46 protein-coding genes and 3 pseudogenes (2 of these 49 running past the window's edge) are annotated in these 57,671 nt (G+C 59.1%); 32 read left to right on the forward strand and 17 right to left on the reverse strand.

The annotated features are described in order from the left end of the window. The 9 genes from V8P77_RS22850 to glpK form a co-directional block, all read left to right on the forward strand. On the forward strand, window positions 1–591 hold the 3' portion of the coding sequence (locus tag V8P77_RS22850) for a DeoR/GlpR family DNA-binding transcription regulator (RefSeq protein ID WP_335914390.1). 183 nt of this gene lie to the left of the window's left edge; 591 of the gene's 774 nt are visible here — the last part of the coding sequence; its start codon lies off the left edge, out of view; the stop codon is at window positions 589–591. Window positions 592–712: 121 nt separating this feature from the next. Then, on the forward strand, window positions 713–2,227 hold the full coding sequence (gene glpD / locus V8P77_RS22855) for a glycerol-3-phosphate dehydrogenase (protein WP_335914391.1): 1,515 nt from the start codon (window positions 713–715) through the stop codon (window positions 2,225–2,227). Window positions 2,228–2,268: 41 nt separating this feature from the next. Continuing rightward, window positions 2,269–3,345: an ABC transporter ATP-binding protein gene (locus V8P77_RS22860; RefSeq protein WP_335914392.1), complete on the forward strand. Its 1,077-nt coding sequence runs from the start codon at window positions 2,269–2,271 to the stop codon at window positions 3,343–3,345. Between the two features lie 9 nt (window positions 3,346–3,354). Continuing rightward, window positions 3,355–4,425 carry an ABC transporter ATP-binding protein gene (locus V8P77_RS22865; protein WP_335914393.1) on the forward strand — a complete coding sequence of 357 codons (1,071 nt, stop codon included), beginning with the start codon at window positions 3,355–3,357 and terminating at the stop codon, window positions 4,423–4,425. Between the two features lie 3 nt (window positions 4,426–4,428). Continuing rightward, window positions 4,429–5,292 (forward strand): carbohydrate ABC transporter permease, encoded by an 864-nt coding sequence (locus V8P77_RS22870; protein ID WP_020047583.1) that lies wholly within the window; start codon window positions 4,429–4,431, stop codon window positions 5,290–5,292. 15 nt (window positions 5,293–5,307) lie between these two features. Next, the gene (locus tag V8P77_RS22875; RefSeq protein WP_131629873.1) at window positions 5,308–6,129 is read left to right on the forward strand and encodes a carbohydrate ABC transporter permease; all 822 of its coding nucleotides are present in this window, start codon (window positions 5,308–5,310) and stop codon (window positions 6,127–6,129) included. A gap of 13 nt (window positions 6,130–6,142) precedes the next feature. Beyond that, window positions 6,143–6,424, forward strand: a complete 282-nt coding sequence (locus V8P77_RS22880; protein ID WP_003549529.1) for a DUF2160 domain-containing protein — start codon at window positions 6,143–6,145, stop codon at window positions 6,422–6,424. Window positions 6,425–6,501: 77 nt separating this feature from the next. Further along, on the forward strand, window positions 6,502–8,223 hold the full coding sequence (locus V8P77_RS22885) for an ABC transporter substrate-binding protein (RefSeq protein ID WP_335914394.1): 1,722 nt from the start codon (window positions 6,502–6,504) through the stop codon (window positions 8,221–8,223). A gap of 153 nt (window positions 8,224–8,376) precedes the next feature. Further along, window positions 8,377–9,879 (forward strand): glycerol kinase GlpK, encoded by a 1,503-nt coding sequence (gene glpK / locus V8P77_RS22890; RefSeq protein WP_335914395.1) that lies wholly within the window; start codon window positions 8,377–8,379, stop codon window positions 9,877–9,879. 80 nt (window positions 9,880–9,959) lie between these two features. On the opposite strand, the pseudogene V8P77_RS22895 reads toward glpK, so the two are convergent. Continuing rightward, window positions 9,960–10,861: pseudogene (locus V8P77_RS22895) on the reverse strand (alanine--tRNA ligase-related protein). Between the two features lie 124 nt (window positions 10,862–10,985). On the opposite strand from V8P77_RS22895, the gene V8P77_RS22900 reads away from it, so the two are divergent. Both V8P77_RS22900 and V8P77_RS22905 read left to right on the forward strand, forming a co-directional pair. Beyond that, window positions 10,986–11,417 (forward strand): antitoxin Xre-like helix-turn-helix domain-containing protein, encoded by a 432-nt coding sequence (locus tag V8P77_RS22900; RefSeq protein ID WP_003552236.1) that lies wholly within the window; start codon window positions 10,986–10,988, stop codon window positions 11,415–11,417. Then, a complete protein-coding gene (locus V8P77_RS22905; protein WP_335914396.1) occupies window positions 11,414–11,896 on the forward strand; it encodes an RES family NAD+ phosphorylase in 483 nt (160 codons plus the stop codon). Before V8P77_RS22900 ends, V8P77_RS22905 begins: the two co-directional genes overlap by 4 nt. Window positions 11,897–12,076: 180 nt before the next feature. On the opposite strand, the gene V8P77_RS22910 is transcribed toward V8P77_RS22905, so the two are convergent. Together V8P77_RS22910 and pdxA are read right to left on the reverse strand one after the other, a co-directional pair. Then, window positions 12,077–12,373 (reverse strand): type II toxin-antitoxin system Phd/YefM family antitoxin, encoded by a 297-nt coding sequence (locus tag V8P77_RS22910; RefSeq protein ID WP_335914397.1) that lies wholly within the window; start codon window positions 12,371–12,373, stop codon window positions 12,077–12,079. Window positions 12,374–12,477: 104 nt separating this feature from the next. Beyond that, window positions 12,478–13,464, reverse strand: coding sequence for a 4-hydroxythreonine-4-phosphate dehydrogenase PdxA (pdxA, locus tag V8P77_RS22915; protein ID WP_335914398.1), 987 nt, complete (start codon window positions 13,462–13,464; stop codon window positions 12,478–12,480). Between the two features lie 136 nt (window positions 13,465–13,600). Here pdxA and V8P77_RS34830 point away from each other — a divergent pair. Then, window positions 13,601–13,750 (forward strand): annotated as a pseudogene (locus tag V8P77_RS34830) (GntR family transcriptional regulator); the annotation flags it as partial. 191 nt (window positions 13,751–13,941) lie between these two features. Here V8P77_RS34830 and V8P77_RS22925 read toward each other — a convergent pair. From V8P77_RS22925 to V8P77_RS22945, 5 genes and pseudogenes are all read right to left on the reverse strand, one after another. Then, window positions 13,942–14,394: a DUF421 domain-containing protein gene (locus V8P77_RS22925; protein ID WP_018484111.1), complete on the reverse strand. Its 453-nt coding sequence runs from the start codon at window positions 14,392–14,394 to the stop codon at window positions 13,942–13,944. Between the two features lie 10 nt (window positions 14,395–14,404). Continuing rightward, window positions 14,405–15,637 carry a protein-L-isoaspartate(D-aspartate) O-methyltransferase gene (locus tag V8P77_RS22930; RefSeq protein ID WP_335914399.1) on the reverse strand — a complete coding sequence of 411 codons (1,233 nt, stop codon included), beginning with the start codon at window positions 15,635–15,637 and terminating at the stop codon, window positions 14,405–14,407. 261 nt (window positions 15,638–15,898) lie between these two features. Continuing rightward, a pseudogene (locus V8P77_RS22935) lies at window positions 15,899–16,000 on the reverse strand (sugar-binding transcriptional regulator); the annotation flags it as partial. A 234-nt stretch (window positions 16,001–16,234) separates the two neighbouring features. Beyond that, the gene (locus V8P77_RS22940; protein WP_335914400.1) at window positions 16,235–17,374 is read right to left on the reverse strand and encodes an AAA family ATPase; all 1,140 of its coding nucleotides are present in this window, start codon (window positions 17,372–17,374) and stop codon (window positions 16,235–16,237) included. A 174-nt stretch (window positions 17,375–17,548) separates the two neighbouring features. Next, window positions 17,549–18,565 (reverse strand): LacI family DNA-binding transcriptional regulator, encoded by a 1,017-nt coding sequence (locus tag V8P77_RS22945; protein ID WP_335914401.1) that lies wholly within the window; start codon window positions 18,563–18,565, stop codon window positions 17,549–17,551. A 129-nt stretch (window positions 18,566–18,694) separates the two neighbouring features. Here V8P77_RS22945 and V8P77_RS22950 point away from each other — a divergent pair, with 129 nt between their 5' ends. From V8P77_RS22950 to V8P77_RS22970, 5 genes are all read left to right on the forward strand, one after another. Continuing rightward, window positions 18,695–19,792 (forward strand): ABC transporter ATP-binding protein, encoded by a 1,098-nt coding sequence (locus tag V8P77_RS22950; RefSeq protein WP_335914402.1) that lies wholly within the window; start codon window positions 18,695–18,697, stop codon window positions 19,790–19,792. Beyond that, complete coding sequence (locus V8P77_RS22955; protein ID WP_335914403.1) at window positions 19,789–20,679, forward strand: carbohydrate ABC transporter permease; 891 nt, start codon at window positions 19,789–19,791, stop codon at window positions 20,677–20,679. The genes V8P77_RS22950 and V8P77_RS22955 overlap by 4 nt, the downstream gene beginning before the upstream one ends. Continuing rightward, window positions 20,676–21,524 carry a carbohydrate ABC transporter permease gene (locus V8P77_RS22960; RefSeq protein ID WP_335914404.1) on the forward strand — a complete coding sequence of 283 codons (849 nt, stop codon included), beginning with the start codon at window positions 20,676–20,678 and terminating at the stop codon, window positions 21,522–21,524. Before V8P77_RS22955 ends, V8P77_RS22960 begins: the two co-directional genes overlap by 4 nt. Window positions 21,525–21,586: 62 nt before the next feature. After that, a complete protein-coding gene (locus tag V8P77_RS22965; protein WP_335914405.1) occupies window positions 21,587–22,915 on the forward strand; it encodes an extracellular solute-binding protein in 1,329 nt (442 codons plus the stop codon). Window positions 22,916–23,018: 103 nt separating this feature from the next. Further along, entirely contained in the window at window positions 23,019–25,787 is a 2,769-nt protein-coding gene (locus V8P77_RS22970; RefSeq protein WP_335914406.1) for a glycoside hydrolase family 2 protein, read from the forward strand. A 256-nt stretch (window positions 25,788–26,043) separates the two neighbouring features. Here the strand turns inward: V8P77_RS22970 and V8P77_RS22975 are convergent, their stop codons facing one another. Beyond that, window positions 26,044–26,814 carry a FadR/GntR family transcriptional regulator gene (locus tag V8P77_RS22975; protein WP_335914407.1) on the reverse strand — a complete coding sequence of 257 codons (771 nt, stop codon included), beginning with the start codon at window positions 26,812–26,814 and terminating at the stop codon, window positions 26,044–26,046. Between the two features lie 241 nt (window positions 26,815–27,055). Here V8P77_RS22975 and V8P77_RS22980 point away from each other — a divergent pair, with 241 nt between their 5' ends. The 8 genes from V8P77_RS22980 to V8P77_RS23015 all read left to right on the forward strand — a co-directional run bounded on the left by V8P77_RS22980 (window position 27,056) and on the right by V8P77_RS23015 (window position 36,154). Continuing rightward, window positions 27,056–28,036: a substrate-binding domain-containing protein gene (locus V8P77_RS22980; protein ID WP_335914408.1), complete on the forward strand. Its 981-nt coding sequence runs from the start codon at window positions 27,056–27,058 to the stop codon at window positions 28,034–28,036. A gap of 71 nt (window positions 28,037–28,107) precedes the next feature. Next, on the forward strand, window positions 28,108–29,634 hold the full coding sequence (locus tag V8P77_RS22985) for a sugar ABC transporter ATP-binding protein (protein ID WP_335914409.1): 1,527 nt from the start codon (window positions 28,108–28,110) through the stop codon (window positions 29,632–29,634). Window positions 29,635–29,648: 14 nt separating this feature from the next. After that, a complete protein-coding gene (locus tag V8P77_RS22990) occupies window positions 29,649–30,656 on the forward strand; it encodes an ABC transporter permease (protein ID WP_335914410.1) in 1,008 nt (335 codons plus the stop codon). Between the two features lie 4 nt (window positions 30,657–30,660). Beyond that, window positions 30,661–31,551 carry an aldose 1-epimerase gene (locus V8P77_RS22995; protein WP_335914411.1) on the forward strand — a complete coding sequence of 297 codons (891 nt, stop codon included), beginning with the start codon at window positions 30,661–30,663 and terminating at the stop codon, window positions 31,549–31,551. A 21-nt stretch (window positions 31,552–31,572) separates the two neighbouring features. Continuing rightward, window positions 31,573–33,195 (forward strand): GMC family oxidoreductase, encoded by a 1,623-nt coding sequence (locus tag V8P77_RS23000; protein ID WP_335914412.1) that lies wholly within the window; start codon window positions 31,573–31,575, stop codon window positions 33,193–33,195. A 110-nt stretch (window positions 33,196–33,305) separates the two neighbouring features. After that, window positions 33,306–34,364 carry an alpha/beta fold hydrolase gene (locus V8P77_RS23005; RefSeq protein WP_335914413.1) on the forward strand — a complete coding sequence of 353 codons (1,059 nt, stop codon included), beginning with the start codon at window positions 33,306–33,308 and terminating at the stop codon, window positions 34,362–34,364. A 175-nt stretch (window positions 34,365–34,539) separates the two neighbouring features. Next, window positions 34,540–35,589, forward strand: coding sequence for a class I SAM-dependent methyltransferase (locus V8P77_RS23010; protein WP_335914437.1), 1,050 nt, complete (start codon window positions 34,540–34,542; stop codon window positions 35,587–35,589). Window positions 35,590–35,809: 220 nt separating this feature from the next. Next, window positions 35,810–36,154 (forward strand): YkgJ family cysteine cluster protein, encoded by a 345-nt coding sequence (locus V8P77_RS23015; RefSeq protein WP_131665628.1) that lies wholly within the window; start codon window positions 35,810–35,812, stop codon window positions 36,152–36,154. Between the two features lie 283 nt (window positions 36,155–36,437). Here V8P77_RS23015 and fcl read toward each other — a convergent pair whose 3' ends face one another. From fcl to V8P77_RS23050, 7 genes are all read right to left on the reverse strand, one after another. Beyond that, window positions 36,438–37,529 (reverse strand): GDP-L-fucose synthase, encoded by a 1,092-nt coding sequence (fcl, locus tag V8P77_RS23020; protein ID WP_335914414.1) that lies wholly within the window; start codon window positions 37,527–37,529, stop codon window positions 36,438–36,440. Beyond that, entirely contained in the window at window positions 37,522–38,625 is a 1,104-nt protein-coding gene (gmd, locus tag V8P77_RS23025; RefSeq protein WP_335914415.1) for a GDP-mannose 4,6-dehydratase, read from the reverse strand. The genes fcl and gmd overlap by 8 nt, the downstream gene beginning before the upstream one ends. Window positions 38,626–38,725: 100 nt before the next feature. After that, on the reverse strand, window positions 38,726–40,924 hold the full coding sequence (locus V8P77_RS23030; RefSeq protein WP_335914416.1) for a GumC family protein: 2,199 nt from the start codon (window positions 40,922–40,924) through the stop codon (window positions 38,726–38,728). Further along, window positions 40,921–42,063, reverse strand: coding sequence for a glycosyltransferase (locus tag V8P77_RS23035; RefSeq protein WP_335914417.1), 1,143 nt, complete (start codon window positions 42,061–42,063; stop codon window positions 40,921–40,923). Before V8P77_RS23035 ends, V8P77_RS23030 begins: the two co-directional genes overlap by 4 nt. Then, window positions 42,057–43,157, reverse strand: a complete 1,101-nt coding sequence (locus V8P77_RS23040) for a glycosyltransferase family 4 protein (protein WP_335914418.1) — start codon at window positions 43,155–43,157, stop codon at window positions 42,057–42,059. Before V8P77_RS23040 ends, V8P77_RS23035 begins: the two co-directional genes overlap by 7 nt. After that, window positions 43,154–44,104 carry a glycosyltransferase family 2 protein gene (locus V8P77_RS23045; RefSeq protein WP_335914419.1) on the reverse strand — a complete coding sequence of 317 codons (951 nt, stop codon included), beginning with the start codon at window positions 44,102–44,104 and terminating at the stop codon, window positions 43,154–43,156. Before V8P77_RS23045 ends, V8P77_RS23040 begins: the two co-directional genes overlap by 4 nt. A gap of 9 nt (window positions 44,105–44,113) precedes the next feature. Continuing rightward, the gene (locus V8P77_RS23050; RefSeq protein WP_335914420.1) at window positions 44,114–44,329 is read right to left on the reverse strand and encodes a hypothetical protein; all 216 of its coding nucleotides are present in this window, start codon (window positions 44,327–44,329) and stop codon (window positions 44,114–44,116) included. 394 nt (window positions 44,330–44,723) lie between these two features. Here V8P77_RS23050 and V8P77_RS23055 point away from each other — a divergent pair, with 394 nt between their 5' ends. Then, complete coding sequence (locus V8P77_RS23055; protein ID WP_335914421.1) at window positions 44,724–46,043, forward strand: O-antigen ligase family protein; 1,320 nt, start codon at window positions 44,724–44,726, stop codon at window positions 46,041–46,043. After that, window positions 46,040–48,169, forward strand: a complete 2,130-nt coding sequence (locus tag V8P77_RS23060; protein WP_335914422.1) for a right-handed parallel beta-helix repeat-containing protein — start codon at window positions 46,040–46,042, stop codon at window positions 48,167–48,169. The genes V8P77_RS23055 and V8P77_RS23060 overlap by 4 nt, the downstream gene beginning before the upstream one ends. A 347-nt stretch (window positions 48,170–48,516) precedes the next feature. Here V8P77_RS23060 and V8P77_RS23065 read toward each other — a convergent pair whose 3' ends face one another. Beyond that, window positions 48,517–50,742 carry a right-handed parallel beta-helix repeat-containing protein gene (locus V8P77_RS23065; protein ID WP_335914438.1) on the reverse strand — a complete coding sequence of 742 codons (2,226 nt, stop codon included), beginning with the start codon at window positions 50,740–50,742 and terminating at the stop codon, window positions 48,517–48,519. 685 nt (window positions 50,743–51,427) lie between these two features. Between V8P77_RS23065 and V8P77_RS23070 the strand changes: the two genes are divergently transcribed. The 5 genes from V8P77_RS23070 to V8P77_RS23090 form a co-directional block, all read left to right on the forward strand. Continuing rightward, entirely contained in the window at window positions 51,428–52,024 is a 597-nt protein-coding gene (locus V8P77_RS23070; protein WP_335914423.1) for a hypothetical protein, read from the forward strand. Between the two features lie 425 nt (window positions 52,025–52,449). Beyond that, window positions 52,450–53,316: a WecB/TagA/CpsF family glycosyltransferase gene (locus V8P77_RS23075; RefSeq protein WP_335914424.1), complete on the forward strand. Its 867-nt coding sequence runs from the start codon at window positions 52,450–52,452 to the stop codon at window positions 53,314–53,316. Between the two features lie 7 nt (window positions 53,317–53,323). Further along, a complete protein-coding gene (locus V8P77_RS23080; protein ID WP_335914425.1) occupies window positions 53,324–54,817 on the forward strand; it encodes a sugar transferase in 1,494 nt (497 codons plus the stop codon). 45 nt (window positions 54,818–54,862) lie between these two features. Next, entirely contained in the window at window positions 54,863–55,906 is a 1,044-nt protein-coding gene (locus V8P77_RS23085) for a UDP-glucuronic acid decarboxylase family protein (RefSeq protein ID WP_335914426.1), read from the forward strand. Between the two features lie 4 nt (window positions 55,907–55,910). Continuing rightward, on the forward strand, window positions 55,911–57,671 hold the 5' portion of the coding sequence (locus tag V8P77_RS23090; RefSeq protein ID WP_335914427.1) for a glycosyltransferase family protein. 81 nt of this gene lie beyond the right edge of the window; only the first 1,761 of its 1,842 coding nucleotides appear in the window; it begins with the start codon at window positions 55,911–55,913; its stop codon lies beyond the right edge, outside the window.

The raw sequence follows: 57,671 nt of genomic DNA on the forward strand, positions 1-57,671 counted from the left end.
ACGGAGAATGTCAAATACGAAGCGCGCCGTCAGATCGCCGCTTCCGAGAAACAGGCGATCGGCATTGCCACGGTCGAGCTGATTCCGAGTGGGGCCTCGCTCTTCATCAATATCGGAACGACGACAGAGGCGGTGGGCGAGGCGCTCGCCAACCATCACGAGCTGATGGTGATCACCAATAATATCAACGTCGCCAATAGGTTACGCCTTTTCCCGGCAATCGAGGTGGTCATTGCCGGCGGGGTCGTGCGCGGTTCGGACGGCGGGATCGTCGGCGAGGCGGCCGTCGATTTCATCCGCCAGTTCAAGGTCGATTACGCCGTGATCGGCGCGTCGGCGATCGATATCGACGGCGCGCTTCTTGACTATGATTTTCGCGAAGTGAAGGTCGCCCAGGCCATCATCGCCAATGCCCGGCACGTCATTCTCGTTGCCGATTCGACGAAGTTCGAACGTACCGCACCGGTGAGGATCGGTCAGCTTTCCCAGGTTCATACCTTCATCACCGATCGCTGTCCGGTGCCATCGATCCGCAATCTCTGCCTCGAAAACAATGTGAAACTGATCGAAACGAACGCCAGATCTCGCTAGACAACAGACCCCTCACAAACATTCGTTTGACATTCGTATTCCTTTCGTTTTAACTGATGTTACTTTCGCAATTGCGCAAGTTTTGTGCGATGCGAAATCGACGGCGGGCTCGGAGGGGGAATTGGGCCGAAATATTCACGACATATTCGTCATCGGTGGCGGCATCAACGGTTGCGGCATCGCGCGCGATGCCGTCGGGCGCGGCTATACGGTGGCCCTGGCGGAGATGAACGATTTCGCCTCGGGTACCTCGTCGGGCGCCACCAAGCTGATCCATGGCGGCTTGCGTTATCTCGAGCATTATGAGTTCCGCCTTGTGCGTGAATCGCTGATGGAGCGCGAGATCCTCTGGGCGATGGCGCCCCACATCATCTGGCCGCTGCGCTTCGTGCTGCCCTACCACAAGGGCGGTATCCGCCCGGCCTGGCTGATCCGGCTCGGCCTCTTCCTTTACGACCATCTTGGCGGCCGCAAGCTATTGCCGCCGACATCGGTGCTCGACATGCGCCGTGATCCGGCCGGCAAGCCGCTGAAGGCGCTGTTTTCCAAGGCCTTCGAATATTCCGACGGCTGGGTCGACGATGCCCGCATGGTGGTGCTGAACGCCCGCGATGCCGCCGACAAGGGCGCGCTGATCATGCCGCGCACCAAGGTGGTGTCGGCAAGGCGCGAGAATGGCCTGTGGCAGATCGAGACCATCGATACAGTCACCGGCCGCAATGACAGCCATCAGGCCCGCATGCTGGTCAATGCCGCCGGTCCCTGGGTCGATCATGTCATTCGTTCCGCGATCGGCCAGAACGAAGCCCATCATGTCCGCCTCGTCCAGGGCAGCCATATCGTCGTGAAGAAGAAATTCGACGATGCGAGAGCCTATTTCTTCCAGAATCCCGACAACCGCATCATCTTCGCCATTCCCTACGAGGGCGATTTCACCCTGATCGGCACCACGGATCGCGACTACACCGCCGATCCCCGGGATGTCCGGATCTCCGAGGAAGAGACCGTCTATCTTTGCAATGCGGCGTCGGAATATTTCAAGGAGCCGGTCAGGCCGGAGGATATCGTCTGGACCTATTCTGCGGTCAGGCCACTTTATGATGACGGCGCCTCGAAGGCGCAGGAGGCGACGCGCGACTATGTGCTGAAGCTGGAAGGCGAAGGTGCAGCCGCACCGTTGCTCAACGTCTTCGGTGGCAAGCTCACCACCTATCGCCGGCTTTCCGAACATGCACTGGAGAAGATCGGTGCTGCGATCGGTGCCAAAGGCGCCCCATGGACGGCCAAAAGCCATTTGCCGGGCGGCGATTTTCCTGTTCGGGGTTACGAGGCGGAGGTCGCCAAGCTGAAGCGGCGTTATTCGTTCCTCGCCGATCGGCATGCCCGCCGGCTGGTGCGCCGCTACGGTACAAAGGCAGAGCTGCTACTTGGCGATGCCCGCGGCATCGACGATCTCGGACGGATGTTCGGTGGCGATCTCTACGAGGCAGAGGTCACCTATCTCGTCGAGCAGGAATGGGCCCGGCACGCCGAAGACGTGCTGTGGAGGAGAACAAAGGATGGTCTGCGCCTTTCGAAGGAGCAGGCCCAGTCACTGGAGGAGTACATGGCTGCCATGCCGGCGATGGCCGGCTAGGAGCCATGTGGTCCCCGATGCGTGGAGGCACGGGAATCGGAATGCTTGAACTGCGAAACGCCGCCAAGATGGTGGGCGCGGACTATCATATCTATCCGACCGATCTGGTTCTCGAGCGGGGCACGCTGAACGTCCTGCTCGGGCCGACGCTCGCGGGTAAGACCTCTCTGATGCGGTTGATGGCGGGGCTCGACCGGCCGACCGGCGGCTCGATCCATTTCGACGGCGCCGACGTCACCGGCATGCCGGTGCAGAAGCGCAACGTGGCCATGGTCTACCAGCAGTTCATCAACTATCCGGCGCTGACGGTCTACGACAACATTGCCTCGCCAATGCGCATATCGGGCAAGGATGCTGCGACGATCGACAGTGAGGTGCGCAAGGCTGCCGAGCTGTTGAAGCTCACGCCTTATCTCGACCGCACCCCGCTCAACCTGTCCGGCGGCCAGCAACAGCGCACGGCGCTTGCGCGCGCGCTCGTCAAGAATGCCAGCCTCGTGCTGATGGACGAGCCGCTCGCCAATCTCGATTACAAGCTGCGCGAGGAACTGCGCGAGGAACTGCCGAAGATCTTTGCCCAATCCGGCGCGATCTTCGTCTATGCGACGACCGAGCCTTCCGAGGCACTGCTGCTTGGCGGCAACACGGCAACGCTGAACCAGGGCCGGGTGACCCAGTTCGGGCCGACGATCGAGGTCTATCGCCGACCCGTCGATCTCGCCACCGCCGGCATTTTCGCCGATCCACCGCTGAACGCCCTCGACGTCACGAAATCCGGCAATATCTTCACGCGCCCGAGCGGGGTGACGATCTCGGTTCCCTCGCATCTGGCCATCGTGCCGGATGGTCCCGTCACCATCGCCTTTCACCCGCATCATCTCGGCCTGGCGCCGCAGACCGGCGACGCGGCCCGCATGCAGGCGCGCACACTGGTTTCCGAAATCACCGGCTCGGAGAGCTTCGTTCACCTGGAATATGACGGTGTGCGCTGGGTGATGCTGGCGCATGGCATTCACGACATCGATCCCGACATGGAGGTTGAGGCCTTTCTCGACACCCGCCACCTGATGGCCTTCGGCAGCGACGGCCGCGCCATCGCCGCGGCCGGAAAGGTATAGGAGAGCACAATGGCACGCATCACGCTCGACCATATCCGCCACGCCTACGGCGCCAATCCGAAGTCCGACAAGGATTATTCGCTGAAGGAAGTCGACCACGAATGGAACGATGGCGGCGCCTATGCGCTGCTCGGCCCTTCCGGCTGCGGCAAGACCACGCTGCTCAACATCATCTCCGGCCTGCTGCAGCCCTCGCACGGCCGCATCCTTTTCGACGGCAACGATGTCACGAACCTTTCGACACAGAGCCGCAACATCGCCCAGGTTTTCCAATTTCCCGTCATCTACGACACGATGACCGTTTACGACAATCTCGCCTTTCCCCTGCGCAACCGCGGCGTGGCCGAGGCGGATGTCGACCGGCGTGTCCGCGATATCCTCGAAATGATCGATCTTGCCGGTTGGGCCAGGCGCAAGGCGCAGGGCCTGACGGCCGATCAGAAGCAGAAGATCTCGCTCGGCCGCGGACTGGTGCGTAACGACGTCAACGCCATCCTGTTCGACGAGCCGCTGACCGTTATCGATCCGCATATGAAATGGGTGCTGCGCTCGCAGCTGAAGCGGCTGCACAAGCAGTTCGGCTTCACCATGGTCTATGTCACCCACGACCAGACCGAGGCGCTGACCTTCGCCGAAAAGGTCGTCGTCATGTATGACGGCCAGATCGTCCAAATCGGCACGCCGGCCGAGCTTTTCGAGCGGCCGAGCCATACCTTCGTCGGTTATTTCATCGGTTCGCCGGGCATGAATTTCATGCCGGCCAGGATCGAGGGCAGCGCGGTCAAGGTCGGAGACGAGACCCTGACGCTGGATTACGCGCCGAAGACGGCAGGCACGGCCAAAACCGAACTCGGAATCCGTCCCGAATTCATTCGCCTCGGACGGGATGGCATGCAGGTCACGATCAGCAAGGTCGAGGATATCGGCCGGCAGAAGATCGTGCGCGCCCGCTTTGCCGGCCAGCCGATCGCCATCGTCGTGACTGAAGACGCCGACATTCCCGCGGACGCCCGCGTCACCTTCGATCCGTCCGCCATCAGCATCTACGCCGACAGTTGGCGTGTCGACAGGGAGGCCTGAGCCATGCAGAAGACGTGGAATAACAAAGCTTGGTTTCTGGTCCTGCCGGTGCTGCTGCTCGTGGCGTTTTCGGCCGTCATCCCGCTGATGACCGTCGTCAACTATTCAGTGCAGGATACTTTCGGCAATAACGAGTTCTTCTGGGCCGGTACCGACTGGTTCGTCCAGACCCTGCATTCTGACCGCTTCTGGGAATCGCTCCAGCGAAATCTGCTTTTCTCCTTCATCATCCTGGCGCTGGAGATTCCGCTTGGCATCTTCATCGCTCTCAACATGCCGAAATCAGGACCGGGCGTTCCCGTCTGCCTGGTGTTGATGGCGCTGCCGCTGCTCATTCCGTGGAACGTCGTCGGCACCATCTGGCAGGTCTTCGGGCGCGTCGATATCGGCTTGCTCGGCCACACGCTCGAAGCGATCGGCCTCGACTATAATTATGTCCGCGATCCGATCGATGCCTGGGTGACCGTCATCGTCATGGATGTCTGGCACTGGACAAGCCTCGTCGTGCTGCTTTGCTATGCCGGCCTGGTCTCGATCCCGGATGCCTATTACCAGGCCGCCAAGATCGATGGCGCCTCGCGCTGGTCCGTCTTCCGCTACATCCAGCTGCCGAAGATGAAGCGCGTGCTGCTGATCGCCGTGCTCCTGCGCTTCATGGACAGTTTCATGATCTATACCGAGCCCTTCGTGGTCACCGGCGGCGGGCCCGGCAACTCGACGACCTTCCTCTCCATCGACCTCGTGAAGATGGCAGTCGGCCAGTTCGACCTTGGCCCGGCGGCAGCGATGTCGATCATCTACTTCCTCATCATCCTGCTGCTCTCATGGGTATTCTACACCGTGATGACCAGCAGCGACGCGAGCTAAAAGGGAGGGCGAGATATGACCAACAAATACAAACCTGCAGGCAGCCTTTCCTGGCTCGTTCCGACGATCTACATCATCTTCCTGATCCTGCCGATCTATTGGCTCGTCAATATGAGCTTCAAGGAAAATTCGGAGATCACCGGCGCCTTCTCGCTCTGGCCGACGAACCCGACGCTGCGCAACTACACGGTCATCTTTACCGACCCGTCCTGGTATAACGGTTATATCAACTCGATCATCTACGTGGTAATGAACACGGTAATCTCGGTCGCTGCGGCGCTGCCGGCGGCCTACGCCTTCTCGCGCTACCGTTTCCTCGGCGACAAGCACCTGTTCTTCTGGCTGCTGACCAACCGCATGGCGCCGCCGGCGGTCTTTGCGCTGCCGTTCTTCCAGCTTTATTCGGCCTTCGGCCTGATCGACACGCACATCGCCGTGGCCCTTGCCCACTGCCTGTTCAACGTGCCGCTCGCCGTCTGGATCCTCGAAGGCTTCATGTCCGGCGTGCCGAAGGAGATCGACGAAACCGCCTATATCGACGGTTATTCCTTCCCGCGTTTCTTCATCAAGATCTTCATTCCGCTGATCGCCAGCGGCGTCGGTGTCGCGGGCTTCTTCTGCTTCATGTTCTCGTGGGTCGAGCTGCTGCTGGCCCGCACGCTGACGACGACGGCGGCAAAGCCGATCTCGGCGATCATGACGCGAACGGTCTCCGCGTCGGGCATGGACTGGGGCGTGCTGGCGGCTGCCGGCGTGCTCACCATCATTCCGGGCGCACTCGTCATCTATTTCGTCCGCAACTACATCGCCAAGGGCTTCGCGCTCGGGCGCGTTTGAGGAGGAGACGGTCATGAATTTTTCCTGGATGGCCTGGACGCTGCCGACAACGCTGTTCTTCCTGACGATCCTGGCGCTTCTGATCGCCATGAGTGTCTGGGAATATTTTTCGCCGGGCGGCTCGCCGCGCACGGGCGTGCTGCGTTTCGAGACGACGCGCGGCGACCGGCTCTTCATTTCGCTGCTGGGCAGCGCTTTCATTCATCTTGCATGGCTTGGGCTCGGTGGGCCCAACCTGTGGTGGGCTCTTGCCATCTCCGTGGTCTACGCCATCGGCGTCTTCCGCTACGTGTGACGGCAAGGAGAAGACAGATGGCCGGGGGTACTGGCCGCCTGAGACGTGACTGCAATCGCAAACCCTGGGAGGATATTATGCGAAGGCACTTATTGACGACGACAGCAGGCTTGCTGCTGGCAATGACAGCATCGGCTTATGCCGGCATGGACGAGGCCAAGACGTTCCTCGACAAGGAAGTCGGTGATCTCTCGGCGCTTCCGCGCGCCGACCAGGAAAAGGAAATGCAGTGGTTCGTTGATGCTGCAAAGCCTTTCGCCGGCCTGGACATCAAGGTCGTGTCCGAAACTATCACGACCCATGAATATGAATCGAAGGTGCTGGCGCCCGCCTTCACGGCGATCACCGGCATCAAAATCACGCACGACCTCATCGGCGAAGGCGACGTGGTCGAGAAGCTGCAGACGCAGATGCAGTCCGGTGAAAACATCTATGACGCCTATATCAACGATAGCGACCTGATCGGTACCCATTGGCGCTATCAGCAGGCCCGCTCGCTGACCGACTGGATGGCCAACGAAGGCAAGGATGTCACCAATCCCGGCCTCGACATCGACGACTTCATCGGCAAGTCCTTCACCACGGCGCCTGACGGCAAGCTCTACCAGCTGCCTGACCAGCAGTTCGCGAACCTCTATTGGTTCCGCTACGACTGGTTCAACGACGAGAAGAACAAGGCGGACTTCAAGGCGAAGTACGGCTACGATCTCGGCGTGCCGGTCAACTGGTCGGCCTATGAAGATATTGCCGAGTTCTTCACCGGCCGCGAGATCGATGGCAAGAAGGTCTTCGGTCATATGGACTACGGCAAGAAGGACCCATCGCTCGGATGGCGCTTCACCGATGCCTGGCTGTCGATGGCCGGCAACGGCGACAAGGGCATCCCGAACGGCAAGCCCGTCGATGAATGGGGCATCAAGGTCGACGAGAACTCCCGTCCGGTCGGCTCCTGCGTCGCGCGCGGCGGCGATACCAACGGCCCAGCTGCGGTCTATTCCATCCAGAAATATCTGGACTGGATGAAGGCCTATGCACCGGCTGCCGCCCAGGGCATGACCTTCTCGGAATCCGGCCCCGTCCCGTCGCAGGGCGAAGTCGCCCAGCAGATGTTCACCTACACGGCCTTCACCGCCGACTTCGTCAAGGAAGGCCTGCCGGTCGTCAATGCGGACGGCACGCCGAAATGGCGTTTCGCACCGAGCCCGCATGGCGTCTACTGGAAGGACGGCATGAAGCTCGGCTATCAGGACGCCGGTTCGTGGACGCTGATGAAGTCGACGCCCGACGACCGCGCCAAGGCGGCCTGGCTCTATGCCCAGTTCGTCACCTCGAAGACTGTCGACGTGAAGAAGAGCCACATGGGCCTGACCTTCATTCGCCAGTCGACGCTTGATCACAAGTCCTTCACCGATCGTGCGCCGAAACTCGGTGGTCTGATCGAATTCTATCGTTCGCCCGCCCGCCTGCAGTGGTCGCCGACCGGTACGAACGTTCCTGACTATCCGAAGCTCGCTCAGCTTTGGTGGCAGGCGATTGGTGATGCCTCTTCCGGCGCCAAGACGGCACAGGAAGCGATGGACTCGCTCTGCGCCGAACAGGAAAAGGTGCTGCAACGACTGGAACGCGCCAAGGTCCAGGGTGACAACGGCCCGAAACTCGCCGAGGAGCATGATCTCGCCTATTGGAACGCGGATGCGGTGAAGAACGGCAACCTTGCCCCGCAGCTGAAGATCGAGAACGAGAAGGACAAGCCGGTCACTGTCAACTACGACGAACTCGTCAAGAGCTGGCAGAAGTAGTAAGGCGGACCAGGCCGGAGGCGACGAGGCTTCCGGCCATCACTTCCTGCCACCGGCAGAAAGCCGGTGGCACCCACAATCTTTCTCTCATGAAACGTCCGCGTCCTGCTGTCCTCTGCAGGCGGAGCGGTTTTGTGCGAGCCGGAGACGGATATGAGCGGCTATATTCTTTCAATCGACCAGGGCACGACATCGTCGCGCGCTATCGTCTTCGATGGCGACATGAAAATGGCCGGCTCGGCGCAGGCGGAGATCACCCAATATTATCCGCAGCCCGGATGGGTCGAGCACGACGCCGCCGAAATCTGGCGATCCGTCGTCGATACTGTGCGCAAGGCGATCGCCAATGCCGCTATTGATGCTTCCAACATTGCCGCAATCGGCATCACCAATCAGCGCGAGACGGCGGTCGTCTGGGACCGCGGGTCAGGAAAACCGCTTCACCGCGCGATCGTCTGGCAGGACAGGCGCACCGCAGAAATGTGCGAGAGCCTGAAGGCAGACGGCTACGAGAAACTGTTCAGCGCCAAGACCGGCTTGCTGCTCGACCCCTATTTCTCCGGAACGAAGCTGCGCTGGCTGCTCGACAATGTCGATGGCCTGCGTGAGAAGGCCGAGGCCGGCGATGTCTGCTTTGGCACGATCGACAGTTGGCTGATCTATAATCTGACTGATGGACGCGTGCATGCCACCGATGCGACCAATGCGTCAAGAACGCTGCTCTACAATATCGATGATGGTGTCTGGGACGAGGAGCTTCTCGGCATTCTCCGCATTCCGGCCGCGATGCTTCCTGAGGTCAGGGAATGTGCCGATGATTTCGGCCGCGTCGACAAGGCGCTGTTCGGCGTGGAACTTCCGATCCTCGGGGTCGCCGGCGACCAGCAAGCTGCGGCGATGGGCAATGCCTGCTTCGAGCCCGGCATGATGAAATCCACCTATGGCACCGGCTGCTTTGCCCTGTTGAACACCGGCCGGGATCGTGTTTCCTCCTCCAACCGGATGCTGACGACGATCGCCTGCCGGCTCGACGGCGAGACGACCTATGCGCTCGAGGGCTCGATCTTCATCGCCGGTGCTGCCGTGCAATGGCTACGCGACGGCCTCGGCATCATCGGCCAGGCATCCGAGGCAGGAGTGCTTGCTGCCAAAGCCGATCCCGGACAGCAGGTCTATATCGTTCCGGCCTTCACCGGCCTCGGCGCCCCCTACTGGGATCCGGCGGCGCGGGGCGCGATCTTCGGTTTGACGCGAAACAGCGGGCCGGCGGAATTCGCCCGCGCCGTGCTTGAATCCGTCGCCTACCAGACGCTCGATCTGCTGGTGGCGATGAAGAAGGACTGGGGCGCCAACCAACTGGAAACGGTGCTGCGCGTTGATGGCGGCATGGCGGATTCGGATTGGACGATGCAGTGCCTGGCCGACATGACGGGAAACCCCGTCGACCGCTCGGCGATCCGCGAGACGACGGCGCTCGGCGCAGCCTGGCTTGCCGGCTCGAAAGCCGGCATCTGGCCCGGCAAGCGGGATTTTGCCAAAGCCTGGGCCTGCGACCGCCGCTTTAGCCCTTCGATGGATGAGACCGAGCGGCAGGGCAAGATCATCGGCTGGAAGAATGCCGTATCCAGGATGATTTCGGACGCCTCGGCGGGATAGCAGTGGCGGTGCCATCGCCATAAGGCTTCTATAGCGATGGCAAGGCCTCCCGCGATTGTCTGCGGGAAGCCTTGTCTCTGCTATTTGCAGATGATCTGCTGCATGTCGGAGAGATCGATGCCGTGGGTGTCGAACCACCAGTCGGGACTCATGTCGCAATGGCGGTCACGCAGACGCAGATATTTGGCGTGCAGCCGCTTCTGGCGTTCGACCTCTTCCGCGAAGAAGGGATGATCGAGCGTGCCGCCCATCTTGTGGATGCGACGGAGCAGTTTTCGCAAGACGTATCCCTGCTCCTTATTGCCCGGCCGGTAGCCGCTTTCCACGATGGTCATGACCGTCTCGCACAGTGTACCGAGCGCATCGTCTTGCGGTGTGCCGTTGACGATCATGTCGAGACGTTCCGCGCCGAAGCCGACGTCGATGCAGGTTCCGAGCGGATTGACGATGTTTCCGATCTCGACGCCATCCTTATAGAACTCGGTGCAGTATCCGCTGATGCTGCCATCGCTCCACATGCATTCCGGATCCGGCACGATGGGCACGCGCCCGCGATAGAGCGGCATCCATTCCACCAGGCGGTCAGGATGGATCGTCACATGATCCGGCACGAGCCCCAGCGTTCCCAGAAACTCGAGCCAGAAATCGATGGCGTTGCCGACGGTCATCTCCCGGAAGGAGAAAAGGCCGAGCATGGTGAAGTGGAGAAGGTGAGTTCCGTCGCCGATCTCGTCGAGGTCGCCCATGCGCAGGCAAGCCTGGCTGTTTGCGACTGTTCCGCTATGGGAGGGATCGGAGAAGAGGGGCTTGTACAGCTGCATTCCGGCGCTGCAGAAGAGCGTGGTATCATCATGCGGCCGTACGGATTCGATGCGTATGAAATCAATGCCCTTGGAAAGGCAGAAGTCTTGATATTGCTGGATCAGGCGTCCCGCGGTGACATAGGCAACCTCCTTCTTGTTCGTGTGCCTTTGGGGAAGATAGCGATCTAGTGCGCCTGCGGCAATCCGCTGCTCGGCCGGCGAGCATCAAAAACCGGAACGGTGCACTTGATAACATGATCACTTGAGACTAAGTATAGCCTCAAGTGAAAAGGAGCCGTTGCCATGATGGGATTTGCCGGTATCGCCGATGTTCTTGGGCTGCCCGCCAGGGAGCCAGTATCGCGTTCAGCCTTCGGCCTGCTCTCCAGCATCGAGGAAGGATTGCCGGTCAAGGCGCTTGACCGCATGGCGCTGCTTCTGGCGCCTGATGACGCCCAGTTCAAATACCGGCTGGTTCCGAAGGCCACCTATGAACGGCGCAAGTCCAAGCATCGGCTCTCCTCGGATGAAGGCATAAAGCTTGCCCGTCTCGCGCGTGTCTGGGGTCAGGCGCTCGATGTCTGGCAGACCGAGATCGAGGCCCGCGATTTCCTGTTTCGGCCGCATGCAATGCTTGAGGACAGGCGGCCGATCGACGTGGTCATCCAGAGCGAGATCGGCGGCGAGCTCGTGCTCGATATTCTCGGAAGTCTGAAATACGGCAGCGCTGCGTGAGCGCACAGGTTCTTGATCGTACGCTGACATCCGTTCGCATCGGAGATCCCCATGGGACCTATCCGATCTTCGATGCCACCGGCTCGACCATCGCGCCGGGCCGGTGGAACACGTCGGGCAGCCCGATCATCTATACGAGCGAGCATTATTCCACGGCGCTGCTCGAAAAGCTCGTCCATGGCAGCGGGAGGCTGCCACCCAATCAGCACTATGTCACGATCACCCTACCGCGTGGGCTAAGCTACGAGGTCTTCTCCGAGCCCGCGCTGCACGGCTGGGACAGCATGCCGGCAAATGTCAGCAAGGCTTTCGGCGAACGCTGGTGCCAGGAAAAACGCAGCGCCGTCCTGCTGGTGCCAAGCGTCGTCGCCCGCGTCGACCGCAACGTGCTAATCAATCCGGGCCACCCGGAATTCCCGTCGATCACGACAAGCCTTCACCAACCGGTTTTCTGGGATCGCCGTTTGTTTGGCATGTGATGGGGTTGACGGAGCAAATCACCACTTCCGGTGAGCAGAACCAGCACGCCGGGCAGATGGGTCTTGGATCCGCAGATCTAATGATGCTGCCACCAACGCACCGACGGCATCAGCTCTCGGCTTGACGTAGCCTTTGGCGCCAAGCGGCTATTTCAACGATTTTAAAAATGCCAACCGGAGTTAATCGTTTAATTTTATCGTTAAAATTTTCTTGTTGTAGCGCAAAAGAGAAACGTCGCGGCTTGGGGTCTTGTTGCGTGCTTCGACCGCATCGGCGAGCTCATCGTCCCAGGCGGGGCCACCGAGCAGGTCGTCGACGAGGGTCGGCCTGCCGGCGCGCAGGGCGTCGTAGTCGCGAGCGGACAGAACGACGGCCGTGCGCTCGCCGCGCACGGTCACCACCTGCGGCCCTTCTTGCCGGGCCTTCTGCACCATCTTCGAAAATTGGTTCTTGGCGTCCTGCAGTTGCCATTCCATCAAATTTGTTCCTAGCTAGACTGTCCAGCTATGTGCGCGTGGTGTGCCAGCGCGTCAATGGTGGCACGTCCCGGCGACGAAAATTCCTGTCTGGATTGTCGCGATCACACCCTCTGCCGCGGCGAGCGGGCCATCAGCCTGGCATAGGCGATGGCCGAGAGCATGTTGACGTGGTTGGCCATGCCGGTGCCGGCAATGTCGAAGGCGGTGCCGTGATCGACCGAGACGCGGTCGATCGGCAGGCCGAGCGAGACGTTGACCGCGGTGTCGAAGGCGACGAGCTTGATCGGGATATGGCCCTGGTCGTGATACTGGGCGATGACAAGATCGAAGGCGCCGTTATAGGCGCGGGCGAACACCGTATCGGCCGAGATCGGTCCGACGACGTCGATGCCCTTTGCCTGCGCCTGCTCGACGGCAGGCGCCAGGAATTCCGTGTCCTCGGTGCCGAACAAGCCGTTTTCGCCGCAATGGGGGTTGAGGCCGGCGACGGCGATGCGCGCCGTCTTGCCGAGGCGCAGGAAGTGCCTGTGGCCGGCTTCGATGGTTGCGAGCACCCGCTCGGTCTTGGCGCGCTCGATCGCACCCTTCAGCGAGATATGGGTGGAGACGTGGATGGTGTTCAGCCGCTCGGAGGCAAGCAGCATGAAGGAGCTCTTCGACCCTGTGAGATGTGCGAGAAGCCCGGTGTGACCGTCATGGTGATGGCCGGCGAGGTTCATCGCTTCCTTGTTGATCGGCGCGGTGACGATGACATCGGCTTCGCCTGACATGGCGAGATTGACGGCGCGGGTGATATAGCGCACGGAGGCATCGCCGGCGACGGGGCTGACCTTGCCGATTTCGGGAAGGGCGGCGCCGAGCGCCACTTCGTCGACGGCGATCCTGTCGTCACTGGGTGCATCGGCAGGCCCGAACCGCAGTCCGGTGCCGGTGACGCGGTCGGCGCGCTCCAGCGCTTCGACATTGCCGACAATGACGAAATCGCGGCGCTCTTCCCTCGGAAGGGCTGCGAGCGCCTTGACGATCACCTCGGGGCCGACGCCGGCCGGATCGCCGAGCGTCACAGCGACTTTCGCATTCCTGTCCATCGATCGAGTCCCTTCTAAAAAACCTTCCGCTTAAAAAGCAGCCGCGGAAATCGCGCGGATTGCTATCGAGCAGACGGCGAATGGCAAAGGCGTCGTCGGCCATGGCGTCGAGATCGCTTTCCTCTTCCACCGCGCGGTGACGGAGGCGGCGAACAATCACTATTACACGACCTCGATCGATGCGCTGAAGGCCCCATATTGCCGTCGGCATGCATCTCCACGGCCTCTCTTTGCTCGGCCCAGCCAAGGGTTGGAACAGGTCTATGAAGAGCATAACGCCATCTACAAGGCGATCGCCGACGGCCGACCTGACGATGCGCAGAGACCGATGAAAGCGCATCTCGAAGGCTGCTGGGACCGTCTGTTCGAGGGCAGGGTGCTCGACCTATCCTTCTCACGCCCATTCCAAGCGGCTATCAACTCAAAAATGCAGAGAGGCATGCCCTTAACTCGGGATGTCTCGCTCGTCGTCAATTGTCAGCCGGATTTCTGCTTTTTGATGATGCTGATGTTGCCGCTCACTTCGAGGATGGCAAATTTTATCTCCGTCACGCTCTCGATGCCTTCCTGGCTTCGCGCCGCTTGCATGACGTCTTCCTTCTGCAGCCGGGCGCCTTTGAGCGCGCCTTCGTCGTAGACGCCATCCGTCACTAGAACGGTGGGAACGCCGTCGATGATATGAGCTGCGCGAGGCCACCACCTCTTCACGTAGGACAGGCCGATGTCGGTCGTAAATAGCGTGAGGATCAAGATGACGGCGTTGGTGATCGAGAAGTCATCGCCCAGCATCGCCTGCTGCGTGGTTTCGGAGATCACCAGCACGATGACCAGATCGAACGGCGTCATCTGAGCCAATGTCCGTCTTCCCGACAGACGGATGATCACGAGCAGCGTGAAATAGATTGCAAGTCCGCGTAATACCGCATCCACGGTGCCGTCCTCATGGAAAGATGAAAGTCGATTGGGTGCGCGTCTCGCCGCCGATGCCGATGAGGGCGCGACGAGGGCCGGGGAGTTGCGTTTGCAGGCGGAAGACGATCTGCGTCGGCCCAGCCGGATCGGCGGGGAACACATAGCCTATCCGGCCGTCGTGCGCGAAGGTCGCCTTTTGGGGCGGATCGATCCCCTGAACTGAAAAGCTTTGAAGAAAGGAGGCATCGATCGTGAAGACCCTGTCTTCGGATGACGGCGCGAAGGTCACGGTCATGTCCTCGGGGGCATTCCAGCGGGAGATGACGGGAAAATCCACAGATCCTTCGGGCAATAGGAGTTTCTGCCGCGAAAACGGACCGCCTCTTCCCAGCAAACCTAGCAAGCAGACCACCAGAAGAAGCGTGAACACGATCCAGGACATTCGTTGAACAGCCCAGAACCTTTGCTGAAATTCGCTATGATCGAGCACACCTTCCGGCAACGCGGGCAACTTGTGTATCTTTCCCGTGTCCCCTCCCTGTGCGTTTCGCGGAGAACTTGGCTCGGAGGCAAACGTTCCCGGCAATGAGGGGACCGCCGCCGTGTACATCGGATGTGAAGCAGTCCAGGCGTCTTCGCCGATCAAGGGAACGAAGAGCACCCCGCCGAGATCTTCTTCCTCGAATACGCCGGCACCGGTGCGCGTGAGCCGTTTCAGGCGCTGCCCTTCACCGCCGCCGACCGGGATAATGAGCCGCCCTCCGAGGTCCAGCTGTTCTTTCAAGGCGGTTGGCACCTCGGGCGCGCCCGCGGAAACGATAATGGCATCGAACGGAGCGGCTTTCGGCCAGCCCTTGCTGCCATCGCCGACGCGAACGTCAATGTTGTGGTATCCCAGCTTCTCGAACCGTTCCTTGGCCTGAAGCGCCAGCTTTTCATGGCGTTCGATGGAGTAGACATGCCTTGCTATCCGGCTCATGAGGGCCGAAACATAGCCGGAGCCCGTTCCGACCTCGAGCACTTTGTCACCGGCATTCAGATTGGCCTTTTCGAGCATCAGAGCCACGATGAACGGCTGGGAAATTGTCTGGCCCTCGCCGATCGACAGCGGCGCATCCTCATAGGCGAATTCCTCGGAGCCTGGAGGAACGAATTTTTCGCGCGCTACCATGCGCATCGCCCCGATCACGCTTTGATCGTGAATGCCACGACGCGTCACGTGGTGCTCCACCATGCGATCTCGGATGCGCGCCATATCCATGGATCAGCTCAACTGTTGCCGATTGCATCTAGGGACAATCTTCCGGGCGGTGCAGAATATAAAACAAATGGGCGACCGCAGAGTTCCTGAGATGCGCAGGCGCACGTGGAAATCGGATCTATCGGAGGAACCCGCCGTCGGGATCAGCCGTCGATGCGCGGCCTATGACGCGCCGCGCATCCTCAACTCGGTAGCAATGAGTTGTGCCTGCCGTGCGGTCGTTTCGACGTCATTGGCCTCGATCTGCCGAAAAGCCGCTTAAAAGACGTCTTGTGTGACGATCGCTGCGCGCGACTCGAGGCTGCCGGCGTAGATGGGCGCGGCAAGATAGAAGCACTTGGCATTGAGCTGGCGGGCAACTTCCCCGTGCCATTGCTGCGTTGCAAGCACTGTCTCAGCTTTTTGCGGAGCGGTCGGAAGCCGGCGACAATAAACCAGCGGGAGCCAGGCCGTAGTCACGGTCTTGAAGCTCGCAATCGCCGCTCCTGTCGCCGGAAGCTCACCGGCCTCGCCAAAGCGGCGGCGAATGTTGCTCGAGGTCCATTTGCGGATGCGGCCCCCGACTTGGCGCCCTAAGAAGAACCGGCTCGATTGCAGCTAATCGTCACCCTCGTCCTCAACGACCCCCGTCAGTCTCATACCCTGGATCCAGGTGGCGCCATCCTTTCGGATCACCCGCTTCGGCCGCACCCCGCAGCGCTCTTCCACGGCCGAGGCGAGACGTTGCGAATGCGTGACGATCCAGATCTGGCTAAATCGTGCCGCTGCGGCGATCATGTCGGCGAGCGGCGACAGCATGTCCTGATGCAGGCTTGCTTCCGGCTCGTTCAATGCAATCAGCGGCGGCTGGCGATATGACATCAGCGCGGCTGCAAGCCCGAGGAAACGGATCTGTCCGTCAGAAAGTTCACGCGGCTGAAAAATCCGGCGCGGAAAATCTGGAAAGATCAGTCCGAATTCCGCATGCTCCCCCGGTTCCGGCACGTGCAACTTTGCCCCGCCCAAGGCGGAGGAAATGGCTCGGTCGAGTTCGACCGTGTCCCCGCGGGTATGCACAAGGGTCGCGAACACTGCCGCCAGGTTTCCGCCGTCCTGGTCCAGCAGCGTCGACGTGACCGCCAGGCAGGGACGCCGCAACGCCGACTCCCGATCGGTTCTGAATCCATGGAAAAATCGCCAGCCGTCGATGAGGCGGCGAAAGGCCGCAATTTCCGGATAGTGTCCAGCATCTCCGAGCATCGCGATTCCTGTTTCCGACGTCATCGCCTGCTCCGGATAATCTTCCATGCGGCCGCGGTCACCGCGAACCATGATCCCCGGCCCGCTGCGCTTCATCACGGTAACGGCGCGCGGTCCGGTCTCAATGCAAAGTTCTTCGGCCTTGACCTGAGGCTCGAAGGCAAATCCGGCGGCGGCTTCCGGCGGTTTGAGGCCGGCTTCGACCCAGTATCGCCATGTCACCGCCCGCTCCTCGTCGAGAACCTCCACCTCCAGCTTGATGCGAAAATTCTTTTCGGCGCGCCTTGGGCCGGTCCACAACGCCGAAGCCATGCCGCCCTCGGCGGCGATCTCATGGGCAAACGTGCCGCGCACCGCCGCCTGCACCAGTTGGAGGCCACGATAGAGGTTCGACTTGCCGACGCCGTTCTCGCCAATGAACACATTAACGCCGGCCAGATCCATGCGGATGGAGCGTAACGAGCGGTAATTTTGGGCAAACATGGAGCGAAGAAGCATGGTCGACTTCCATAGTAGGGTCCGTCTAACGAAGCGATCTGCCGCAGCCTCGATGTGGCCAGCAGTCCGCATGGCTGTCACTCTGTCAGTTGAAGCTCATGCCTGCTCCTCAACAGAGTTTCGACCTTTCCGAGGAAGCGCTTGCGCACAACCGGGAATCCACCTGCATCCGGCCTACACGGCTTCTATTGGCGCGACCGACTGCCGCACGATCATTTCGCACTCCAGCTTGACCTTGTGATTGTCATGCCGCATCCGCGGCGCGGCGATCATCTCGGCAAGTTTCTCGACGGCATAGCGCGCCATGTCGGCATGGGGCAGTTGCATCGTCGTGAGCGGCGGCAGCATATCGCCGGAATAGGATTCATTGTCGAAACCGATGACCGAAAGGTCGCGCGGAATAGAGAGGCCGGCTTCCTTCGCGGCTTCATAGACACCCATGGCAATGCGGTCGCAGAAACAGCATATTGCCGTCGGCCGGTCATCGAGCGCTTGCAGGCGCTTGAAGGCTGCATAACCTCCCTGAATCGTCCAACGCCCCTTGATGATGAGATGGTTGTCGACAGGAATGTCGCGCATTGTCAAAGCTCGGCGATAACCCTTGATGCGCTCGCGAGAAGCTTCGATCGCGTCCTCGCCACCGATATAAGCAATGCGCGTATGCCCGGCATCGATCAGCGACAGCGTTGCCTTCATGACAGCCGACAGGTCTCCGGGCACCACGCTCGGCAGAGGCTTGTCGACCGTATAGCAGTTCAAAAGTACGGTCGGCCATTGCGCGAGCTGCGGAGCAAGCGTCACTTGCTGCGTGATCAGCCGCGCATAGATGACGCCTGCAGCGGGCAGCGTCGCGAGATGGCTGAGAGCTGCCTGCTCTGCCTCCTCGTCGGCGTCCGTCGGCATCACCGAGAGCAGATAGCCCAGCTCGTTTGCCGCCTCTCCGGCACCGTCGATCAAGCCGGCGACATGAGGCGAACTTGTCACCTCGTTGATGAGCATGGCAATCAGCGGACGCCGGTCGATGCGCCGAGCCTGGGTCCTGTAGCCCATCCTGGCCGCCGCACTTAGAACAGCCTCACGCGTTGCCGGCGATATGCGCGTTCCCGGAGCGTTGTTGAGCACAAGCGACACGGTCGCCTGCGAGACGCCGCAGGCGGCAGCGATGTCGGACATCGTCGGCTTTTTGATCACGCGAACCCCTTGCAAGACTGACTATTCGCTTAGCACGAAGTTTTACGAACGCAAAAGCAGTGAGGGCTTGCTTGATAATAATTTCAGTTATAACCAGTGATTTATAACTAATCACTCTGGGAGGGGTGCATGGCAGGAGTAACGCTCGCTGGGGTGTCCAAAAGCTATGGCGCGGTGAATGTCATCCGTGACATTTCGCTTTCGATCAACGACGGCGAGTTCCTGGTTTTCGTCGGACCTTCCGGCTGCGGGAAATCGACGCTTCTGCGCATGATCGCCGGTTTCGAAACCATCACCGGCGGCGACGTCCTGCTCGGCGGCAACCGGGTCAATGACATGGCTGCCCGCGATCGCGGAGTGGCGATGGTCTTCCAGAACTACGCGCTGTACCCCCATATGACAGCGCGCGAGAACATGGCCTTCGGCCTGCGCAATATTGGTACGCCGAAGGCCGAGATCGCCTCACGCATCGATAAGGCCGCCGCCATTCTCCAGCTTGAACCTTATCTCGACCGCAAGCCCAAGGCGCTTTCCGGCGGCCAGCGTCAGCGTGTTGCGATCGGCCGCGCCATCATGCGCGAACCGGATGCCTTTCTGTTTGACGAGCCGCTCTCCAATCTCGATGCCGCTCTTCGCGTCTCGATGCGCACCGAGATCGCTAAGCTCCACCATCGCCTCGCCGCAACCATGATCTACGTCACTCACGATCAGACGGAAGCCATGACCATGGCAGACCGTATCGTGGTCCTGAGGGACGGGCAGATCGAACAGGTCGGCGCGCCGATCGAGCTTTATGAGCGCCCTGCCAATGCCTTCGTGGCTGGTTTCCTCGGTGCGCCGCGCATCAATCTGCTCCCGGCAACAGTCACAGCCGTCGACGGCGAAACGGTCGAACTCGCCTGTGCGGGAGATGCCCGCCTTACTGCCAAGGTTCGTGCCAGTCCCGCTAAAGGCGACACGGTGACGATCGGCCTGAGGCCGGAAATCCTGTCGCCGGCCGATGAAGGAGCGCTCAGCGGAATCGTTGATGTCGTTGAGCAGCTCGGCTCGTTACAACTTGTCTATGCGACACTTGCTGATGGCACCGCCATCGTCTCCGAACTGCGCGGCGGCGCGGCGCCTTCGATCGGCTCGGTCGTCCGTTTCGCGATCGGCCCCGGCACGCGCCACGTCTTCGATGCAAACAAGGTCTCGATCACCCTGCATTCTGAAGTGGGTGGAGCATGAGCACCAGCAGCCTGACCGCCGCGCGCAGGCGCGATGCAATCGCCGCTTACATCTTCCTCGCGCCTTTCGCGGTGATCTACGCCACGTTCCTGGTCTACCCCTTCTTCAAGGGCTTGTGGATCAGTCTCCACGACTGGGAGCTTGCCGGCAGCTACCGGAAATATATCGGCCTCCTCAACTATGAGGACATGTGGTTCGACACGATCTTCTGGAAGACCGTGGGCAACACGCTGGCCTTCGTCGCCATGACCGTGCCGGCCATGACAGCACTGGCCCTGGTGCTGGCTCTTGCCGTGTTCGGGCAGGGGCGGCTCAAGGGTGTGCTGCGCTCCGTGTTCTTCATGTCGAGCGTGTTTTCGGTATCGGTCGTGACGCTGATCTGGTCGATGGTGCTGTCTGCGGACAACGGCCTGCTGGTACCGCTCTTCAATTTCATCGGCGTCAAGCCCATCAATTTCCTCGGGCACCCGACGCTCGCCATGCCGTCGATTGCATTGACGACGCTTTGGTGGGGTGTCGGCCTCCCCATGGCGCTGTTTCTGGCGGCACTAAGCCAGATACCGCCGGAACTTTACGAAGCGGCCGAACTCGATCATGCCGGTCGGTTCAGTGTGCTGAAAAACATCACTCTGCCGTCGATCCGTCACACCGTGCTCCTGGTTCTGGTCCTGCAGATCGTCGGTCAGTTCCAGATTTTCGGTCAGGCCCACCTGATGACACAGGGCGGGCCTGCCAATCGAACGCGTACGCTGGTTCAATACATCTACGAGACGAGCTTCCGCGACTGGCAGGTCGGTTACGCCACGGCCATGTCCTTCGGGCTCTTCATCCTGATGCTTGGCTTCACAATGCTGCAGCTCTGGCTCGGCCGCAGGGGGGACGAATGATGGCAAGCGCACGCACAAGCGGCCTCCGCCGCGCCACGGACGTTTTCATCCTCGCCGCAACCATCGCCTTTGCGATCCTCTGGCTCATGCCCGTCGTCTGGGTCGTCGCCATGTCGCTGAAGCCGAATACCGAGCTGATGCGTTCCACGGCTGGCTTCCTGCCGGTCCCATTCACCCTGGATAACTATATCGGCCTCCTGAAGCTCGATACCGTGCCGCGCTGGCTGATGCACAGTCTCATCGTCTCGGTAACGATGACTCTTTTGGTTCTGCTCGTCTCGTCCATGGCCGGATACGCGTTCGCGCGCCTGGAGTTCCCCTTCAAGAAGACGCTGTTCATGCTCGTGATTGCTGGCCTGATGGTGCCCGAGCAGGCAGTGTTCATTCCGCTGCACACGATGGTCTCGGGCTGGGGACTGCATAATACGCACTTCGCACTGGTCATGCCGCGCGTCGCCGTGCCGATCGGTGTGTTTTTGATGATGCAGTTCTTCCGCAGCGTTCCGAAAGAACTGGAGGAAGCAGCCGCCATTGATCACGCCTCACGGCTGACGATCTTTCTGAAGATTATGTTGCCGCTCTCCGTGCCTGCACTGACCACGCTCGGTCTGTTCACCTTCATCTTCGCCTGGAACGACTTTCTCTGGCCGCTCGTCTCGGCGACCAAGGCCGACATGTACACGGTCACGGTCGGCCTTGCCTCGATCCAGACCAACTTCGCTTTCTCCGAGGGCATCGGCGCTGTCATGGCATCGGCGGTCTTTGCCAGCCTGCCCATCGTTCTTCTGTTCCTGATCTTCCAGCGCTTCATCGTGGCAGGTGTTGCCATGAGCGCCGGCAAATAGGCACCGGCCCGACCGGCCATGCCGGGAGGGGTTTTTCGCAACGGCATCACAAGGAGGATATGATGCACAAGACGAAAATGCTGCAACGTCTGGCGTTCGCCACGACACTGATGACCGCGCTCTGGGGAGGAGCAGCCCAAGCAGTCGACATCTCGTTCTTCCGCTTCTTCGGCGAGTGCCAAGGCGAATACGGCGAGGTGACAGACGTGACCAAGGCCAATGGCGAATGCGGCATCATCACCGCGCTCACCAACAAGTTCAACGCAGAAAACACCATCGGCGCCAAGGTCGTCACCCAGACGGCCGAATGGGGCGCCTATTACGACCTGCTGACCGCAACTTATTCCACCGGCAACATCCCTGACGTCGCCGTCATGCACGCCTCGATAATGCCGAATTTTTCCGACCGGGATCTCCTGACGCCGCTGACCAAGCCTATTGCCGATCTCGGCATCCAGACCAACGACTTCGTACCGGCGGCGCTGAAGAACGCGACCGCCAAGAATGAAATTTATGCCCTCCCATACGACCTTCATGCGCTGCTCTTCCATGTCAACATGGACCTGATGAAGAAAGCGGGCCTTGTGAACGCAGACGGCTCGCCGATCCTGCCGAAGTCGCCCGAGGAACTGCTCGAGCAGGGCAAGAAGTTCAAGGAAGCGACCGGCAAGTACTACATCGGTTCGGAAGCCCAGAGTTCGGAAGGCATGATGGTGCGCCTGTTCGACACGCTTCTCTGGCAGCAAGGCGTCGACGTCATCTCCGCCGACGGCAAGACGGCAAGCATCAACACAGCGGAAGGGTTGAACGCAGCCAAGCTGATCTCATCGATATTTTCGGAAGCTCTTGCCAATCCGGCGCTGGATTATCCCGGCTCCGAACAGGCGTTCCTCAACGGCGAAACCGGGATTCTGATCAACGGCACCTGGGGCGTCGACAACTATGATACCCAGGCCAAGAGCGGCAAAGTGGCTCTCAAGGACTATCGCGTCGCCAATGTACCGCAACTCTACGCGAAGCCCTCCGTCTGGGCCGACAGCCATATGTGGGTGATCCCGAAGGACGACAGTCGCAGCGAAGACAAGACGAAAGCCGCTCTGGCCTTCCTCAAGTTTCTGAACGACAACAACTTCCAGTGGTCGCGCACCGGCCATTTGTCGACCCGTCAGTCGGTTCTGAATTCCGAAGAGTTCAAGGCCCTGCCGCGTCGCGCCGAGTTTGCCGACACTGCCAAAAATGCCACGTCACTGCCGCAGATCCAGAACCAGCGTGCGGTCTACAACGCGATGATCACCGACTTGAACGCGATGTGGCTGACAGGCACCGATCCGCAGGCAACGCTTGAAACGATGCAGGCCGGCGTCGAGCGCGTCCTGCGTCGCAATCGCTAGTTCCTCCAACCCCTCCTGAGGGATGGTCTCCCGCCGGGATACGCGCCACGCCGTGCGTATCCCGGAACCCCAATCGAAAGAGCCGATCTTCCAAGGACAACCGATGAACACCTATTCCCAGTCGCTCGCCCCAGCGAACACGCCGCTCCGCGAAACACTTTCCCTTGATGGGACCTGGGAGTTCCGCCACGAGACCGATCGTGCATGGCGGCATGCAAAGGTGCCGGCGCACTGGCAGGCTTGTTTTGAGGATCTCGCCGTCAGCTTCGGATCGGCAACCTATCGCAGGACGTTCACGCTCCCCGCAGAATGGTCGGCTCGGGAAATCGCCATCCGCTTCGGTGCTGTCAGCGATCTGGCCACTGTCTTCATCAACGGCACTGAGATCGGCCGTCATGAAGGCGGTTATCTTCCTTTCGAATTCGTGATTCCACACGCGCTGTTGAAGGCGGAGAACACCGTCGAGGTCCTGGCCTGCCTGCCGGATGCTGATCGCAACGAGAGTGGCGCCGATTTTGCCGAGATCCCGCATGGCAAGCAGAGCTGGTATGGCCCGCAAGGCGGGATCTGGCAGTCCGTCCTCATCGAGGCCCGCGATCCCGCTCACATCTCATCGCTTCGCCTCGACCCGATTTGGCCGGAAGCCAGGCTCGATCTAAAAGCCCGCTTTGCGAGCATGGTTGCAGGCTCGCTGAAAATCGAGATCATCGGCCCGCAGGGTATGCCCGTCTTTACCGGAAACATTCCGGCGGCTGGAAATGCCCTCGAATATTCGATCCAGCTCGGCGCCGTCGCGCCATGGTCGCCGGACAGCCCGAACCTCTATACAATTACAACGATCCTCAGCGCCGACGGCGTCGAGATCGACAGCCGGCAGGAAAGTTTCGGCTTTCGCCGCTTCGAGGCCAGGGACGGCTTCCTGCATCTGAACGGCAAGCCGCTTTATCTGCGCGCCGCGCTCGATCAGGATTACTATCCCGATGGTTTCGGCGCGCCGCCTTCGCTCGACCTGCTCGAAGACCAGTTGCGCAAGGCTAAGGCAATGGGACTGAATTGCCTGCGCTGCCACATCAAAGTACCCGACCCGCGCTACTACGAGGTCGCCGACCGGCTGGGCATGCTGATCTGGGCCGAAATTCCAAATATCGAGACTTTCACTCCGGCCTCCGCCGAACGCCTGCGCTCGACCATGGAAGGCATTCTCGCCCGTGACGGCAATCACCCTTCCATTGTAATCTGGACCCTGATCAACGAGGATTGGGGCACCCGGCTGCGCGAAGCGGCCGAACAGCGTCAATGGATTTCCGACATGGTCGACTGGCTGCGTGTCGAAGACCCGCTACGGCTCGTTGTCGACAATTCCGCCTGCTTCCCGAACGTCCACGTCAAGACCGACATCAACGACTACCACTTCTACCGAACGGCGGTGGACCGGCGCGAAGAATGGGACAGGCTCTGCCGCGAGTTCGCAGGCAATGCCGACTGGACCTTCTCAACCGAAAAGGAAGCCGTGCGCACGAGGAAGGAACCGCTTGTCCTCTCCGAGTTCGGCGTCTGGGGTCTACCCGATCCTGCCCGTCTGCGCGACGAGAACGGCCGCGACCCCTGGTGGATGGCTTATGGCGCGACCTGGGCGGATGGCACGGCATTGCCGCAGGGCATCGAAGCGCGTTTCCGTGAACTCGGCCTTGAGAAAGTTTTTGGTGATCTCGGTCGTTTCATCGAGAAGGTGCAGTGGTATCAACACATGAACCTCAAATACGAGATCGAGGTCATCCGAACGCACGCGCCGATCGGAGGTTATGTCATCACCGAACTCACCGATGTCCATTGGGAAGGCAACGGGCTGATGGACATGGCACGCAATCCGCGCGTCTTCGCCGAGGCGCTGCCGGCCATCAATTGCGACATCGTCATTGCGCCCGGCGCGGCCCGCCACGCCCTCTATGAGGGGCAGACGGCCAGCTTCGACATCAAAGTGTCGAGCGGCGGAACAGCATTGCCCGAAGGCAGTCGCCTCGTCTGGGAATTCGGCGCGGAGAGAGGCGAGATACTGTTGCCGGCCATGGCGCCGATGCAGGTTCACAATGCCCCGATCACCGCGACAGCAGGTGCGGTGCCGATGCCCGAGATCCAAAAGGCACGCTTCCGGGCCGTGGCGCCTGATGGAAGCGTGCTGTCTCAGAATTCCGAGACACTCGCGGTCTACCGCAAACGCGATGTATTGCCGCCCATCCGCTTTGCTTCGCACGACGACGGCATTTCCGAGCGGCTGTCGGCCCTTGGCCATGTCAGCGTATCGCCGCACGAGGCGGATGTCTTCGTCACCAAGGACATCGATGCCGATCGCGTCGAGGCAATCCATTCCGGCCAGCGGGTGCTGCAGATCGTCGACAAGGCCGCCGGCCGTCTGCGCGATGACACGCCGCCGCGCGACGGCCCGATGTCGATTGAAATCGATCCGGGTGCCGGCGGCATGGTTTCCGGGCCATACTTCAGTTTTCCCGGCTACAATCTCGTCAATCGTCACAAATCGATCTGGCGCGGGGATTGGGTCGGCAACTTCTCCTGGTTGCGCCGGGATGGTGTCTTCGCTCACGTGCCGGGCGGTCCGCTGTTCGACCTGTCCTTCACTGGCGTCGTGCCACACCAGGTGATGGCCGGCCTCCGTCCCTGGGAGTTCCAAGGTCGCGTGCACGCCGGCGTCGTCATCGGCTGGGTTCACAAACCCGCTGCCTTCATCATCGAAAAGCGGCTCGGTCGCGGTAAACTTGTTGCGACGACCTTCCGCCTCCATCAGGAGGCACCGGATGTCGACCCGCTTGCCACCGCGCTTTACGATGGCCTCCTCGCTCTTGCCACTAGACCGTGAGCTCAGCGACAGTCAACGGAGGTACAGCGTCCACCTTCCGGCGATTTCGCTTCGTACTCAAGCGCCAGCAGGCGCGACGACCGTGTGGGACAGCAACGGCCGTCATTGCCGCAACTATGATCGCCTCCTGAATTCGAGACGACAGGCCGATGAACAGGGCTTGGGATGGGGGGCGAAGGCCTCCCGTGACGGCACCTGCATGCTCCCGCGTTGAATCCGGCTTATCCCATCGGTGAGCAAAGCACGTCTTGTTGCCTTAGCGGCTCCCTTTGTTCTTTCGAAGCGCGTCCGTTATTTCCGCTCTCGCAACTCCGATCAAGGTTTCCATCGCCTTTCTGGCTGCGACTGGATCGCGAATGCGTATGGCTTCCAGAACATCCTGGTGCTTTTGAATGGCCTGTTCGTGAGACTGACTGGCGCGGTTCGTGAGGCGAAAGCTCGCAAGGAGGGCGGCACGAATGGCGCTCGCAAACTGCCTGAAGACCCAGTTACCACTGGCATTGATGATCGCTGTGTGGAACTCAAGGTCCGCCCGGCTCCATTCCTCGTTGTCACGGGCGTTTGCGTCGACCATATCCTCGAATGCCTGGGCAATTCGGGCCAGCTGTTTGGCGGTTGCCTTTGTTGCCGCATGCTCGGCAGCGGCAGGTTCGAGCAAATGACGGGCGTCGATCAGTGACGTGTAAAAGGACTCATCGCCACCGAGGGAAAGCATTACGTCAAGAACGAGCGGATCCAGGTAGTTCCAGTTTTCTCGCGGAAGCACTGTGGTTCCGGCTCGGGTTCTGGACCGGATCAACCCGATTGCCGATAGATACTGCATGGCTTCGCGCAACGTCGTTCTGCTGACGCCGAATTGATCGGTCAGGTCCGCTTCATTGGGGAGCGTGGAACCCTCAGGCAACGCGCCGGAGACAATCCTTTCTACGAACTTGGAGAGCAACGCCTCGCGAACGGAACGCTTGCCGCGAGATGCGATCTCGATGCCCCCGTCGGTGAGCTTCCACTCGTTGCGTGAGATTGTCACTGGCTGCCTCCTATAACCCCTATTGCGGCTTATCCGAAACTTGCGGCGACCGGAAATTCTTTTTCCAGGCCTTGTTTCTGCGCGCCGCGTCAGTTGGGTTGTAGCACATGAAAAGAGTCGCCCGCCATATCTTTAAAAAAATAAATCCTATTTATATTGACAATAATCATACCTAATTTAAATTCGCCTGGTCGGTTGGCTCCGCCATGGAGCCTGTCGTTGAAGATAACGGGAGGGAGCAATGAAGCTCATCGTACGCGCCGCGATCCTGGCGCTCACCACAATTGCTGGATCACATGCCACGTCAGCTTTCGCGCAGGACAAGGACCTGAAGGTCGGCGCCATCTACATGGATGCTCAGGGGTTTTATGCAGGTGTTCGCAAAGGCATCCAAACCGGCGCGAATGATGCCGGCCGCAAGCTGGACATCGTCGAGACCAACGCTCAGGGTGATGTAAGCAAAGAATCTTCGTTCATCGACTCTCTGATCTCATCAGGCGTGCAGGCCATCATCGTATCGCCTGTCTCCGCAGATGGTTCGTATCGCGCGATCCGCCGCGCTCATGAAGCCGGCATTCCGGTCGTCTGCTACAACACATGCCTCAACGACGCCGACATGAAGGAATATATCTCGGCCTATGCTGTCGGCGATCCCTATGATTTCGGTCACAAGCTCGGTGATGCCGCAGCCGACTACTTCATCGCGGAAAAGAACGATGCGCCGAAAATCGCCGTCCTGAACTGCGAATTCGTGGAGGTGTGCGTGACTCGCCGTAAGGGCTTTGAGGAGGCCCTGAAGGCAAAGGTTCCAGGCGCACAGATCGTCGCAAACCAGGAAGGCGCTGTCCTCGACAAGGCGGTTTCGGTAGCAAGCACGATGCTGTCGTCGAACCCCGATATCGATGCCTTTTTCGGCGAAGCAGGTGGTGCAACACTCGGTGCCGCTCGTGCCGTGAAGAGCCAGGGCAAGACCGGAAAGGTCGTCGTCTTCGGTGGTGACATGACGACCGAGATCGCTCAGGAGCTGGCCGACTTCACCGTCATCAAGGCCGTTGTCGATATCTCCGGCCAAGGTCTCGGGAAGCTTGCGCTCGCTCAGGCCATCAAGTCGATCGATGGGCAACCGCCGGAAGGCATCAAGGTTGCCTACAATATCGATCTCTACAAATCTTCCGAAGACGGCAAGGCGTGGCTGAAGGCCCACTCCGACGGCATTCCGTAAGATCACCTCCCAAGTCACGAGCGTCGAGGCCGCCGGGTGACCGGCGGCGCCTTTTCGAAGGTGGAAATTGAATGACACAGACATCGCGAACAGCCGAACTCGCTTCCCATCCGATCGCATCGATTGCGGGGTGCACGCGTCAATATCCTGGCGTGCTAGCTCTCGACGATGCATCGTTTTCAGTAGCGGCCGGAGAGGTGAGGGCGCTACTTGGGAAGAACGGCGCGGGCAAATCGACGCTGATCAGACTCCTAACTGGAGCTGAAATCCCCGATAGCGGAACCGTCATGATCGACGGCGAGGAACTGCGACACTCGGGATCAAGCCGCGCCCAGGATGCATTCGAAAAGGGTGTTCGGGTCGTCTATCAGGAACTCAGTCTCGTTCCTGGCATGACGCTTGCGGAAAACCTGTTCCTTGGCCGTTGGCCGAGGAAGGGCGGTGTCATCCAATACGCCGACATGGAAGCGGAAGCATCCGCGGCCATGCGGCGACTAGGGCTCAATCGTGCCCCCAATGCCCTGGTTGCAAGCCTGAGCCCGGCTGAGCGCCAGCTCCTCGAAATTGCTCGCGTCCTCCTTGGACGGCCGAAACTCGTTATTCTCGACGAGCCGACCAGTTCGCTTGCGGCCGCCGAAGCCGAGAAGGTCATGGTGGCGGTGACCCGCATTGCTTCGGAAGGCATCGCGGTCATTTATGTCAGCCATAGAATGAACGAGATCCGTCAGATTGCGCATTCAGCAACGATCATGCGCGATGGGCGCATCATCGATACTGTCGACGTCAAGGGCGCCGATACCCGAGAGATCGTTCGGCTTATGCTTGGCGCCGAGGCTTCAAAGGCAGCGGCATTGGACAATCGAAGCCAAGAGAAGACCGTTCTGGAAGTTCGAGACATCGCCCTGGCGCCCAAGCTAATTTCTATTTCCTTTCAACTCAAGGCTGGAGAAGTGCTCGGGATTGCCGGGCTTCTCGGCTCCGGGCGGACAGAGCTTCTTCAGGCAATCATGGGCGTCCGCTCCTACGATCACGGACAAGTCCTCGTCGACGGTCAGGCCGCTCAACCCGGTCGGTACAAAAGAATGATTGCCATGGGCTTCGCCTATACGCCCGAAAGCCGGAAAGAAGAGGGGATCGTTCCTCTTCTCGGTGTCGACGAGAATACGCTTTCGACAAATTTTGCCGGCGTCAGCAAGCACGGAACCCTATCAGCCAAGATGATGGCGGATGCCACACGCAAGGTGATCCAGCGCCTGCATATCAAGACAGCCCAGACGGACACCCCGATCGGCACGCTGTCGGGCGGAAACCAGCAAAAGGTCGTTATCGGCAGATGGGTTTATGCCAACAGCCGCGTCCTGCTCCTAGACGAGCCCACCAGAGGCGTGGACGTCGAAGCGAAGGCTCAGATCTATGTCATCATTCGTCAGCTTGCAGCGGAAGGGCGGAGCGTGATCTTCGTTTCCAGCGAGATTGAGGAACTGCCGCTCGTCTGCGATCGAGTGCTGGTCCTCAGGGACGGCACCCTCAAAGAAGAATTCAAATCACCCAAGATCGATCAGGACGCCTTGATGGCCGCCTGCATCGCCGGACATTGAGGGAGAGACGCGATATGTCACTCGACCAGACTGCAAAGTCAAAATCGGCGACCGAAGGAACAAGATCTCGTTTCTCGTTGTCGCAACATATGAACGAACTCAGTTTGTTCGTTGCGATCGTAATACTTTACGTCGTTTTTACAACCACGGCGAACGGTTTCCTTTCGTTCAATAACCAGATCAACATCCTCCGAGACGCTGCTACGATCGGGATCGCTGCGTGGGCGGCTACGCTCATCATCATTGCGGGTGAAATCGACGTCAGCGTCGGTCCGATGGTGGCGTTCATTTCCGTCGTGCTTGCGTTTCTGCTTCAGTGGGGCGTTCCGACGCCGATCGCCTTCGCGCTCGCAATTTTGGTCGGTGCTTTGCTCGGTTCGATCGCCGGAGCTCTGCGAGCATACTTCGATGTCCCGTCCTTCGTTGGCACGCTCGGTCTGTGGAGTGCTCTTCGCGGGACCGCATTGTTCGTGACCGATGCGCTGCCCGTTTCCGTTGGTCGCAACGATACCCTGGACGCCCTTGATCGTTCGTTTCTGGGTATTCCGCCTGCCGCGATCATCATGCTGATCTTGTTTGCGGTGTTCACCTTCATCAGCCGAAAGACAGCTTTCGGCAGGTCCGTTTTCGCGATCGGCGGCAATGCTCACGCAGCGTTTCTGAGCGGCATCAGTGTCTCCAAGATACGCGTCGCGCTCTTTGCGATCGCCGGTGCAATGGCGGCGATTTCCGGTATTCTCCTGCTCTCACGACTGGGATCGGGCAACGCGACCGCAGCCACCGGCCTCGAGTTCGACGTTATCGCAGCTGTGGTGGTCGGAGGAACGTCGCTGTCTGGCGGGCGGGGCTCGATGCTTGGCACGCTTCTCGGCGTGCTGGTTATCACCCTCATCGGTAACGGCCTTGTCCTGCTTGGCATCAATCCTTTCTTCCAGCAGGTTGTGCGGGGCCTGATCATCGTCATCGCGGTGCTTGCCAATATCCAGGCGATCAAGCGCAGCATGTCCCGTAACAAGAGCTGATCTCATGTCCATTGTAAGCCTTGAGGCAGGGCCGCTGTCTCTTCGCGTTTCGACAAGAGGAGGGCTTGTGCTCGGCTTTTGGCGAGATGTCGGGTCGGGCAGGACAGCGCTTCTGCGTCCCTGCCTGTTCGACGACGTCGATGCGCTTGGCTCTTCCTGCTACCCGCTTGTGCCGTTTGGCAACAGGGTGAAAGACAATAAGTTCTCGTTTGAAGGAAATGACTATCACTTCCGCCCGAACACGGATTGGGACAAGCACTATCTGCACGGCGAAGGCTGGCAGGCGGACTGGTCTATCGGAGGGAGGACACCGACGTCGATTGAACTGGTGTTCGTCCACGAGGGCCAAGGCACGCCATACGAATACCAAGCCCGGCAGCGCTTCGCCCTCGACGAACAAGGGCTGACCATGACGCTTGCGGTCGAAAATCGTGGCCAGCGCTCACTGCCATTTGGACTCGGCTGGCATCCTTATTTTCCGATGACGCCGAAGACGACGTTGCTTGCTCCCGCTCGCAAGTTTTGGACCGAAGTCGAAGGATGGCTGCCAGGCCATCAGACCGAAATACCGAAGGAGCTGGATTTTAGTTCTCCGGCGCCGCTGCCCCAACATTGGGTCAACAACGGGTTCGAGGACTGGAATGGTGAAGCATGCATTACTTGGCCGGAGCGGAATACATCGCTCCATTTAACTGCCGACGCCATTTTCAAGAACGCCTTTGTGTTCGTATCAGATACGACTTTCGATACGAGCTTCAAGCGTGACTACTTTTGCTTCGAGCCGATGAGCCATCTCGCCGACGGACACAATATGCCCGACCTCGGCGGTCTCAAGGTTTTGAAATCCGGTGAAGCCATCTCTGGCAGCATCCACATGCGCCCCTCCAGCATCTGATATCGATTACCGGAGTTTCCAATGCCTGCGAGTGACCGTTACGATTACATCATCGTTGGTGGAGGAAGCTCCGCCTGCGTCGTCGCCGAGAAACTGGTGCGCGAGGGCAAGGCGCGAGTCCTGCTTCTGGAGCGCGGACCCGCAAAAGCCAATCCGATCATGAGCTTTCCAGCCGGGTACATGAAGTTCCTTGCCAAAGACACATATCTCGCCATGCATCAAACCAAGCCGCAGCCCCAACTGAACGGCCGTGGTCCCATCGTGCCGCAGGCCAGGGTTCTAGGCGGCGGCAGCGCCGTCAACGCGATGGTCTACATGCGCGGACAGGCGGCGGATTTTGATCTTTGGAACGAACTGGTCACGCCGAAAGGATCCAATGACGGCGCTTGGTCCTACGGCGACCTGCTTCCCTATTTTAAGGCGCAGGAGGATAACGATCATCTTGCCGGTGATTTCCATGGTGTCGGTGGGCCGCTGAAGATCTCACATCTTGGACACACAAGCGCGATGACGCGAACCTACGTGAAAACCCTGCAAGCCATGGGGATCCCCTACAACCCGGACTTCAACGGCGCACATCAGTTTGGCGTCGGATTCATGCAGCATACCATAGACTGGAAGACCAGAAGGCGGTCCAGCGCCGTCGATGCCTTCCTCGCACCAGTGATGAGCGATCCGCTGCTGACCATCGAGACGGAAGCGACCGTCACCTCGATCAGGATGGAAAGCGATCGCGCCACTGGCGTCGATTACATACGCAACGGGAGCCGGAAATCCGCGAGTGCGGGGGAGATCATTCTCGCCGCTGGAGCCTATCAGACGCCAAAACTGTTGATGATTTCTGGTGTTGGACCGGACGAAGAACTCACCAAGCATAATATTCAGAAGAAAGTCGTGCTGCCTGGCGTTGGCAAGAATCTACAGGATCATTACGAGTGCCCGATCGTTGCAACCACGAAGGGAGCCTTTGGCTATTATGGTGCGGACCAAGGCTGGCCAATGATCAAGGCTGGGCTGCAGTATCTCATGTTCAAGACAGGTCCGGTCTCGACGACTGGGGTGGAGACCTGCGCGTTCTACGACCCTGACGGCAATAACGATCGACCGACGATCCAGATGTTCTGTGTGCCGACCGTCTACCTGGACCGGGACGTCATGGGCACCGAACCCGGTGATGGCGTCACGATCAACTCGCTTCTGCTTCGTCCAAAGGCGAGGGGATCGGTGACGTTGGCGTCGAGCGATCCATTCGAAAACCCGATCATCGACACCCGGATCTTCGGCCATCCCGATGACCTGCGCCTGACCATTGCAGGGTTCCGGTTCGCCCGGACGGTTCTCGAAGCGTCCCCCATGCGTGAGCTGATCGAAAAAGAGATATTCCCTGGCGTGGACGTGACAAGTGACGAGGCCCTCGCCGCTCATTGCAAGCGCACTGTCAAAACCGGCTATCACCCTGTCGGCACGTGCAAGATGGGTCAAGACAGCGACCCGGAAGCGGTCCTGGATACCAGCCTCAGGGTCCGAGGCACACGAGGCCTGCGGGTCGTAGACGCGTCTCTGATGCCAACGATCGTCAGCGGCAACACCAACGCTGCCGTCATGGCTGCGGCAGGCAAAGCTGCAGGCCTTATCCTGGCATAGACTGGGCATATCATGAAACTCACAACCTACAGGCCATCGCTGGGGCAATTGGAATCGCCCCTTAGGAGATAGGTCTATTATGCGATCTTCGGCTGCGATATTCTCGACCGATGAAACTCAGTCAGACCATACGGTTCGCTACAGCCGAGGACGGCACCCGTATCGCCATGGCGTCTTGCGGGCAGGGTCAGGTGATCCTGCGGGCGGCGCACTGGCTGAGCCATGTCGACTACGATCTCGAAAGCCCGGTGTGGCGGCCGTGGCTCCAGGCGCTGTCCGCCCACAACCGGTTCGTGCGCTACGATCCGCGCGGCTGCGGCCTGTCGGACCGGCATGTCTTTGACCTTTCGGTCGAAGCGTGGCACGCAGATCTTGCTGCCGTGGCAGCGTCGATCGAGGAGCCGCGCTTCGTCCTCCTCGGTCTTTCGCAGGGCGGCGCACTCGCTATCGCATATGCCCTCAAATATCCCGAGCGAGTATCGCATCTGGTGCTTTTGAACGCCTATGGTCAGGGGGCCCGCGCCAGAGCTCAGACCGAGGCGGAGCGGCTGGAAGCCGAGACCCTTGTCAATTTCGTCCGCGTCGGCTGGGGACGCGATAATCCGGCGTTTTGCCAGTTCTTCACCAATCTCTTTATCCCCGACGGCACGCCTGAACAGCATCGCTGGTGGGGCGATCTCGAGCGGCAAACGGCAACGGCCGACGTCGCCGCGCAACTGCTTTGGCAGATGCAGGGGATCGATGTGCTGGACCTTGCGGCGATGCTGCGCGTCCCGACGTTGATCGCACACAGCCGCGGTGACATGCGCGTGCCGTTTGACCAGGGTTGCAAGCTCGCCGCCGCGATTCCGGGCGCGCGCTTCGTGCCGCTTGAGAGCAAGAACCATGTGCTCCTGCCGGACGAGCCTGCGTGGAATGTGTTTCAAACGGAGCTTGCCGCCTTCCTCGGGCAGGATCGGTCGGTGCGGCCGCGTGCGGTCAGTGAGGCCGGTCTGACACCCGCCGAGGCCACCCTTCTCGACCTCGTCGCGGAGGGGCTAGACAACCGCGCGATCGCAGGACGGCTTGGCAAGAGTGCAAAGACCGTGCGAAACCAGCTGTCGGTGATCTTCAGCAAACTCGGCGTGCATAGCCGCTCGCAAGCGATCGTCGTTGCGCTCTCCCGATAGTCCCGCTTCTGCAGGTGGATAGACCTCCTCCGATGCCGATGGGACATGTGTCCCTCCAAGGAACGGGATTTCTTCGCAGGCGCGGGACAACCGCCTCATGCCCGCCGAGACGGTAAGGTTCATCCTCGGCGTCATGGATGGCAAGACGCCATCCGAGGACCGGGAGGAATTCGAGATGACGGAAATCAACGAAACAACGCTCAATGAACTCGTGGGTCGCGTCCTTGGCGACCTCGGCGGAGCGGTTAGCGTGCCGCTGGTCCGGATCGGGGATGCTCTGGGGCTGTACAGGACGCTGAAGGAGGTCGGGCCGGTGAAGGCCGACGAACTTGCCGATGCCTCGGGATGCGCACCTCGCTATGTGCGCGAGTGGCTGGCGGCACAGGCTGCCTCGGGTTATGTGCACCATGAGCGAGGATTGTTCTCGCTGACGCCCGAGCAGGCCATGGTGTTTGCCGAGCCGGACAGCCCGGTTAATCTGATCGGCGCGTTCGATACCGCTGCTGCGATGGTCGAAAACCAGCCGAAGGTGCAGTCCGCCTTCAAAACCGGCCGAGGCGTTGCCTGGGGCGATCAGGCCGGCTGCATGTTCTGCGCTGTCGCGCGGCTATTCCGCCCGGGTTATGTCAATGCCCTTGTGCAGGACTGGCTGCCGGCGCTCGACGGTGTCACCGACAGGTTGAAAACGGGGGCGAAGGTGGCGGACGTCGGATGTGGGCACGGGCTATCGACGATCCTGATGGCGCAGGCGTTTCCGAATTCCCGCTTTGTGGGCTACGACTTCCATCCAGGCTCGATTGCCGCTGCGTCCGCGCACGCCCAGGCACACGGGTTGACGAACCTGCACTTCGAGGTCGGCCGGGCGCAGGATTTCGACGGCCGGGATTTCGATTTGATCACCTGCTTCGACTGCTTGCACGATATGGGCGATCCGAAAGCCGCTGCGGCTCATATCCGAAAGGCGTTAAAAGAGGGCGGCGTCTGGATGGTGGTCGAACCAATGGCCGGAGATACGCTGGAGGAGAATATCAATCCGGTTGGACGGCTCTACTACTCAGCCTCGACGATGATCTGCGTTCCGACCTCGCTTGCGCAGGAGACAGGGCTGGCACTCGGTGCGCAAGCGGGAGAGCGGCGGTTGGCCGAGGTGATCCGCTCAGGCGGTTTCACCCATATCCGGCGTGCAGCCCAGACGCCCCTCAACATGATCCTCGAGGCCACCTGACAGGTCGCGCCTCCCGTTGGAAATGCCGCGCCGCATTCCCGGCCTCGTCAGGAAAGTCGACGAGTGCGGCGACTGGCTTGCAGGAGCACGGCAGCCACCTCATCTTCAGCGACGGCAGTAAACCGTGCAACTCATTGCCGTCTGACGGCGACTGTCGAAGCCAGGTTAAGCGCATAACCGAAGGCTTTGCTCTTGGCGGGCTGTGTGGTAGGAGCGGGCCATGACATCATTGATCGATTTCGATTGCCAAGGCTGCGGAGCCTGCTGCTCCTTTTCGCCGACCTGGCCCAGATTTTCCACCGAAACGGATGCTGCTCTCGATTTGCTGCCGGCGCATTTCGTCGCCGCAAACGAGCAGGGAATGCGTTGCGACGGTGCGCGCTGCTCCGCACTGGTCGGTCGCGTCGGTTCAGAGACATCCTGTCAAGTGTACGATCTTCGGCCTGACGTCTGCCGCGCGTGCGTCCCAGGGGATGACGCTTGCTTGACCGCGCGCGCGTTCTTCGGGCTCGGTCAGCCAAGTTTGCCGCCCGGTCACATCGATGCGGAGCCGCCAATCAACTGAGGCGGGTTCCGTCCGGCTCCTCTCTTGGCCTGTCGACTTTACTGCAGCGATTGTCGTCCGACAGTCCAGCCGAAGGTAAGGCCCGGTGGAGCCATCCAATGTGGACTATCTGCCTAATAGCGCGACAAGCGATATCGGCATTTCGACCGCGAAGAAATCCATTGCCGCACCGATAATCATCACCCACACGACTATCAGGAAAATGAGCGCTGCAACGCTGATTTCCAAAGGCTGCATTATTTGTGCCGTCCCAGCATATGCGTCCCCCCGAGACAAAACCCTGTTATCCCTCGTGCAAATTCCCGATGCGCGAGGGATGATGCGCGACGGTCGACAGCGTGGGCGCGTGCGGCGCCGAACTCTTCGCTTTCTCGAAACTGACGTCGCTTTGACCGATCAAGTCGCTGGACACAGCTCTGTCGCTGCGTTCGAGATGATGGCCTTCAAGGAAGGAGAGATAGGCATCTGCGATGCCCTCCTTCAGACCTATCCTAGGAGACCAGCCGAGAGTGCGAAGCTTGTCGACGCTCAGGAGTTTACGTGGCGTGCCATCTGGCTTGGTGAGGTCGCGCGTGATCTTGCCTTTGAAACCAACGATCTTGGAGACGAGGTATGTCAATTCGAGGATGGTAATGTCTTCGCCGCAACCTACGTTCACATGACTTTCGGCGGAGTAGGTCTTCATGAGATGGAGGCAGGCGTCGGCGCAATCGTCAACATGCAGGAATTCGCGCCGCGGCGTGCCGGTACCCCAGACGCATATTTCTCGTTGCTGGTTGACCTTGGCCTCATGCGTCTTGCGTATGAGCGCCGGCATGACATGGCTTGACCCGAGGTCAAAATTGTCGCCTGGACCGTAAAGATTGGTAGGCATGGCCGAGATGAAATCTCTACCGTGCTGTTTGCGATAGGCTTGGCAGAGCTTTAATCCGGCAATTTTGGCGATCGCATACCATTCATTCGTGGGCTCAAGCGATCCGGTCAGAAGTGAGTCCTCAACGATCGGCTGATCGGCGAATTTCGGATAGATGCAGGACGAGCCCAGAAACATCAGTTTTTCGACGTGAGTTCTATGGGCGGCGTGGATGACGTTCGCTTGGAGAATCAAGTTGTCGTAAAGGAAGTCGGCCGGATAGGTAGCGTTCGCGAGAATACCGCCGACCCTCGCAGCAGCCAGGAAGACAGCATCGGGACGATACTTACTCATCCAGGCCTCGACCTGTTCCTGCCGTCTGAGATCGACCTCGGCACGGGTGGCCGTCAAAATCTCGCAACCCTCGGAAGCGAGACGCCGCACGATCGCAGAGCCCACCATGCCTCGGTGGCCCGCGACATAGACCCTCTTTCCGGCAAGGCTGTAAATCACCTCAGGCATAGGCAAAACCTTTGGTTACACCGACCGACGGGACATTGCGTGCCATGACTTTCAGATCCTCGCGAACCATCTCTGCAACCAGCTGATCAAGACTGGTTTCATGTTTCCAGCCAAGCTTCGTGTGCGCCTTCGTCGGATCGCCGATCAGAAGATCAACTTCAGTCGGACGGAAATAAGCTGGATCGATCTCCACCACACACCGACCGGATGTCTTATCGTATCCCTTTTCCTCAACCCCGTTCCCACGCCAATCAATCGGCATGCCCACCTTGGCAAAGGCTTTGTCGACAAAGGAACGAACCGAGTGCGTTTCGCCGGTCGCAAGGACATAGTCCTCCGGTTCATCCTGTTGCAGCATCAGCCACATGCCCCGGACATATTCTCGTGCATGTCCCCAGTCGCGCTTGGCGTCCAAGTTGCCGAGATAGAGCCTTTCCTGCAGCCCAAGATGGATCGCCGCCGCCGCCCGGGTGATTTTGCGCGTCACGAATGTTTCGCCGCGGATTGGGCTTTCATGATTGAACAAAATGCCGTTCGAGGCGTGCATGCCATAGGCCTCGCGATAATTGACCACAATCCAATAGGCGTAGAGCTTGGCCGCCGCGTAGGGGGATCGGGGGTAAAAAGGTGTCGTTTCGCTCTGCGGGACTTCCTGAACTTTGCCGTAGAGCTCTGAGGTGGACGCTTGATAGAAGCGGGTCTTCCTGGTCAGCCCCAGGAGGCGAATTGCTTCAAGTAGCCGAAGGGTGCCGGTTCCATCGGCGTTAGCCGTATATTCCGGCGTCTCGAAAGAGACTTGGACGTGGCTCTGTGCGGCGAGATTATAGATTTCGTCCGGCTGCGTTTCCTGAACGACCCGGATGAGGTTCGTTGAATCGGTCATGTCCCCGTAATGCAGAATAAAGCGAGGATTCTCGACATGGGGATCCTCGTATAGATGCTCGATGCGACTGGTGTTGAAGGACGATGAGCGTCGCTTGAGGCCGTGAACAATATAGCCCTTCTCCAGGAGCAATTCGGCCAAATACGCACCGTCCTGGCCAGTTATACCCGTAACCAGCGCGACTTTTCGGTTCTTTGTCATTCCGGTATCCATGGGTTGCCCTCCAACTCGAATACTAATGCTGAAGTAGATTAGGCTTTGTAGTTCATGCAATTTCCAAACGTGCGTGTTTAACACCGAATGTTCGATGTATCTAAGACTTTACACCGTAGTATTTCACCAGAGATTTCGAAAACAGCTCCGAGTCACTGAAATTATACAAAGCGTGCCTTTTTGGATTTACATTGTTGATCGCGATAACAATTTCCGAATTTCGCGAGCTTTTCATTTGCTGCAGGCTGAACTCGACCGCGCGGCGGCTCGTCTTTCCCCATCTGACAACTGCCAGTGTTTTTTCCGCCAGGGCAGTCAAATGCACTGTATCTGTAGAGACGAGCACCGGCGCGCTGTCAAAGATGACAACCTGGCCAGCCGTGCCCGCCATCTCGATGATTTCTGCCAGGCCGTTCAAACGGGTGCGCCGCCGGAGACTGAATCTTCCAGATGGAATGAAGTCGATACCGCTTGGATGGTGGTAGACGATGTCACGGAGATCTGCCTGACCGTTCAAGAATTCGTTCAGTCCGTACATTAACTCCGGCCTGAAAAACGAATCGAGCTTTCCCCGCCGAAGGTCGCCATCGACCAGCAGCACTGGAATTGCGGCGGCGGCAAGTTCGATGGCCAACGATCTCGCGACAAGCGACTTGCCTTCCCCGCTGTGGGCCGAGGTAACAACGATACTGCTCGGCAACTTGCCGCCATTGGACTGCTTGAGTGAAAGCACCACGGTACGGATTGCTTCGTCAAACATCGGGACCGGCATATGTTCGAACATCGTTTTCGAATTTTCCCACCGCGCCAGACGCGGGATAAGTCCAGCCGGTATCGCGCGCCCCATTCCAGCTATCTGGTCGAAACTCCGGACTGTCCGGTCTGACATTTCGATCACGAAAGCAGCTGTTGCGGCTGCCGAGATTGCAGCCAGGAGTGCGCCCACCAGATAGAAAAGCCGTCCACGTCCCTGTGGCGTGAGCGGCACTGAAGCCGGTGAGAAAACCTCCAGCTCCGCCCCCGGCAGCATGGCCTTCGCGGCAAGGTCGCGGCGCTGGTCTTCAAGCTTGTCGAGTGTCGATTGCTCCTTGTCGGCAATACGCTGCAGTCGTGTCAATTCCGTCTGCGCCAGGGCATCGCGTGTGCGTTTTTTCCGATCATCAGCCAAGATGGATTGCAGTGCGTTGGCTTCATGATCAAGTGCGGCGAGCTTGGCGCGCATCGTTTGCAGATATTGCTTGGTCGCAAGGTCGAGATCGGTACGGGATTGTTGGATCTTCCCACGTAAATCCACCACGGCCTCGGCACTGCCGTCATATGTCTGAAGAAGACGGGCGAGATCTTGCTCCTGTGCGTGAAGATCGCGTTGCTTTGTGGCAATGCTGTCGGGCACGACGATATTCTGCACTGCGGCCGAAGCGTTATCCGTTCCTTCCAGCGTGGATATCGTCGCCTTTACCTCAACCCGGCGTTCGTCGATTTTCCCTTCGCGGCCGGTGAGTTCCAGGAGTGATTTGATACGTTCATCCTGAGCGTCCTCTTTAGAGACGATGTCCATCGATTCTTGATAGGTGCGGACAGCGTCGCGAGCAACATTCGCGCGAGTCTGCTGTTCGGTGACGCGGTGTCGGATCCATTCTTCCGCTGAAACCAGGCGGCCACTGACACTGCCCTTCCGTTCATCGAGGTAAATGCTGACGAGCCGGTTCGGAACCGTGGCTGCGAGTTCAGCATCATTCGCAGTGAAGCTGATCTGGATAACTTCACTCTTATCTCCGTGCCACACGCCGAGCGCCTGATAATATTCCCGGATGGTGGCGTCTATATTGTCTCCTACCGGCAAGGTGGGTTTTTTCGTGTCGAACAGGCCTCGCAACTTCGCCCGGATCCTGTCAATGAACGAGATCTTCCGCAGCGCAGGATTGAATTCCGGCAGCATGTTAAGCCGCAGTTCGCGGACGACTCGCTCTGCAATGCTTCTGGATAAAAGCCGCTCAGTCTCCGATTTCACGTCAATTAGATCACCGGGGCTGGTATCGTCCACACCAAGTGATGTTGCGAGTGGCTGGCGGATAATCAATCGGGCCGATGCCTGATAGGCGGGCTTCAACTCAGAGATCACAATCGCCGCGGGCACCATCAGCAGCACCGTTATCGTCATGATCATGATCATTCGTCGCCGGACGAGACCGAAGGCGGATGCCAGATCGAAGTTGTCCGCCTTGGTCTCCACCTGAAAGCGAGGATCGTAGCGCATCGGCGAGATCGGAAGGTTGCGGTCCGCAGCGGAAATCGTCATCGTGCGCCAACCATTGCTTGAGGTTTCGCGGAAACGGTTTCGTAAAGTTTCTCGAGCGACCGCATATAGGCCCTCATGCTGAAACGGTTGAGATAATGTGTGCGGCCCTGGACCGAGAGGCGGATGCAGATTTCTGGATCGGAAACCAGCTTCGCCAGGGCTGCAGCCAAGGCATCCTGGTCTCCGACTGGGACGAAGATGCCGGTTTCGCCGTCGGTAATGACTTCTTCATGCGCCCCGACACGCGTAGTGACGACGGCGAGGCCGTGGGACAGCCCTTCGAGCACAGCCATTGCCAGACCTTCGGCGTACGAAGGCAGGACCAGTATATCTGCACGCGCACACAGGGCTCGCGCCTCACCGGCGTCAAGCCAGCCGGGCATTTCTACCAGATTTGAAAGCGCCATGGCGTCAGCCTGACGCCGATAATCCTCGACAGGACCGTCGCCTGCCAGTACAGCCCGCCACGGGAGGTCTTTCATGACCGGGTGGCTCAGGGCCAACAGAAGCTCCCTGACCCCCTTGCGTTCACTCAACCGGCCAAGGAATACAATCAACGGTATTTGACCGACACGAATATCGTGCGCCCCCGGATCGGGGACGCAATTATGGGCAACGACCGTGCGGCGCTCGTCAACGCCCAGAAGCGTCGTCAGCGTCATGCGATCGCGCTGGCCGAGCGCCACAACGCAATCGGCATTTTGAAACATCCGACGTATGAGCCGTTGTTGGCGCGGCGAGCGTAGCGCAAAGTCGCCGGCATAATCGTAATCGTGCAGGTGCAATATGTGGCAACACCCAAACAAACGGGCAGCCTCTGTCAGGATCAGTTTTCGGGAGGTGCTGCCGCGGCCGGCGATATGGATATGGTGAATGCGAGCGGGCGCAACAATCCGGTCCTTTGCCATCGTCAGGATGGCGCCGAGCAGGCGTGCGGGTGATGTCACCTTGGACCATTGAGCCCCTCTGGTATCGGTGACGAAATGTTGCGCTCCGGTCTCTTTCGCGGTCTCTGTTATATAGCCGACCAGCCGGCCAATTCCGCCGCCGTTCTCGCAGCCGCCCGGAACATAGTGGCGGACACTAGCCGCGCTCGGTGCTGCCATTCGACTTCTGTCCGTGAGGGCCTCCGTCAGCATGATCCGACCACCTCCCGATAAACGGCCGCGGCCTGGGCGCCGACCCGTTCAGGCGAGTTCGGTCCTTTGGCCCATCCGAGCGCATTGGCACCGAAACTGTTTCTAAGCTCGCCGTTGTCCGCCAATGTCCTGATTGCTGCCGCGAGCTCTTTGGTATCTCCGGGACGGACCACCATTCCCAGCCCGTTGGGCTGAACGGTGCCCCGCAACTCGCCGACGTCCGTAACGATGACCGGTTTGCCAAATGCGGCGGCAAGGTTGAGCACACCGCTTTGGGATGCTTCCGTATAGGGAAGCACGACGATGTCGGTGTCCAGGAAAAGCTGGGCAACCTCTGCATCCTCGATGAAACGATTGCGAATGTCGTAGCGGCCGGCATCCCCCATGAGCGGCTGGAAGATCAGCGGATTGTCGCCACGGCCTGCGACCGTGATGCGCAGGTTGGGAAGTATGTCCTTGAGCATCGCCTCGGCCCGGACCAGATGTTCCAGGCCCTTGTAGGCAAAAATCCGTCCGAAGAGCAGGACGCGTATAGTTCCATCCGCTTCGCGCGGCGCCATCTTCTGCCGCCGGGCGAGCTCCGCATAGCGAAGGATTGAGGGATGCGACAGGACATGGACACAGTCCGGCGATTTTGAATATCGATCGAGGACCATCCGCTTCAGTCCCTCACCGTGGACGACAAGATGTCCGGATTGCTTCACCATCAATTCGGGGGCCCAGCCGGGCAGCGTACGCGTCTCGGAATCGCCGGGATGGATTTCCACGTCATGAACGGTCGTCACAAGCGGGATCGGGCGCCAGAACGGCACGGCGAGGTTCAGCCAAAGTGTCGAATTGCTGAGGAGATGGATGAGGTTCGGTCGCTCCCGCCGGATCAGACGCGTAAGCTGGTACAGAAACCAGGGATTGGAGACAGAACGGTGTCTCGGCCAGTCTAGAAGGCGCAGATCGACAGCCGGATCGATGGAAGAGGCGAGATGTGCGTAGCTCCGGCGCGGCACGGCAAGCACAACGTCTAGATGTTGGGCAACGCCGCCGGCAAACGAGATGGTATAATCTTCCAGTTCGGAAACCAATAGCAGCGCCTTCATTCCGCTGCCTCCGACAAGCCGACATCCTCACCAAGTCGAGGCAGGTCGCAGGCTGTACGCAATGCATCACGCGTCCGCCTCAACAAGTTTGGTTCTCCCGCGAAAAAGAGCCCTTCCACAGCAAGTCTGAACCGGGTGCGTGTATCGGCGCCCTGCAGCCTGGCTGAGGCCACCCGGTACGGATAGTGATCGGTCAGACGCAGCCTTCCCGCCAGGTCGTGCGCAGAAAGAAACCGATTCGTCGCTTCAACGGTCGCCTGCCAATGGGCCATCCGCCTTCGCAGCATGGCGGCATCATCGACTGGCCGATACCAATTATTGTTGTGAATCCGATAGAACCCGAGTGGATCCGACAAGGCGACAACGCCCCCCAGAAATGGATAGATGCCTGTGAGCCAGGCATCGGCAGACAGGCGGAACTGCTCGGGAATATCCCCTGCAGCATCCCACGCGCTACGTCTTACAGCGATGGCTGATGTCATCGGGAAGGGCCACCAACCAGCCGACCTGGCGAGCCGTGGCGACAAATTTCCTGAACACAGGGTCCGAGGGATTGGCTTGAAGGCTGGTGAGCCATCGGTCTGCGTTGGCTGAAGTCGGTGATAAACAAGCGATGCCTGAGGATCGGAGTGGAAAGCAGCGGCTGTTGCCGACAGCTTTCCTGGCGCCCACCAGTCATCGGCATCGAGAAAACAGAGGATGTCGCCACTGCTTAACTTCACAGCAGCATTTATGGCGGCGGCCTGTCCCTGGTTCTCCTGAAAGATCACCTTCACACGGCTGTCATTCGATTCCAGAACAGATCGCGACTGGTCGGTAGAGCCGTCATCGACGACGATTATCTCGACGTTGCGAGCGTCCTGGCTCAATACGCTGTCTATCGCCCGCCCAACGAAGCGAGCGTAGTTGTAATTATTGATGAGGACACTGAGGGCTGGCTGCTCCATGGCGCGTTCTCAGGCGGATTGCAGCGTTGCACCGCTGTACAGCAGCGCAAAGTTGCTTAAGACGTCGAGCTTGACGCGGCCATCGAGGTCTGGAGCCTCGGTCATGTTGATATCCAAAGTCCCTTGTCGGCCGAACAGCATCTCGCGCAGAGCCGATGAGATCGCCACGCCGAGTAAAGCGCCCGTCGTGTTGCATTGAAAACTAGGATCATGACGCAGAAACATAGAAATCCTAAACCTTCCAGGCTTCGATTGCAGAGAGAGCCTCTGTCAGAATTGTTGCCTCATTCCAGCGGAACCGCGGCTTACCCACCACGCTTCACAAGACATTCGTTGCCACGGTACCGGTGAACGGACATGCGCAACATCTGCTCTTAAGGGCAATCCGGGGATATTAGGACCCGTCTTTTGGCTAAATACCGGCTGAAAGCTTACGTCAACATAGTCTTTGGGTGGAGCAAAGGTGCATTAGGCGTAGCCCGCCCTTCACTAGGACAGGTTGACTGCGGATGTGGCTGAATGGTTGCTTGAGAGCAGTGCAGCACGAATGCCGATACCTGTTTTTTTGATCTGCCGCGATCAACAGACGCTTGTCTTTTCAAGTCAGTCGGGACGGATAATGAGAGTAGATAGCCTCGGAACTGCCAGCGGACCAACCATCAGTTGGCGGACCATAGAATGCTGGGGCGCCGGCATATCCATTTTCTTTCAGGCCGGCGCGTTTCTGCCGCTTATCCTGGCAAATCCGGACGGCACGCTCAGCGAATCTGCCAAATCTATACTGCGTCTTCCTTGCTTTCCTGTGTACGTATTTACAATCGTGATCCTGATGCGCAATTTTCCGCAATTTCTAACGGCGCTCAGGCGAAATCTGATTGTACCCGCGATCCTTGTCCTGCCGTTTTTGTCCACCCTATGGTCAATAGGGCCTCAAACGACCTTGAGGCGAGCAATCGGCCTTTTGTTTTGCGTGCTTCTTTCCTATGTCCTGGCGATACGTTTCACGCCAAGGCAGTTGCTGTTCCTGATATTTGTGACCCTGGGAGCCTGTATCGTTCTCAGTGTGGTTATCTCCGTGGTGTCACCAAGCCTCGCCACCATGCCGGATGGTACGATGCGGGGCATCTTCATCCACAAGAACGTCCTGGGCTGGTACGCGTCTCTGATGATCTTGGTGGCAACGGCCGTGCTGATCGACGGGACGCTCGGCCTGCGGCGAACTGCGTTCATCTTGTTGGCCGCGGGTATCATCTGCCTTGCAAGCTCCGGATCGATGACCTCTATCCTTGCGACGTCAGCGGCCTATTGCCTGATCGGCTTTTATTTTCTCCTGCAAAGAAGCAGCAGCATTGGCCGCATCGTTATCGTCCTGCTTTTCGTTCAGCTGTCCATCGGCATTCTGATTTCACTTCACGAGTTCCTGGTTCCGGCCCTTGAAGCGCTCGGTAAGGACGCGACTTTGACGGGTCGGGTGCCACTGTGGGAGCTGGTTGATGTCGAAATATCCGATCGTTGGATGTTTGGCTATGGTTACCAGGCTTTCTGGACAACTGAGAACCCCGAAGCGACGCACATGTGGTTGAAGATGGGATGGGCGGCGCCCCACGCGCATAATGGATACCGCGATACCTTGTTGAGCTTTGGTATTATGGGAATGGTTCCGTTTGTTCTGATGCTTCTCCGTGCAATCCGCCAGGGCGCGGTTCTTCAATGTCATGACCCGCAGTACGGGTGGCTGTGGCTCAATGTCCTTACGATCATGATCCTGGTGATGAATCTGACCGAGAGTATTTTTTTCGCTCAGAATGACACGATCTTCATCCTGTTTACCGCAGCCATCATCATGTTTTCGCTGTACGCGCCCGTCGTTTCGATCAGCCATTCGCCACCTTGGCAGGCGCCCTCGCGTGGCCTTGCGAGCGGGTTGCAGATATCATGAGACGGCGTTTTGGACTGGTCCTGAGCATTTTGCCTGTCATGCTCTTTCCGCAGTCCGGCAATCCGACTCCAGTGGAGACGGAGATAGACGCGTCCGAGCGTCTGCAGATGCTCGTCAGGGAGGCGACCTGCGCGGAAGCTTCGCCGGCGACCTTTTCGGACAAGTTGAAGGGGACTTCACTGAGCAACATATTGACCGGAACATCCGCGACCCGGGCAGTATTCTATGTCTCCCCCGAGGGCAAAGACACCTGGAGCGGGCACCTTCCTAAAGCAAATTCTCGGCGTACAGACGGTCCTTTTGCCAGTATTGAAAGAGCGCGGGATGCTGCGCGCCAGAAGGGCGGCCAGAATACGATCGCAATGGGCAATGGGGATTACTATCTTGCTGAACCGATAGTCTTCGATGCTCGCGATGCGGGCCTAATCATCGCGGCGAGATGCAATGAGGCGCCGGTTCTGCACGGCGGCCCGATTGTGCGCAATTGGACGGCGCAGGCCGATGGTCGCTGGAAGGCGTCACTGAAGCTGCCTGCGGGCCGGGATGTGGGCGATCTTTTCGTCAGCGGCGCGCGCCAGACGCAGGCTCGCTTTCCCAACGCTCCACTCGATGGAGACCCGCGCAAAGGGTGGCTTTTTGCGGCTAAGTGCACGCAGGACGACGACTTATGGCATGGTAACACGCGCTTTTGCTTCCATGCCGGCGACCTTCCGATCTCAAAAAATGCAGCAGGCCTTGTCGCCCACATCGTCGGTGGTTTTCACCCCGGCAGCCAGTGGGGCAGTGACACCCTCCCAGTGGTTTCAATCGACACCGCGAACCGGGCGATAAATACCCAAGGCACCGGCTATTTCTTCACGGCAGAAGGCAGCCGCTATTTTCTGACCGGGGCGGCGGCGCTGCTCGATGCGCCTGGGGAGTGGTGGTACGACCGCACCAAAGGTCAACTCGACTATATCGCGACCGATGGACTACCAACAAGTTCTACGGCTGTGGCCGGCATCCTGCCGACCCTCTTCAGGCTGGATGGAGCCGACGGGATGGTTGTATCGGGGCTCCAGTTTCGGGATGGGGATCCGCGGGGCAGCGGCAAGTTTGGTACCGACACCAGAAGCTTTGGGGCCATACGGCTGGATCACTCGGACGGTGTTCGGCTGCTCGGCAACTCCATCGACAATGTCGGCGTCGGCATCCATGTTTCCGAGAGCAAAGATGTCTTGATTGCCGGCAACGTGATTGGAGATGTGGCTGGCAACGGGATTTACGTTGGCACGACCTATGGCAGCTTCGGCAAATCCGACGGTGCTAAAATCCTGTCGAACCATATTCATGACATTGGAAGGGTCTACTTCGAAACTGCGGGTATATGGTTCCAGGCGGCCGACAATATCAGGATCGCTCATAACCTGGTCGAGAATACTGCGCAGTTCGGTATCGCCGGCGGCTCACTGTGGGGAGCACAAGACGCAGTCCACGACGCAGTCATCGAACATAACGAGATCCGCAATGCCAATCAGCAGACGGCAGATGGCGGTGCCATCAAGCTGATGGGCGAGCAGGCAGACCTCCTGAACAGCAGCATCCGCTACAATCTGGTCACCGGGACAGGTCAACTTATGAATAGGGTCGATGGGACGTTTTGGCCTTCCGGGTATGAGAATATCAATGAATGGCCGACGCCTATCAGTTGGGCGATCTACACGGATGGCAAGGCCAGTGGTGTGCGCATCGAAGGAAATACGCTCTCGGACAATATATCGGCGATCGGCATCAACGGCGGCTGGAGCAACGTGGTGACGGGAAACGTCATCACGCACGGATCGGGCGCGGCTTTTCGCGTTGATGACAGTACGGGCAGGGGTTGGCGTCCGTCATGGGCACGTCCTAATCGTATCGAGAGCAATATCGTGTCAATCGACAGTAGCAACGGGCTTGCAGCCTATGTCTACGCTCCCGACCATGGGCCTGGATACGTGCAGTTCGCGAATAACCGCTACACCGGCAATTTGAACGACAAGAGCTTCCGAATACATCCGGAGATCATGCCTTCGGGAGAATTTGGCAGTTTGCAGGATCTTCAGAAGGCTGGGGCGGACACCGAAAGCGTAGTCGCGCCGCCCGAGTAACAAAAGGGCGCCGCGACGAGCGGTGTTCCTGCGGCTTTCCGGTGGTCACTGGCGAGATCTGCCCGAGCGGCTTGGCGACTCGTTCGGTGAAGTGACTCTATCCGCTGGATCGAGATGGGGAAATTCGCCCAGCTCCAGACGACATTCGTCGCGAGCCGAGCTTTGCCTCTTGCGCGAATGGATGCAGAACGGCCTGCCGCTGACGCCCCTTGACGAAATGTGGGATGCCGTAAGTCAAAAATTGCCGCGGAGAATCTGGCTGGGATTTTCGTGCCGGCACGAAGAGGTAGGTGGGACCGCCCGTGACGATGCAGGCCCGCCCCCCGGAAGGGGACGGGCCGACTGGCTCAGACAAGCAGGAAATCGTTGAAGTGAAGTGCTGCGGAATTGTCGAGATCGGCGACGTGGATCGCCGCGCCCGCTGCGCTTCCATCGGCATCATAGGATAGAATGCCGCTGGCCTTATCGTAGATCAGCTTGTCATCCGCCTCGAGCGCTTTTGTTCCGAGAACGAAATTCTCATTCGAAAATCCGGATAGGCTGAGCGCGGCGAAAATCGAATGATCGACCATCAGCTTGTCGCCCGCCGCGGAGGAAAAATCCCGGATCTTGTCGACGCTAATATTGTCGGGCTTCACATTGAAGACGAATGTATCGCCTCCGCCGCCGCCGGTCAGAATGTCTGCACCTGCCTTCCCGAACAGCTTGTCATTGCCGAGCCCGCCGGTCAGCTTGTCCGCACCGGCCCCGCCATCGAGAACGTTGCTGCCGCTATTGCCGGTCAGCACGTCGTTGTAGCTTGAGCCAGTCAAGTTTTCGATGCTGACGAACTTGTCACCGGCGGCATGCCCGCCCGTTGCGGCCCCAGTCGCCATGTTGACGTTGACCGCGCCGGAGCCCGTATAGCCCGCCGTGTCGTTGTCGGCACCACCATTGATGACGTCCCCGCCGGCGCCGCCGCTGAGTTTGTCCGCGCCAGCCCCGCCATTGAGAACGTTGCTGCCGCCATTCCCGCCGGTCAGCACGTCGTTGTAGCTTGAGCCAGTCAAGTTTTCGATGCTGGCGATCTTGTCACCGGCGGCTTGCCCGCCCGATGCGGCTTTAGTCGCCAGGTTGACGTTGACCGCGCCGGAGGCTGCATAGCTGGCCGTGTCGGTACCATTGCCGCCGTCGAGCACGTCCGCGCCGGCGCCGCCCTTCAACACGTCACTACCGCCGAGACCCTTGAAGGTTTCGTTGCCGCCGTTGGACTGACCGGTATGTGGCAGGATGTCGTTGCCGTTGGTGCCGGTGAATATCTTCGTCGGCGTGGTTGGCGTTTCTGGTTGCGTCGGCGTGGTTGGCGTCCCCGGTTGCGTCGGCGTGGTGGGCGTTCCCGGTGCCGCGCTGGAGCCCGATTCGTAGGCTCCCATGTCGACAGTCCCAACGACGCGAGCGTGGCCGTCCAGATCGACCGACCCGACGCCGTACTTGGCGGTTCCGCTGTCGATCGCCGCCGAGCCGGAGCCGAGGTGGAAGTTATCGCTCGCTGCCCCCGAGAATTTCGGGTCGATGCCGAGCTTGTTGCCATTCGCCGCGCTCGGCATCGCGTTGCCGCCGTCGGTCTTGACCGATGCCTGGCCGGCCGTGCCGTTGTAGGTGATGTTGTTGGCCCAGACAACGTTGTTGTTGGGGCCGTCGATCGACGTGTTGTCGATCGCAGTGTTGTTCTTGTTCACCGATGGGTCCGCAACGGCGATGTTGTTGGCCCAGGTGTTGTTGCTCGACGCCGAGTTGCTGAGCTCACCGCGCCAGGTGCCGTCGTTCGCCGGGTCCTGATTGTTGTGGTATGCGGTGTTGTTTTTCACCGTGACGGAGTCGCTCCAGGTAACCTGGATGCCTTTGCCGCCGTTCTCGTAGACGAGGTTATTGTCGACCAGGGTCTTGAACGTGTAGTTCGGATGACCGCTCGTCTGCGTGCTCTGGAAATCGTCGATGATGATGCCGTTGCCGTCGGTGTGCGCACCCGACTTGGTGACGTTGTCGTGCGAGATGTTGTCCCGCACGATCGTCCGGTAGCCGTCGGTCGAGGTATCGCCGGTGATGTTCCGGTTCTGGTAGATCGAGATGCCCGAGAACCAGCCCGACGACGCGTTATTGTAGGTCTCGTTGCCTTCGATTCTGATGAAGTCCGACCAGTTGAACTGAATGCCCGACTCCCCGCTGCCGTGGACCTTGTTGTTGAGAACTGAGATGTGGTGGACGTTGTTCGCTTCGATGCCGTCGCCTTTGGCGCCGCCGATGTCAAAGCCGTCGATTGTCACGTAGTTGGCGTTGACGCTGATCGCGTTCCACGAGCCCGCGGGCGGCCGGATCAGCGCCCCGCCGGGCACTTCCGAGCGCAGCGTGATGTCGGCTGCCGCCGAGCCGTCCTTGTCGATGTTAATAGCTTCGTTGTAGGTCCCCGCCTTCACCACGACCTCGTCGCCGGGTCTAAGGTTTGCTGACATCGCCTCGCTGATCGTGCGGAAGGGAGAGGAGGTACTGCCGTTACCGCCGTTACTGCCAGTCGTCGCTACGTAGTATGTTGTCATGGTCTTGTTCCTCAACCCCCGCCCGTTAATATTTGTGGTTAATCCAGCGTTACGGCGGCAGGTTATAGGGCGACATTTTTGAGGGCGCAACAGCAACGCAACGGTAAGTGCTTGAGAAGCATAGCCTTATTGCTGCCACAATATTCCAGTCGATCCAAAGTTACGTTTTGAAATATTTGGTGAATTTGGAGTCGACCAAAATGTGGCAGTTTTAATATCTCGCTTGCCGCGAGTTATTCTTTCTGCAACCAGAGCGACATGCATCCATTGAAAACTTTAGAAAAACCTGATGGGCGTGGCTGGATTGCTCCCGTCAAATGCGGAATCGACATTTTTTTCTGAATTCGGCAATTTTGGCCAGCATCGCCTTATGATTGGTGCTGATCGAGATGGTAATGGGAGGTCGACCGTATCGATTCGACCAACCCATTGCCCAGCATTTCAAGCGCCAGCGCTTTCCCGCCGAGATCATCTGGCATGCGGTGTGACTACACTTTCCGTTTCCGCTGAGCCTGCCTTATGTCGACAATCTGCTTGCCGAGTGAGCCCGATAATCGGCGGGGCAATATTATTGGCAGCAAGCTGTCTCAGCACCTCTGCACTGAGCGTTCCCCGAACTTCAGGATGGCGATTGCAGCCTTCCTCGGCATAAGAATGGGTCCATGCGTTGGATGGACCAAAGGTCATGAAAAAGCGCAACGCGGTCAGGTGTCCCGGCCATCCGTCGAAGGACCGATCGCGCCACGGTGAAAGCCTTTTGCGAGTCAACGCGAAGTCGCGGTCCGATCCGTCCACAAAACTTGCGCAGGCTTCTGTCAACGAATGTCGGCATTTGCCCGGCATGTTCAATGCGCACATCGAAAATGATGGCATCACCTGCCCGTATGCCCAAGCCCTTCTCCGGCATGCTCTTTACCAGGCCATTGAGATGAGATCTTGGTCGAACCTTCAATGTCGCTGGCGAGTTTTCGTCCTGATCCTGCAGGTAGAACGCGATCTTGTAGACTTTGAAGCTCTCGTCCGCGAAGATAGTTCCATCTATGCAGGCAGGGTGGTGGGGAACGTCAGTATGCCACGACGACGTGGTGTTGATCATCATATCGCATTCGCCTGTGAGAACGACGTCAAGCGGTTGCGTGATTTCCGTGAGGCGATTGAGGATCACGCCGGAAGTCAGAAATTTGGCAATTTCCTCTGCGACATACATGGCGTGAAGCTGGAATTTGCCGCCGTACTGATACCGACCTTCCGATTTCAGGTGCTGAGTGACAATCAGTCGTAGGCTTTCCACCTGATCGGCGGTCAGCAGTTCCCACGGTATAGCCGTCAGAGCTCAAATCTTTCTGCAGTTGGTTGATTCTGTCGTGCAGCTCGGACCGATCGCCAGCCGAGCCGTCATCTCGCCTGTTGGGATCCCCATATCTCTCTCCCGGCTCATGCGCACTCAATCCCGGCCTTATCTGCGCGAAAGCGACTATCTTCTTCGACTTTGCGACGGTCAAACGCTCTTTCGCCACAGCCTCATCAAAAAGAGCACGTGGCAAGCTGTAGGGGTACATTGCCTTACTCCAAATATTGTAACTTATCCCCGCGTAAGGCGTAGAATTATGAAGTCTCATCTACGTCCAATAGTTGGAACGGCAAGTATGGAGGCAATCGTCCTTACAGCATATTCTGATGACAGTTTAGATCGCGAAAGCGTAGGTCATGAGAAAGCAATCAGCAGACAGCAGTCAAGATTCAGTTCTCAACCAAACGACTTCTTTGGAATGTATTAATGTCCTTGGCGTTCGCATTTCGGCAGTTAATCTCAAGAGTGCCACCGGACTTATTCAAAAAGCGATCGAAGACGGCAGGAAGGAATATGTGTGCGTTCGCGACGCGCACGGCGTGGTCCGGTGTCAAGATGATCCCGAGCTCCGGTCGATACATAACCGAGCTTTCCTCGTAACACCCGATGGCATGCCGTTGGTATGGGCATTGAAGCGTGCCGGTCATGCGGAAAGCGACAGGGTCTATGGACCTGACCTGATGTTATCCGTTTTCGATGCCGGCAGCTCCAAGGGCTTGCGCCACTTCCTTTACGGCGCAACGGCCGAAACGCTCGAACAGCTGCAGGCGCGCCTTCTCGCAAAATTTCCGCAAGCACGGATCGTCGGCTCCTATGCGCCACCTTTTCGCAAATTGTCGACGCGGGAGGAAACGGAGATTGCTGACCAGCTCAATCGATCGGGCGCCGATATCATCTGGGTCGGGCTGAGCAGTCCCAAGCAGGAACTCTGGATGGCGCGCATGCGCGATCGTCTGGAAGCATCGATGCTCATCGGTGTCGGAGCCGCATTCGATTTCCACGCCGGCCTCAAGCGGCAGGCTCCAAGGATCATTCAAAGAAGCGGCTTCGAATGGGCGTTTCGTCTTTTATGCGAGCCGCGACGGTTGTGGCGGCGCTATGCGGTCGTCGTGCCGACCTTCATCTCACTGACGGCATTCCAGAGACTGGGCCTTCGAAAGTTTCCGATCGAAGACGCGGTTTTTGGACCAAGCGCGCCAAAAGAAGCAGCTGCAAAGGTGTAAAGCCATCATGTCCTTATTTGCGTCGCCAGCAATGACACCGGGTCCGTCGAAGGCAGCCACATCAAATGACATGACGTCGCGGGCGATTGCGGCAGGTTCCGTGCCGCCCATCGCAGCTAAGACCGCCGATCCCTTTGACCGGGCAGGGCTGTACATGCCCGTCGCACTACGGCGTCGGCTTCCTCGGCTTGCAACCTCGTCCTTCCTAGTCGCCGGCGACATTGCAAGCTATTTGGTTGCCTATTTTGTTGTCCTGTCCTTTTTCCCCAGTGGTTTGGAGGGCACGCTGGCGGAGCGTACATTCACGATCGCAGCATTCGCCGCGATTATTCTTTACACATCGGCCGGCCTCTATCCTGGGTATCGGTTGCATGACCACGAACATCTGCGGCGGCGCACTATCGCTGCCGTCAAAGTGGCTGTCCTGGCGGCGTTTGGAGCAATTATCCTGCCGGAGGGGGAACGGCTGCTGCTTGCCGTCATTGGGTTCCTCGCTCTCGGGCTGATTGTTCAGCCACTTGTGCACTGGATTGCACGAGGCCTGTGCTGGAGACTTGGAATCTGGGGGGACCGCGCGGTTGTCATAGGAGCGCGCAACCTTACTCCGCCGCTCGTTGCCCATTTCAAGAACCACTGGCAGTATGGCATCAGGCCGGAGCCCTTTTCCCCCGATACTCTGGAGGCATTGCTCGATGGCGGGCCGTCCATTGCCGTGATTGCGGGCGACACAGGCTTGCTTGGTCCCGAGTTGGCGGCGATGCGTCGGAAGTTCGCCGAAGTCATTTTGCTGTCCGACACGCCGAGCCTCAAGGTGAGCGGATTGCAGCCTGCGGATGTTGGCGGAGAGATCGGTATTCGCCTCACCACTTCTGGGAGTTCGGTCAACTCGCATCTGGTTCGCCGGATCCTCGATCTCGCAATCGCCATCCCTGCAACGATCGTGGTCGCGCCATTCATCGCGATTGCAGCGGCCGCAATCTATGCCATCGATCCGGGGCCTGTCTTCTTCCGGCATGCCAGGGAAGGACTGTCCGGCAAGCCGGTGCACGTCCTGAAATTGAGGACGATGTACCAAGATGCAGAACAGCGCCTTGAAGCGCTGTTCCGAGACGACCCTACCATGTCCGCCGAGTGGTTGAGTCACTTCAAGCTCAAGGACGATCCGCGCATCCTTCCGGTAATAGGACATATGCTGCGCGCTTCGAGCATCGACGAGCTCCCGCAACTGGTGAACATCATTGCAGGGGATATGGCCTTCGTGGGACCACGCCCGTTTCCAGAGTATCACCTTTCAGCGATGGATAGCGAATTTCGTGCCAAGCGGCGTTCGGTAACACCGGGGCTGACGGGCCTCTGGCAGATATCCGAACGAAGCAATGCGGATATCGAACTGCAGCAGCAACTCGACGAGTTCTACATCGACAACCGGTCGCTGTGGCTCGACTGCCAAATTCTTCTCAGCACAATCCCTGCGGTCTTCAAGCGCAGGGGAGCCTACTGACCATCCTCGCTTCCGCGGGGCAACCATCAACAACGGAGCATACCAATGCACGGACAAAAGCGAATTATGGTAACCGGCGGCACCGGGTTTCTGGGATCATTCCTGTGCGAAAGGCTTCTGCGAGAGGGAAATGACGTCCTCTGCGTGGACAATTACTACACCGGTTCGCGCGACAATGTGCTGCATCTTCTTGACGATCCTCGCTTCGAGGTGCTCCGCCATGACATTACCTTCCCACTTTATGTGGAGGTCGACGAGATCTACAACCTCGCCTGCCCGGCATCTCCGGTCCACTATCAGCACGACCCCGTGCAGACCGTGAAGACTAATGTGCACGGAGCCATCAATATGCTCGGCTTGGCAAAGCGCACCAAGGCGAAGATCTTCCAGGCATCCACAAGCGAAGTTTATGGCGATCCTGCCGTCCACCCTCAACCCGAGGAGTATCGAGGCAGCGTCAGTCCCATAGGCCCGCGAGCATGCTATGACGAAGGCAAGCGGTGCGCAGAGACGCTGTTCTTCGATTATCATCGTCAATATGGTGTGGAAATTCGGGTGGCGCGGATCTTCAATACCTACGGGCCGCGCATGCAGACCAATGACGGCCGTGTCGTCTCCAATTTCATCGTTCAGGCGCTTCGAAACGAGCCGATCACCATCTTTGGCAACGGCAGGCAAACACGATCGTTCTGCTATGTAGACGACCTGATTGACGGCTTTATCCGTCTGATGGGCGCGCCCACTGGGGTCACAGGCCCCATCAATCTCGGCAACCCCGGAGAATTCCAGGTCCGTGAATTGGCAGAAATGGTGATCGAAATGACCGGATCGAAGTCCGGCATCGTCTTCAAGGATCTGCCGGTTGACGATCCGACACAGCGCAAGCCCGATATCAGCCGCGCAACGCAACAACTGGGCTGGCAGCCGAAGGTGAACCTTCGTGAGGGGCTTGAGAGAACGATCGCCTATTTCGAGTGGAAGCTTTCCGGCGGCGCAAGGAACTGGCCCAGCGTCAAGTCCTCGCAAGAGGCTTATTCGCATCTGGCGTCTGCGAACGTCGAACTCACTGCTCCTGAAGCCATTCGATAGGGACATGAATAGCAACGTTAATGATCGAAAGCCGCGGCTCGTTTTTTTTCAATGGGACCATCAGCCCAATGCGAACGCGGCCGGTTACCTGCTGCTGCACATGCAGCAGCAGGTCAAATGCCTCGCAACACATTTCGATGTCGTCGTCATTAATCGCGACTGCGATTATGCAGAGATATGCGACAGGTACGAGCCGGATCTGACGCTGTTTGAAAGCGGTTATCGGTCGCATGGCTCGCGTCGGATAAAAGTCACCAACACCAATACCCATATCGCCGTTCCGAAGCTTGGCCTTCATAACGCCGACGCATGGTGCGATCGACGCGCGGGCTTCCTTTCCGATATGGAGCAGTGGGGCATCGAGGCGTATTTCGCGATCGCAACGATGACTCCGGAATATATGCCGGCGGTGAAGGAGAATCTGTTCGTCTGGCCAAATTTCATCGATCCCGAAGTCTACCACGACTATGGCCAGCAAAAGGTCATCCCGGCCATGCTCACAGGTCAGGCCTACGGCCTTTATCCCTGGCGACAGACGGTCTTTCCGATAATCCGCGACCGTTACCCCTGCCTGGTCTCGCCGCAACACGCCTATGAGAGCAAGCTAGCTTCCCAGCACCTGTCTGGAGAGGCTTATGCGCGTGCGCTCAACGCGAGCCTCGTCGTCCCCACATGCGGCACTATGGGCGGCGAGGTGGTACGCAAGCATTTTGAGATCCCCGGGGCAAAGGCCTGTCTCGTGACGGAACGCACGGCAGCCGTGGAGGCAGCCGGCTTTGTCGACATGGAGAACTGTGTCTTTGTCGACGGCCGCAACGTCGTCGAGCGACTGGATTACCTTTTTGCCCATCCCGACGAAATGCGGCGTATCACGACAGCCGGTTACAGTTTGATCCATTCGTGTCATACACTGAGCCACAGGCCGCAAATATATCAGTGGTTCATGCTGAACAACGGCCTGCAGTTCGGTGAAAAGATCATCCAGTCCGGCCCCTTCGGCGATCTTACAAAGGTCCAGCGGATCTCCAAGCAAGAGAGCGTCCATGTCGTGGGGGAAGCGAGCGATCGCGCTTTGCTGAAGCAGGGCGACCTGCTTCTCGAGCAGGGCAGGGTGGGGGAAGCCAAGCAGTGCTACGCGCGCTGCCTGGACTATGTATCCTACCTGCCCGAAGCCAAATTCCGCCTTGCCATCTGTGCATTGCAGGAGGGCGACGCCGAGCGCGCCTATGACCTTCTGGTGGACCTGGTCAAGGTGACCATGACCGAATATGGGGCACTCAACCCGGATCCGGTCGAGTGGGCGTACTTCCTTCTCGCTTTGATCTGCAGAGGCCAGTTTGAGCGGGCGCGGAGGCTGCAAGATTTCTATCCATCTCTATCCCACGACGAATTCAGGCGCGCGCGCCTCGTCATCGCGCAACTCGGTCGCTCAGGCGATGGGGTCGTCTCGGGACGGTATGGCAGGGATCGAAAAAGCATTCATCAGATTCCCGATCGGAACGATTCCGAGTGGCTTGCATGGTTCTCCGATATTCTTGAGCGGTGTCAGCAGCCAGATCTTGCAAATGTTCTTCGTCACGCTCCCGTCGGCGGAAGCGACGCCGGCGAGAAAGTAACATTTCTACACTTCAAACGTGATGCTGGTTGGCGTCTGCGACTATATTCAGGCGTCGATGGCCTGATGGTCAGACTGCGCCTGAATGGCCTGCGGCCGAATGTACCTCCGCTGCCTGAGTTCCGATACTTCTGGCATCTTGCGCGCGGT

Source organism: Rhizobium aouanii, from assembly GCF_037002925.1.
GTDB classification, from domain to species: Bacteria; Pseudomonadota; Alphaproteobacteria; order Rhizobiales; family Rhizobiaceae; genus Rhizobium; species Rhizobium aouanii.

Bases quoted from the DNA above. Each gene is read 5' to 3' on its own strand.
- V8P77_RS22860 (WP_335914392.1), top strand. From the start codon at position 2,269: ATGCTTGAACTGCGAAACGCCGCCAAGATGGTGGGCGCGGACTATCAT.
- V8P77_RS22865 (WP_335914393.1), top strand. From the start codon at position 3,355: ATGGCACGCATCACGCTCGACCATATCCGCCACGCCTACGGCGCCAAT.
- V8P77_RS22870 (WP_020047583.1), top strand. From the start codon at position 4,429: ATGCAGAAGACGTGGAATAACAAAGCTTGGTTTCTGGTCCTGCCGGTG.
- V8P77_RS22875 (WP_131629873.1), top strand. From the start codon at position 5,308: ATGACCAACAAATACAAACCTGCAGGCAGCCTTTCCTGGCTCGTTCCG.
- V8P77_RS22880 (WP_003549529.1), top strand. From the start codon at position 6,143: ATGAATTTTTCCTGGATGGCCTGGACGCTGCCGACAACGCTGTTCTTC.
- V8P77_RS22885 (WP_335914394.1), top strand. From the start codon at position 6,502: ATGCGAAGGCACTTATTGACGACGACAGCAGGCTTGCTGCTGGCAATG.
- glpK (WP_335914395.1), top strand. From the start codon at position 8,377: ATGAGCGGCTATATTCTTTCAATCGACCAGGGCACGACATCGTCGCGC.
- V8P77_RS22900 (WP_003552236.1), top strand. From the start codon at position 10,986: ATGATGGGATTTGCCGGTATCGCCGATGTTCTTGGGCTGCCCGCCAGG.
- V8P77_RS22910 (WP_335914397.1), bottom strand. From the start codon at position 12,373: ATGGAATGGCAACTGCAGGACGCCAAGAACCAATTTTCGAAGATGGTG.
- pdxA (WP_335914398.1), bottom strand. From the start codon at position 13,464: ATGGACAGGAATGCGAAAGTCGCTGTGACGCTCGGCGATCCGGCCGGC.
- V8P77_RS22930 (WP_335914399.1), bottom strand. From the start codon at position 15,637: ATGGATATGGCGCGCATCCGAGATCGCATGGTGGAGCACCACGTGACG.
- V8P77_RS22940 (WP_335914400.1), bottom strand. From the start codon at position 17,374: ATGCTTCTTCGCTCCATGTTTGCCCAAAATTACCGCTCGTTACGCTCC.
- V8P77_RS22950 (WP_335914402.1), top strand. From the start codon at position 18,695: ATGGCAGGAGTAACGCTCGCTGGGGTGTCCAAAAGCTATGGCGCGGTG.
- V8P77_RS22955 (WP_335914403.1), top strand. From the start codon at position 19,789: ATGAGCACCAGCAGCCTGACCGCCGCGCGCAGGCGCGATGCAATCGCC.
- V8P77_RS22960 (WP_335914404.1), top strand. From the start codon at position 20,676: ATGATGGCAAGCGCACGCACAAGCGGCCTCCGCCGCGCCACGGACGTT.
- V8P77_RS22965 (WP_335914405.1), top strand. From the start codon at position 21,587: ATGCACAAGACGAAAATGCTGCAACGTCTGGCGTTCGCCACGACACTG.
- V8P77_RS22970 (WP_335914406.1), top strand. From the start codon at position 23,019: ATGAACACCTATTCCCAGTCGCTCGCCCCAGCGAACACGCCGCTCCGC.
- V8P77_RS22980 (WP_335914408.1), top strand. From the start codon at position 27,056: ATGAAGCTCATCGTACGCGCCGCGATCCTGGCGCTCACCACAATTGCT.
- V8P77_RS22985 (WP_335914409.1), top strand. From the start codon at position 28,108: ATGACACAGACATCGCGAACAGCCGAACTCGCTTCCCATCCGATCGCA.
- V8P77_RS22990 (WP_335914410.1), top strand. From the start codon at position 29,649: ATGTCACTCGACCAGACTGCAAAGTCAAAATCGGCGACCGAAGGAACA.
- V8P77_RS22995 (WP_335914411.1), top strand. From the start codon at position 30,661: ATGTCCATTGTAAGCCTTGAGGCAGGGCCGCTGTCTCTTCGCGTTTCG.
- V8P77_RS23000 (WP_335914412.1), top strand. From the start codon at position 31,573: ATGCCTGCGAGTGACCGTTACGATTACATCATCGTTGGTGGAGGAAGC.
- V8P77_RS23005 (WP_335914413.1), top strand. From the start codon at position 33,306: ATGAAACTCAGTCAGACCATACGGTTCGCTACAGCCGAGGACGGCACC.
- V8P77_RS23010 (WP_335914437.1), top strand. From the start codon at position 34,540: ATGACGGAAATCAACGAAACAACGCTCAATGAACTCGTGGGTCGCGTC.
- V8P77_RS23015 (WP_131665628.1), top strand. From the start codon at position 35,810: ATGACATCATTGATCGATTTCGATTGCCAAGGCTGCGGAGCCTGCTGC.
- fcl (WP_335914414.1), bottom strand. From the start codon at position 37,529: ATGCCTGAGGTGATTTACAGCCTTGCCGGAAAGAGGGTCTATGTCGCG.
- gmd (WP_335914415.1), bottom strand. From the start codon at position 38,625: ATGGATACCGGAATGACAAAGAACCGAAAAGTCGCGCTGGTTACGGGT.
- V8P77_RS23030 (WP_335914416.1), bottom strand. From the start codon at position 40,924: ATGACGATTTCCGCTGCGGACCGCAACCTTCCGATCTCGCCGATGCGC.
- V8P77_RS23035 (WP_335914417.1), bottom strand. From the start codon at position 42,063: ATGCTGACGGAGGCCCTCACGGACAGAAGTCGAATGGCAGCACCGAGC.
- V8P77_RS23040 (WP_335914418.1), bottom strand. From the start codon at position 43,157: ATGAAGGCGCTGCTATTGGTTTCCGAACTGGAAGATTATACCATCTCG.
- V8P77_RS23045 (WP_335914419.1), bottom strand. From the start codon at position 44,104: ATGGAGCAGCCAGCCCTCAGTGTCCTCATCAATAATTACAACTACGCT.
- V8P77_RS23050 (WP_335914420.1), bottom strand. From the start codon at position 44,329: ATGTTTCTGCGTCATGATCCTAGTTTTCAATGCAACACGACGGGCGCT.
- V8P77_RS23055 (WP_335914421.1), top strand. From the start codon at position 44,724: ATGAGAGTAGATAGCCTCGGAACTGCCAGCGGACCAACCATCAGTTGG.
- V8P77_RS23060 (WP_335914422.1), top strand. From the start codon at position 46,040: ATGAGACGGCGTTTTGGACTGGTCCTGAGCATTTTGCCTGTCATGCTC.
- V8P77_RS23065 (WP_335914438.1), bottom strand. From the start codon at position 50,742: ATGACAACATACTACGTAGCGACGACTGGCAGTAACGGCGGTAACGGC.
- V8P77_RS23070 (WP_335914423.1), top strand. From the start codon at position 51,428: ATGAAAAAGCGCAACGCGGTCAGGTGTCCCGGCCATCCGTCGAAGGAC.
- V8P77_RS23075 (WP_335914424.1), top strand. From the start codon at position 52,450: ATGAGAAAGCAATCAGCAGACAGCAGTCAAGATTCAGTTCTCAACCAA.
- V8P77_RS23080 (WP_335914425.1), top strand. From the start codon at position 53,324: ATGTCCTTATTTGCGTCGCCAGCAATGACACCGGGTCCGTCGAAGGCA.
- V8P77_RS23085 (WP_335914426.1), top strand. From the start codon at position 54,863: ATGCACGGACAAAAGCGAATTATGGTAACCGGCGGCACCGGGTTTCTG.